A 57,181-nucleotide genomic window follows, 5' to 3' on the forward strand; every position below is an offset into this window, starting at 1 on the left:
CCTGTTTTGCCAATGCCCACGAATACAAGGTTGGCGAACTTGAGATCGCCCATCCGTGGTCGCAGGAGTTGCCGCCCAACGCGCCCACCGTCGCGGCGTATTTCGTGATTCACAACAGCGGCAAAACCGCTGATCGGCTGCTCAGCGTCGGCTCGCCGATATCCGGCAAGGCCGAGTTGCACGAACATGTGATGCAAAACGATCTGATGAAAATGCAGCAAGTGCCCGACGTCGAAATCCCGGCTGGCGGCGAAGTCACCTTCGCGCCGATGGCGTACCACGTGATGCTGCTGGAGCTCAGAGACCGCAGCCTGTTGAGCGACGGCAAACGCTTCCCGCTGACCCTGCACTTTGAGAAGTCCGGTGATGTAACGGTCGAGGTCTCGGTGCAGAAAAAGGCGCCGGACAGCATGCAAGCGCACATGCACGCCCAGTAATCGCCCCCGTTGAAAACGCCTATGCGCCCGCATAGCGCCAGGTCATCCGCGCGCCGCCGTCAGCCAATGAGCCTGACCCGCGGCAGCTGGATCAGCCTGTTCGCCATGCTGATGATCTTTATCGGCCCGCTGATTTCTCAGTCGATGCCGATGGATTCGCGCGCGGCTGCTTCGAGCATGGCGATAGGCATGTCCATGAACATGTCGATGGACATGGGCTCGGACATGTCGGCGATGGAGCACGCCGACCACGACGCACAACCGGTTGCCGAACACTGCCGGCCGACAGCCGAGCATCACGCGCTGTGGGAAAAATGCGGCTATTGCAGCCTGCTGTTCAATTGCCCGGCACTCACCGGTGGCGCTTCATTCACCGCGTTCGACACCCCGCCCGCCACCACCTTCACCACACCCGCCACCCGCCTGGGCCACGCCCGGCAAACCTTCTTCCCCGGCGCCCGCACCCGCGCCCCGCCCATCGTCGCGTAAACACCCACCTCTGATCTCACACGGTTTAGAAGACAGCCGCAGGCTGCCGGCCGTGTCGTTTACGACTGTTCGATGGAAATTGTCATGTCCAGGTTTTCTGCTGACACACGTTTGGGCGCTGCCCAGGCTTTTTTTGCCCTGAACCAATCTCGCGTTCGTTTCAGACAGGCCACCGCCGCCCTTTGCGGCTTGTTGCTGACGCCAATGGTGCTGGCCGACGAACACGCCGGCCACACCGAAGAACTGAGCCCGACGGTAATCACCGCCATCGCGCCGAGCTCGCCGCTGACCGTCGTCACCAACCCCAAGGACCCGCGCCAACCGGTGCCGGCCAGCGACGGTGGTGATTATCTGAAGACCATCCCCGGCTTCGCCCTGGTGCGCAACGGCGGCACCAACGGCGACCCGGTGCTGCGCGGCATGTTCGGTTCGCGCCTGAATATCCTCACCAACGGCAGCATGATGCTCGGCGCCTGCCCCGGCCGGATGGACGCGCCGACCTCGTACATCTCACCGGAAACCTACGACAAACTCACCGTGATCAAAGGCCCGCAAACCGTGCTCTGGGGCCCCGGCGCATCAGCCGGCACCATCCTGTTCGACCGGGAGCCGGAAAGCTTCGGCGAACTCGGCACCCGGGTGAATGCCAGCGTATTGGCCGGCTCCAACGGTCGCTTCGACAAAGTGCTGGACGCCGCCGCTGGCGGGCCGCTGGGTTACGTGCGCGTGATCGGCAACACCGCGCATTCCGATGACTACAAGGACGGCAACAACGACACCGTGCCCTCGCGCTACGACAAGTGGAACGGCGATGTTGCTGTCGGCTGGACGCCGAACGCCGACACCCTGCTGGAATTGACTGCCGGCAAGGGCGACGGCGAAGCCCGTTACGCCGGGCGCGGCATGGACGGTTCACGGTTCTTGCGCGAAAGCCTCGGCCTGCGCTTCGAGCAGTCGAACATCGGTGAGGCGCTGGATAAGGTCGAGGCACAGGTCTACTACAACTACGCCGACCATGTGATGGACAACTACACCCTGCGCACGCCGTCCGGCACCGGGATGATGGCCGGCCCGATGGCTTCCAACGTCGACCGCCGAACCCTCGGCGCGCGGATCAAAGCCACCTGGCGCTGGGCCGATGTGCAATTGATCAGTGGCCTGGATGCGCAGACCAACGAGCACCGCCAACGCAGCGCCATGGGCATCGACACCTACAAGGATGTGCCCCGCAACAAGGACGCCGACTTCCACAACTACGGCGTGTTCAGCGAACTGACCTGGTACGCCGCCGACCGTGATCGACTGATCACCGGCGCACGACTGGACCGTGCTTCGGCCAAGGATTATCGGCAGACCATCGGCTCCGGGATGATGGCCCGCCCCAACCCGACCGCCGATGACACCCGCGCCGATACCCTGCCCAGCGGTTTCGTGCGTTACGAGCATGATCTGGCCGACAGCCCGACCACGCTGTATGCGGGCCTCGGTCATGCCCAGCGTTTCCCGGATTACTGGGAGCTGTTTTCGCCCAACTCAGGCCCTGCCGGCTCGGTGAATGCGTTCGACTCGATCAAACCAGAGAAAACCACCCAGCTCGACTTCGGCCTGCAGTACAAGACCGCAGACCTCGAAGCCTGGGCCTCGGGTTACGTCGGGCAGGTGCGTGACTACATCCTGTTCAACTACACACCGGGGATGATGGGCATGACCTCGCAAGCCGAGAACATCGACGCGCGAATCATGGGCGGCGAACTCGGTGCGGCCTACAAACTGACGACCAACTGGAAAGCCGATGCAACCCTGGCCTACGCCTGGGGCAAGAACAGCAGCGACGGCAGCGCCCTGCCGCAGATGCCACCGCTGGATGCGCGCTTCGGCCTGACCTACAGCGAAGACAACTGGAGCGCCGGCGCCTTGTGGCGGGTGGTCGCGGCGCAAAACCGCATCGACCGGAACAAGGGCAACGTGGTCGGCAAAGACTTCGACAAAAGCTCGGGGTTCGGCGTGTTCTCGCTCAACGGCGCGTACTGGATCAACAAGAACTGGAAGGTCAGCAGCGGCGTCGACAACTTGTTTGGCAAGGCCTACGCCGAACACCTGAACCTGGCCGGCAATGCCGGTTTCGGCTTCCCGGCCAACGATCCGCAAGCCATCAACGAACCGGGGCGCACGCTCTGGACCAAGGTGGATATGAGCTTCTAAAAGCATCGCGGGCGAGCCTCGCTCCTACAGGGTTTGTGTCGGATGTGGTTATTGCGAACAACCTGAACCTGTAGGAGCGAGGCTTGCCCGCGAACGACTGCGCAGCAGTCACCAGACAATTACAAAAGATCCAAGCCTAGCGGAGCACTCGAAGTGAAACAGCCCAAACCGAATTTCTACAACCTGGCCTGGCGTTGGCATTTCTACGCCGGCCTGTTCGTCGCGCCGTTCATGGTGATGCTGGCCCTGACCGGCATCGTCTACCTGTTCAAACCGCAACTCGATCCATTGATGTACGGCAGCCTGATGAACATCCCGGCCGGTCATCACACCGTGGCCGCCGACGACCTGCTCAAACGGGTGAAAGAGGCGTATCCACAAGCCCGGATCAAACAATACCTGCCGCCGGTCAACGCTGAACGCAGCGCGCAATTTGTGGTGATCAATGAAGGTCATGAACTGAACGTGTTCATCGATCCGTACCACGGCGACATCCTCGGCGAGCAGGATGCGAAGAACAATCTGCAGGCGCTCGCACGCTCGATTCACGGCGAGTTGATGATCGGCACCGTCGGTGATCGGCTGGTGGAGCTGGCCGCCGGTTGGGGTGTGGTGTTGGTGGTCTCCGGGGTATTTTTGTGGTGGCCGCGTGGCCAGCGCGCCGGCATTCTCTGGCCGCGCTTGAACAGTCGCGGCCGCGTGCTGTGGCGTGATCTGCACGCAGTGACTGGCTTCTGGGGCGCGGCGTTTTTGCTGGTGATGCTGCTCAGCGGCATGACCTGGACCGGCTTCTGGGGCAAGCAATACGCCGACCTCTGGGACCGCTTTCCGGTCGCCATGTGGAATGACGTGCCCAAATCCGACGTCGAGGCCCGTAGCCTCAACAGCGCCACACGCCAGACCGTGCCGTGGGCCATGGAGAACACGCCGATGCCAATGTCCGGCGACCACGCCGAACACATGGCTCACGCCAGCACGCAAGCCGGCCCGGCGGCGCCGACCATCAGCCTGCAAGACGTGCAAAACATTGCCGTGCAGCGCAAGGTCGAGCCCGGCTACAGCATCACCTTCCCGACCACCGCCACCGGTGTGTTCACCATCGCGGTGTTCGCCGATGACCCGCGCAACGATGCCACCCTGCACGTCGACCAGTACACCGGCGACGTCCTCGCCGACGTGCGCTGGCAGCATTACAGCAACGTCGCCCGCGCCACGGAAGTCGGCGTGATGCTGCACGAAGGCAAGATGTTCGGCCCGTTCAATCAGATCATCGTGCTGCTGATCTGCCTGATGATTTTGCTCAGCGCCGTCAGCGGCGTGGTGATCTGGTGGAAGCGTCGGCCACAGGGCAAGTTCGGTGTGCCACCGTTGCGTCACGACCTGCCGAAATGGAAAACCGCAATGGTCATCATGCTCGCCCTGGCGGTGATGTTTCCGTTGGTGGGGGCTTCGCTGGTTGTCGTGTGTCTATTGGATTGGGGGCTGCTGTCACGCCTGGGCCGGCAAATTGAATCCACCTCACCTTCATCATGAAACAGGCGAGATACGCGTACGCGTAAAGCCAATACAATGCGGGCCAGCATTGAATCCTTGGCGTGGCGAGGGGGCTTGCCCCCGTTCGGCTGCGCAGCAGTCGTAAAACCCGACAACGCAGTAAACCCGGAGAAACTGCGGTGTCAGGTTTGGGGTCGCTGCGCAACCCAACGGGGGCAAGCCCCCTCGCCACAGTTCTGTGTGCTGGCTTGAACGATCATCAGGAATGAAATGACCTCGCTGAACCTCACCAACCTCGCCTGGACACCCCTGGGCCACGGCCACTGCCATCACCAGTTCCAGCTGCGTGACGCCTCCTTGCACGTGGCTGCCGGTGAGTTCGTCGGGTTGATCGGCCCTAACGGCAGCGGCAAGACCAGCCTGCTGCGGTGCGCCTATCGCTTCAGCAAACCCGAGAGTGGCGAGGTCAAGCTCGACCATCACAACGTCTGGAAGCAATCCTCACGCTGGTGCGCGCAACGCATCGCGGTGGTGTTGCAGGAATTTCCCGACGCCTTCGGTCTGACCGTCGATGAAGTGGTCGCCATGGGCCGCACACCGCACAAAGGTCTGTTCGATGGCGACACTCTCGAAGACCGGAAGCTCGCAACCCAAGCCCTCGAATCGGTCGGCCTCAAGGGCTTCGAAGACCACGCCTTCGCCACCCTGTCCGGCGGTGAAAAGCAGCGCGTGATCCTCGCCCGCGCCCTGGCCCAGCAACCGCAATTGCTGATCCTCGATGAGCCGACCAACCACCTCGACCCGCGCTATCAACTGGAACTGCTGCAGCTGGTCAAACGCCTGCAGATCGGCACGCTGGCGAGCATCCACGACCTCAATCTGGCGGCGGCCTTCTGCGATCGGCTCTACGTGATCCATCACGGTCGCATCGTCGCCAGTGGCACCCCCAAAGAAGTCCTGACCACACACCTTTTGCACAACGTGTTCGGCGTCGACGCTCTGATCGATGACCATCCCTTGCACGGCTACCCACGAATCACCTGGATAACCCAACCATGACATTGCGTTCCCTGCTTTGCGTCGCGTTGTTGCTGGGCAGTGCCCATGCCTTCGCCGAGGCCACGAAATACCCGCTGACTGTCCAGAGTTGCAACCGCGAAGTGACCTTCAAGCAAGCGCCGAAACACGCGGTCAGCCACGACATCAACATGACCCAGATGATGCTCGCCCTCGGTCTCAAACCCAGGATGGCCGGCTACAGCGGCGTGACCGGATGGAAATCGGTGACGCCCCAAATGCAGACCATCCTCGACGGTTTACCGGAACTGGCGGCCAAGTACCCGTCGGTGGAAACCCTGCTCAACGCCAACGTCGATTTCTTCTTCGCCGGTTGGGATTACGGCATGCGCGTCGGTGGTGACCTCACGCCGCAAACCCTGCAACCGCTGGGGATCAACGTCTACGAACTCACCGAGTCCTGCGCGTTCGTGATGAAGCGCCCACCCGCGAGCCTGGAAGACACCTACAACGACCTGCGCAACCTCGGCAAAATCTTCGACGTGCAAGACCGCGCCAACGCTGTGATCGCCCAGATGCAGGCGCAAGTCGCCGAGGTGCGCCAGGATCTGCCAGCGGACAAGCCTCGGGTATTTCTCTACGACAGCGGTGAAGACCGGGCCATGACCTCCGGACGCCTGGGCATGCCGCAGGCGCTGATTGACGCGGCCGGCGGGCGCAACATTCTCGACGACGTCGAGGCGAGCTGGACCCGGGTCAACTGGGAGAACGTGGTCGAGCGCAATCCGCAGGTGATCGTGATCGTCGACTACGGCGAAGTCACCGCTGAACAGAAGGAGCAGTTTTTACTGAACAACCAGGCCCTGCAATCGGTGGACGCGATCAAGAACCAGCGCTTCATCGTCATTCCTTACGTGCAGGCCACGCCGGGGATCGACAACGTGCTGGCGGTCGAAACCCTGGCCAAGGGTTTCCACGGCGAATGATCGACCGTCGCTATGCCTTGTTGCTGATCGGCCTCGGCGTGCTGTTGCTGATGTCGTGTGTGGTATCGCTGGGCTTCGGCCCGGCGCGGGTACCGGTGGAGGTGGTGTGGCAAATTCTGCTGCACAAGGCCTTCGGTCTTGGCGAGCAGAGCTGGACGGCCGGGCAGGAACACATCGTCTGGCTGATCCGCGTGCCGCGCATGTTGCTCGGCGCGCTGGTGGGCGCCGGCCTGGCGTTGATCGGCGCGGTGCTGCAAGCGGTGACGCGCAATCCATTGGCTGATCCGCACTTGTTGGGCGTGACCTCCGGCGCGACCCTCGGCGCGGTGATTGTGGTGCTGCATGTCGGTGAGATCGTCGGCCTGCTGAGCTTGCCCATCGCGGCGTTTATCGGCGCGCTGCTGAGCATGTTGGTCGTGCTGGTGATCGCCAACCGTCATGGGCGGCTGGACAGTGATCGGCTGCTGCTGTGCGGTGTCGCGGTGTCGTTCGTGATGATGGCGATTGCCAACCTGCTGCTGTTTCTCGGTGACCATCGCGCCAGTTCGGCGGTGATGTTCTGGATGCTCGGTGGCCTCGGGCTGGCGCGTTGGGAATTGCTCGCCGTGCCCGCCGCGAGTGTGTTGCTCGGGTTGGTGTTGTTGCTGGGCATGGCCCGGCCGTTGAATGCGTTGATGGCCGGTGAACAGACCGCCGTGACCCTGGGCCTCAATGCCCGCACCGTGCGGCTGCGGGTGTTTTTGATTGCCTCATTGATGACCGGGGTGTTGGTGTCCATCAGCGGCTCGATTGGTTTTGTCGGGTTGATGGTGCCGCACATTGCACGACGGTTGGTGGGTGCCGAGCATCGTCGGTTGTTGCCGGTGTGCGTGTTGTTGGGCAGCCTGTTCCTGGTCTGGGTCGACGTGGCCGCACGAACCTTGATCGCCCCGGAAGACTTGCCCATCGGCGTCGCCACCGCCGCGATTGGCGGGCTGTTCTTCATCGGCCTGATGCGCCGGCGCTGACTCACCGCTCCCACAGGGTGATCATTCCCACGCTCCGCGTGGGAATGCCGCCAGGGACGCTCCGCGTTCCGCTTTTGAATGTTTAACGGATGTATCAGAACGCAGACCTTTCCCACGCATCTTTCAGGTTGTCCGTCGGAAGCGGGCTCTCTAGTCTTTGGCTGTCGCTGACAACTCAGCGATCGGGTGTGAAAAGCCCGGCAACTTATGGTCATCCAGTGTCTGTACACGCATAATCGCCGCCAGCTTATTAGCTGCCTGCAAATGCGTTATGGCGGCTGTGTGCGGGCGGACTTCGGTCCGGCCGGGTGTCCATAACCGGTCTTCTCACCTCGCACATAGCTGCCACCTCTTCCCGTGTGAGAAGCGGCAAGTGGAGGCTCCAACGCTGGAGAAATTTTTCAATGGACAAATTAATTCCTGACCCACCCTTCAACACCACCAACGCCGAAGCCTCGCGCAACGAAGAATTACTCAAGGATCGCGAAGCCATCAAACGCGCCCTCGACTATTACCTCGATCCCCCGGCGCCCTACACCGAAAAACCCCGCCGCCCCAGCACCATGTTCATCGTCGCCCCGAATATGGATACCGAAAGCCTGCTGGCCCACGCCTACGAATCGTTAGCCACGGCAAGTGTCCTGGCCAGCGACTTCGCCAACGACCTGACCGGCCCGCAGCGCTACACGGCGCTGGCGATTCAACAGAGCATCATGCTGGCGGAACTGGCGGTTAACCGGGCGCTGGATAACGTCGACCCGACATAGCCCCCCCACTCTTTGGGAACGAGCCTTTGTGGCGAGGGGGCTTGTCGGAACGCCGCATCGCCCCGTTCGGCTGCGAAGCAGTCGTAAAACCATTGCACGCGGTGCACCCGATACACCGCAGTTGCAGGTTTTGGGGCCGCTTCGCGACCCAACGGGGGCAAGCCCCCTCGCCACAGGTTTTGTATTCACAGCGCCTTTACCTTAACTGACCGGCATTGGGGCAATTCTTCGCCCCAATGTGGCGCATCTTCTCGCACCAACGCGCCAGCCCCGTCCCTTCATGGTGCGTCACCCAAACCCCGCAACCGCTCTAATACGACATTTCCTTGCCCGTCCCCGACCGGGCACAGCCCTTGCAAAACAGCCTTCAGTCGTCCGCATCTGCCAACCATAAAAAACTTTAACGTTCATGGAGATCGCACAATGAAGCGTCGCAGTTTGATCAAGGCTTTCACACTCACGGCAAGCATTGCCGCGATGGGCATGACCTGGACTGTCCAGGCCGCCGAGACCATCAAGGTCGGTATTCTGCATTCGTTGTCCGGGACCATGGCGATCTCCGAAACCTCGCTCAAAGACATGGCGTTGATGACCATCGACGAAATCAACGCCAAGGGTGGCGTGAACGGCAAGATGCTGGAACCAGTGGTCGTGGACCCGGCATCGAACTGGCCGCTGTTCGCCGAAAAGGGCCGGCAGTTGCTGACCCAGGACAAAGTGGCGGTGGTGTTCGGTTGCTGGACCTCGGTGTCGCGTAAATCGGTGCTGCCGGTGTTCGAAGAGCTCAACGGCCTGCTGTTCTACCCGGTGCAATACGAAGGCGAAGAGATGTCGCCGAACGTGTTCTACACCGGCGCCGCGCCCAACCAACAGGCGATTCCGGCAGTGGAATACCTGATGAGCGAAGAAGGTGGCAGCGCCAAGCGCTACTTCCTGCTCGGCACCGACTACGTTTACCCGCGCACCACCAACAAGATCCTGCGCTCGTTCCTGCACTCCAAAGGTGTGGCGGACAAAGACATCGAAGAGGTCTACACCCCATTCGGCCACAGCGATTACCAGACCATCGTGGCCAGCATCAAAAAATTCTCTGCCGGTGGCAAGACGGCGGTCATCTCCACCGTCAACGGCGACTCCAACGTGCCGTTCTATAAAGAGCTGGCCAACCAGGGCCTGAAAGCCACCGACGTACCGGTCGTGGCGTTCTCCGTAGGTGAAGAAGAACTGCGCGGCATCGACACCAAACCGCTGGTGGGCAACCTCGCGGCGTGGAACTACTTTGAGTCGGTGGAAAACCCGGTGAACAAGAAGTTCGTCGATGACTGGAAAGCCTACGCCAAGAAACACAACCTGCCGGGCGCCGACAAAGCGGTGACCAACGACCCGATGGAAGCCACCTACGTTGGCATCCACATGTGGGCGCAAGCCGCCGAGAAAGCCAAATCCACCGACGTCGACAAAGTCCGCGAAGCCCTGGCCGGCCAGACCTTTGCTGCACCGTCCGGCTACACCCTGACCATGGACAAGACCAACCATCACCTGCACAAGCCAGTGATGATCGGCGAGATACAGGCCGACGGTCAGTTCAACGTGGTGTGGCAGACCGAAGGGCCAATCCGCGCCCAACCGTGGAGCCCGTTCATTCCGGGTAACGACAAGAAGCCGGAGTATGCGGTGAAGAGCAACTGAGCCACTGGGGCCTGAGCATGGAGCTCAGGCCCGACACAATTCCTGTGTGAGCGGGCTTTGTGGTGAGGGGGCTTGCCCCCGTTGGGCTGCGAAGCGGCCCCAAAAAAAGGGACTACTGCGTAGTCCAGCGGGAGCAAGCTCCCTCGCCACACAGTTTGCTCCCACACTTAGTCCGCGCAAGGACACTGACATGCCCACTGCCTTTTACCGCTTGATCCTTGCCATCGCACTGTTACTGCCGATGGTCACCCACGCCGGCGACGCCGAAGACTTCGTCGCGGCCAATCCCGTGCAGCAAGCCAAGCTTCTGGAAACCTGGGCCGCGCAGCCCGATCCGGCCCGTATCGATCTGATCAACGCCCTGCAACAAGGCGAGCTGACCATCGATGGCCAACCGAAAACCCTGCGCCTGAACAATCGCCTGCGGGGTCTGATCGACACCGCTTTGGCCAGCCACCAATTGCTCGCCGCCGACGCCAAAACCCGTCTGGCCGCCGCGCAGCAATTGCAGAAAAGCGCCAAACCGGCGCAGTTGAAATTCCTCGACCAGCAACTGGCTAACGAACAAGACGAAACCGTTCACGCCGCCCTGAGCCTGGCCTTGGCCAATCTGCAACTGGTCGACAGTGACCCCGCCGTGCGCCTCGCCGCCGTGCGTTTGCTCGGCGAAACCGGCGACCCGCTGGCCCGCACCCGCCTCGAAGGCTTGCTCGAACCCGGCGTCGAAGCCGACGCCAGTGTGCACACCGCCGCCGAAACCAGCCTGGCCCAGGTCAAACGCAAACTGCTGATCGGTGAGATGCTCGGCCAGGCCTTCAGTGGCATGTCCCTGGGTTCGATTCTGCTGCTCGCGGCATTGGGCTTGGCGATCACCTTCGGCCTGCTCGGGGTGATCAACATGGCCCACGGCGAGATGTTGATGCTCGGCGCGTACTCGACGTACGTGGTGCAGCTGATGTTCCAGCGCTTCGCCCCACAAGCCATCGAGTTCTATCCGCTGATTGCGCTGCCGGTGGCGTTTTTCGTTACCGCCGCCATCGGCATGGCGCTGGAGCGCACGGTGATTCGCCACCTCTACGGCCGCCCGCTGGAAACCCTGCTCGCCACGTGGGGCATCAGCCTGATGCTGATCCAGTTGGTGCGTCTGGTGTTCGGTGCGCAGAACGTTGAAGTGGCCAACCCGGCGTGGTTGTCGGGCGGGATTCAGGTGCTGCCCAATCTTGTGCTGCCGTACAACCGCATCGTGATCATCGCGTTTGCCTTGTTTGTGGTGGTGCTGACCTGGCTGCTGTTGAACAAGACCCGCCTTGGCTTGAACGTGCGCGCCGTCACCCAGAACCGCAACATGGCGGCGTGCTGCGGGGTGCCGACCGGGCGCGTGGACATGCTCGCCTTCGGCTTAGGCTCGGGCATCGCCGGCCTCGGTGGCGTGGCGCTCAGCCAGATCGGCAACGTCGGCCCTGACCTCGGCCAGAGCTACATCATCGATTCGTTCCTGGTGGTGGTGCTCGGCGGTGTCGGTCAATTGGCCGGCAGCGTGCTGGCCGCGTTCGGCCTGGGCATTGCCAACAAGATTCTCGAACCGCAGATCGGTGCGGTACTCGGCAAGATCCTGATCCTCGCGCTGATCATTCTGTTCATCCAGAAACGTCCGCAAGGCCTCTTCGCACTGAAAGGACGGGTGATCGACTGATGAACCAGCCTCTGCTCGTTACCGCGACAAAAAAAGCCGGCCCCAAAGTCACCATCACTGTTGGCGCGGTGATTCTCGTTTTGCTACTGGCGCTGCCATTGCTGTCGTTGTTGTCGCCGGACAGTGCGTTTCATGTCTCGGCCTACACGCTGACACTGGTGGGCAAGATTCTTTGCTACGCCATCGTCGCCCTCGCCCTCGATCTGGTCTGGGGTTACGCCGGCCTCCTGTCCCTCGGTCACGGTCTGTTCTTCGCCCTCGGCGGTTATGCGATGGGCATGTACCTGATGCGCCAAGCCTCGGGTGACGGCTTGCCGGCGTTCATGACGTTCCTGTCGTGGACCGAATTGCCGTGGTACTGGACCGGCACCAGCAGCTTCCTCTGGGCCATGTGCCTGGTGGTGTTGGCGCCGGGATTGCTGGCGCTGGTGTTCGGTTTCTTCGCCTTCCGCTCGCGGATCAAGGGCGTGTATTTCTCGATCATGACCCAGGCCCTGACCTTCGCCGGGATGCTGCTGTTTTTCCGCAACGAAACCGGGTTTGGCGGCAACAACGGCTTCACCAACTTCCGCAGCATTCTCGGATTTGGCATCACGGAACCGGGGACTCGCGCGGTGTTGTTTTTCGCCACGGTACTGCTGCTGGTGGCGAGCCTGTTCATCGGCTGGCGGCTGGCGCAAAGCAAGTTCGGCCGGGTGTTGACCGCGTTGCGCGATGCCGAGAACCGCCTGATGTTTTGCGGCTACGACCCGCGCGGCTTCAAGCTGTTTGTCTGGGTGTTGAGTGCGGTGTTGTGTGGCCTGGCGGGGGCGTTGTATGTGCCGCAAGTCGGGATCATCAACCCGAGCGAAATGTCGCCGACCAACTCGATCGAAGCGGCGGTCTGGGTTGCCTTGGGGGGGCGCGGCACGCTGATCGGTCCGCTGCTGGGTGCCGGTGTGGTCAACGGGATGAAGAGCTGGTTCACCGTGGCGTTTCCGGAATACTGGCTGTTCTTCCTCGGCGCGCTGTTCATCGTCGTAACGTTGTATCTGCCTAAGGGTGTGATCGGTCTGCTGAAGAAAAGGGGTGAATCATGAGAATCACAGCGACTGCGGAATTCATGCTCGAACCGGCCTTTTTTCCACCGCAGCCCAACAAGGATGCCGGCAGCAGCCGCGATGCCATTGGCCTCGGCCAACGCGTCGGCCCCGGCCTGAATACGCGCCACGGCACCATCCTGACCCTGGAAGACATCAGCGTCAGCTTCGATGGTTTCAAGGCACTCAACAATCTGAACCTGTACATCGGCGTTGGCGAATTGCGCTGCATCATCGGCCCCAACGGCGCGGGCAAGACCACGCTGATGGACGTGATCACCGGCAAGACCCGCCCCAGTCACGGCAAGGCCTGGTTCGGTGAAACCCTGGACCTGACGCAGATGAGCGAAGTGCAAATCGCCCAGGCCGGTATCGGTCGCAAGTTCCAGAAGCCAACCGTGTTCGAAGCCCTGAGCGTGTTCGAAAACCTGGAGCTGGCGCAGAAAACCGACAAGTCGGTGTGGGCCAGCTTGCGGGCTCGCCTGAGCGGCGAACAAAGGGATCGCATCAGCGAGGTGCTGGAAACCATTCGCCTGACCAGTTCGGTCAATCGCCCGGCAGGATTGTTGTCCCATGGGCAGAAGCAGTTTCTGGAAATCGGCATGCTGCTGATGCAAGACCCGCAACTGCTGTTGCTCGACGAGCCGGTGGCGGGCATGACCGACGCCGAAACCGAATTCACCGCCGAGCTGTTCAAGCGCCTGGCCGGCAAGCATTCGCTGATGGTGGTGGAACACGACATGGGCTTCGTCGGCTCGATCGCCGACCACGTCACCGTGTTGCACCAGGGCAGCGTGCTGGCCGAAGGGTCGCTGGAGCAGGTGCAGGACAATGAGCGGGTGATCGAGGTCTACCTCGGCCGCTGATGAGCAATTGATCGATTCCGCGCTCTGCGTGGGAACGATCACAGGGGAATTTTGAAGATGCTGCAAGTCGACAAGCTGCACCAGTACTACGGCGGTAGCCACATCCTGCGGGGCCTGACGTTTGAGGTGAAGGTCGGCGAAGTCACCTGCCTGCTCGGGCGCAACGGCGTGGGCAAGACCACCTTGCTCAAATGCCTGATGGGTTTGCTGCCGGCCAAGGAGGGCGCGGTGAACTGGGAAGGTAAACCGATCACCACGTTCAAGCCGCACCAACGGGTGCATGCCGGTATCGCTTACGTGCCTCAGGGCCGGGAAATCTTCGGCCGGCTGACCGTGGAAGAAAACCTGTTGATGGGCCTGTCGCGCTTTCCGGGTTCCGAAGCCAAAGAGGTCCCGGCGTTCATCTACGAGCTGTTCCCAGTGCTGCTGCAAATGAAGCAACGGCGTGGCGGTGACTTGTCCGGCGGTCAGCAGCAACAGTTGGCAATCGGCAGGGCATTGGCCAGTCGTCCACGGCTGCTGATTCTCGATGAGCCCACCGAAGGCATCCAGCCGTCGGTGATCAAGGAAATCGGCGCAGTGATCAAAAAGCTCGCAGCCCGTGGCGACATGGCGATTTTGCTGGTGGAGCAGTTCTACGATTTCGCCGCCGAGCTGGCCGATCAGTACCTGGTGATGTCCCGGGGCGAGATCGTGCAGCAAGGTCGCGGCGAAAATATGGAAGCCGAAGGTGTGCGTGGGCTGGTTACGATCTAACCTGCAGCCTTCTGACGATAAATTAGACGATATGAATTTACCTCTCCCCACTGCGCTGTTTACCCCGAGCTGGCATGCCGAGCTGGAGCTGGGCTACGCCCGTTTCGGCGCCAGCACCCGCCCGGTGCAGCGCCGTCATCAAGGCCCGCTGCGGGTGCAGAAGCACTTGTATGCCGAAGGCCCCGAGGTGTGTCAGCACATCATCGTCCACCCGCCGGGCGGGATTGCCGGCGGTGATCGGCTGGATATATCGGCCAGCGTCGGCACGCACGCCTGGGCGCAAATCACCAGCCCCGGCGCCGCCAAGTGGTATCGCGCGGCCGGGCCGGCTTATCAGAAACTCGACTTGCGCGTTGCCGCCGGTGCTACGTTGGAGTGGCTGCCGCAAGAAACGATTATCTTCAGCGCCGCTCAGGCTGAACTCAGCACGAGCATTGATCTTGAGGGCGATGCCCGGTTGTTCTACTGGGACGTGGTAGCGCTGGGGCGTCCGGCCAGTGGCGAGCGCTTCGACCTCGGGCACTTCCAGACCCACCTGGATATCCGCCGCGACGGCCAGTTGCTCTGGCACGAACGCCAGCGCATTGCCGGGGATGACGGTTTGCTGGACTCGCCGATCGGGCTGGATGGGCAACCGGTGTTTGCGACGTTGCTGGTGACCGGAGAGATTGATAGTGAATTGCTGGAGAAGTGCCGCTCGCTGCCCAATGAGGTGCGCGGGGATCTGACGCAGCTGCCGGGGCTGCTGGTCGCCCGGTGCCTGGCCAGCGAGGCGCTGTTGGCACGGGGCTGGCTGATTGATTTATGGCGATTGCTCCGGCCTGCATTGCTCGGCCGCGAAGCCGTTCCGCCCAGAATATGGGCCACCTGAATACGCTCCTACAGAAGACTTTTTAACTGCCGATTATGGATTTCTACGATGGACCTGACCCCACGCGAAAAAGACAAGCTGCTGATCTTCACCGCCGGCCTCGTGGCCGAGCGGCGTTTGGCTCGCGGCGTGAAACTCAATTACCCGGAGGCCATGGCCTACATTTCCGCGGCGCTGCTCGAAGGCGCGCGTGACGGCCAGACCGTGGCCGAGCTGATGCACTACGGCACCACCCTGCTCAGCCGCGAACAAGTGATGGAAGGCATCCCGGAAATGATCCCGGAGATCCAGGTCGAAGCGACGTTTCCCGACGGCACCAAACTGGTCACCGTTCACCAACCGATCGCCTGAGGCTGCGCCATGACTTACCACATCCGCGATGCGCTGCACGCCGATCTGCCGGCGATCCGCGACATCTACAACGACGCGGTGCTCAATACCACGGCGATCTGGAACGAACAGGCCGTGGACCTGGGCAACCGCCAGGCCTGGTTCAGCGCGCGGCAAGCCCAGGGCTATCCGATTCTGGTGATCGTCGACGGCGACGACAACGTACTCGGCTACGCTTCATTCGGTGACTGGCGGCCGTTCGACGGGTTCCGCCACACGGTTGAGCACTCGGTGTACGTGCGCAACGACCAACGCGGCAATGGCCTCGGCCCGCAACTGATGGCAGCGCTGATCGAGCGCGCCAAAGGCTGCAACAAACACGTGATGGTCGCCGCCATCGAAAGCGGTAATAGCGCCTCGATCCGGCTGCACGATCGGGCCGGTTTTGTCGTCACCGGCCAAATGCCGCAGGTGGGTACCAAGTTCGGCCGCTGGCTAGACCTGACCTTCATGCAACTGATCCTCGATCCGGGCGCAATGCCACCCGATCCCCACAAGGAGTGATGCCCCATGAACGCCGCCCAACTGCGACGCGTCAACGTTGAAAGCTTTGCGCACTATCGTCAGGGATTGATTGATCTGCTGCTCGACGCCGTCGGCTATGGCGCCAGCGTCGGGTTCATGGCGGATCTGGACGCCACCCAGGCCCGAGCCCATTTCGATGAAGTCCAGGACAACCTGAACAAAGGCAACGTGCTGCTGTGGGTGGTGGTCAAGGACGAACAGGTGCAGGCCAGTGTGCAACTGAACCTGTGCCAGAAAGCCAATGGGCTGAACCGCGCCGAAGTGCAGAAACTGCTGGTGCGTGAACACGCCCGTCGTCGCGGCCTGGGCCAGCAGTTGATGAATGCCCTTGAGCTTACGGCCCGCCAGCACAAGCGCGGCATGCTCTACCTCGACACCGAGGCCGGCTCCCCCGCCGAAGACTTCTACAAGGCCTTGGGTTACACCCGTGCCGGCGAAATCCCGGACTACGCCTGCGACCCGAACGGGCGCTACAAACCGACCGCCCTCTACTACAAGATTCTCCAAGGAGCCCAGTGATGATTCCCGGTGAGTACCAGATCCAGCCCGGCGACATCGAGCTTAACGTGGGCCGACGCACTGTCAGCCTGACGGTGGCCAACAGCGGCGACCGGCCGATCCAGGTCGGCTCGCATTATCACTTCTTCGAAACCAACGACGCGCTGACCTTCGACCGCGCCGCCAGCCGTGGCATGCGCCTGAACATCCCCGCCGGCACCGCGGTGCGCTTCGAACCAGGGCAGAGCCGCGAGGTCGAGCTGGTGGACCTGGCCGGGCATCGCCGGGTGTTCGGGTTTGCCGGCAGGATCATGGGCGACCTGTAAGTAATGCGTTGTCCGCACCGGCCCCTTCGCGGGCAAGCCTCGCTCCTACAATTGATCGCATCCCCCTGTAGGAGCGGGGCTTGCCCGCGAATCTGTGAGCGAAGCGAACAGTCTCAAACCCAATTGAATCCCAAGGCAAGCGCATGAAAATCTCAAGACAAGCCTACGCCGACATGTTCGGCCCCACCGTCGGTGACAAGGTCCGCCTGGCCGACACCGAACTGTGGATCGAAGTGGAACAGGACTTCACCACCTACGGCGAAGAAGTGAAATTCGGCGGCGGCAAAGTCATTCGCGACGGCCAGGGCCAAAGCCAACTGCTGGCACGCGATGTCGTCGACACCCTGATCACCAACGCGCTGATCATCGACCACTGGGGCATCGTCAAGGCCGACGTCGGCCTCAAGGATGGGCGCATCGCCGCCATCGGCAAGGCCGGCAACCCGGACATCCAGCCCAACGTCACCATCGCGGTCGGCGCCAGCACTGAAGTGATCGCCGGTGAAGGCATGATCCTCACTGCCGGCGGCATTGACACCCATATCCACTTCATCTGCCCGCAGCAGATCGAAGAAGCGCTGATGAGCGGCGTCACCACCATGATCGGCGGCGGCACGGGACCGGCCACCGGCACCAACGCTACCACCTGCACGTCAGGGCCGTGGCACCTGGCGCGCATGCTCCAGGCCGCCGATGCGTTTCCGATGAACATCGGCCTCACCGGCAAGGGCAACGCCAGCCTGCCGGAACCGCTGATCGAACAGGTCAAGGCGGGCGCCATCGGCCTGAAGTTGCACGAAGACTGGGGCACCACGCCCGCGAGCATCGACAACTGCCTGAGCGTCGCTGATCAGTACGACGTGCAAGTGGCGATTCACACCGACACCCTCAACGAGTCCGGTTTTGTCGAAACCACCCTCGCCGCTTTCAAGGGCCGCACGATTCACACCTACCACACCGAAGGTGCGGGCGGCGGTCACGCGCCGGACATCATCAAGGCCTGCGGTTTCGCCAATGTGCTGCCGAGTTCCACCAACCCGACCCGGCCGTTCACCCGCAACACCATCGACGAACACCTCGATATGCTGATGGTCTGCCACCACCTGGACCCGAGCATTGCCGAAGACGTGGCCTTCGCCGAAAGCCGCATCCGCCGCGAAACCATCGCCGCCGAAGACATCCTCCACGACCTCGGCGCGTTCTCGATGATCAGCTCCGACAGCCAGGCCATGGGCCGCGTCGGCGAAGTCATCACCCGCACCTGGCAGACCGCCGACAAGATGAAAAAACAGCGCGGACCACTGCCGGGCGATGGCCAAGGCAACGACAACTTCCGCGCCAAACGCTACATCGCCAAGTACACGATCAACCCGGCGATCACCCATGGCATCAGCCATGAAGTGGGCTCGATCGAAGTCGGCAAATGGGCCGACCTGGTGCTCTGGCGCCCAGCGTTTTTCGGCGTCAAACCGACGCTCATCCTCAAGGGTGGCGCCATCGCCGCCAGCCTCATGGGCGACGCCAATGCCTCGATTCCGACGCCGCAACCGGTGCATTACCGACCGATGTTCGCCAGTTATGGCGGCTCGCTGCACGCCACCAGCCTGACCTTTATCAGCCAGGCTGCACAGGAGGCGGGTCTGCCTGAGGCGCTGGGTTTGAAGAAAAAAATCGCAGTGGTCAAAGGGTGCCGCGAGGTGCAGAAAACCGATCTGATCCACAACGACTATCTGCCGGACATTGATGTCGATCCGCAGACCTATCAGGTCAAGGCTGACGGCGTACTGCTGTGGTGCGAACCGGCGGATGTGTTGCCGATGGCCCAGCGGTATTTTCTGTTTTGATTTCCAGTCAGGCATAAAAAACCCGGCACGAAGGGCGTCAATCTTCGTGCCGGGATGGCTGTATTGTCAGGTCAATCAGTTGCTCGGTTCAACCGTAAAGGGTATCTCCACCCTTTACAGCTTCGCCCGATCCATCGCCTGTTGGGTCAGGGTTTTGAGCAGTGTCTTCATTTCGTTATAGATCAAGTCCAGCTCGGCGGAATAGGCCTCGTGAGTCATGATCTGTCCTGGGGCAATCTCGCTTTCCGGTTTGCCCAGCTCTGCGGCGAGTACCCTCAGCTCCTCTTTCAGGCCGGCCTTTGCCTCAAGCGAAAGATCCTGTTCGGTCGCGCGCTTATCAAGCGCCATGAAAAACTCCGTCGTTGCATCGATTCGACGCCTGAACACCTTGAACGCGCGACGATTCGAGCCCTGGACGTAAGACGCCCAGAATGGCTGTTCAACGATGGAATCACGCAGCAAATCGCCGGCCTCCAGATCCAGTACCCGCCGATAGGCATCTTCGATCATCTCAGGCGTGACGTCCGTGTACGTGCGGAACTGCAGATCACGGGATTGCCAGGGCAGATCCAGTCGCTCGGCCAGGTCCGTCATGTAGCCCAGATGTACCTGGACCTCATCGATGCTCCCCGTAACACGGCCGTTGGCATCGACCACCATGTAATCCTCACCGTTCGCCAGTCGACCGGCGATCACTTGGTGGGCAATCCGGCTCAACTCATCCAGACGGGATTTGCCTCTGGCAAGCTGCACCAGTTCAGCCTCCACCAGGCTTGGACTCCCCAGCGCATAGGCTTCGTGGATCAGCACCTCCACACCCATTGAATTGAACAACTGGGCCCCGGCATCCACACAGTTGGTAGCCTCGTCCCTGCCGATGACAAAAAGGTTGCTCCGCAACTCACTGTCCTTGGACATCGCTTCCAGCATTCGCCAGACCTTGCTCGTCATGTCCACTCTGAATGCGTTGTCGTTTTGGAAGTGGCTGGACTCAGTGAGCTTCCTGATCTTATTGAAAAAATGCACCGAGCCGAATTCGTCCTCCACGCTGTTCCATATCTCCTGTTTGGCGACCCAATCTCGTCGCGTCAGGCCAGCCTCCCACTCAAGGCTGTCGCGCACACCACGAGGCGGATACGGACGATCGGGGTCCAGGCCGACGGACCTGATGTTGTCTCTGAGCGTGTTCAAAGTATCGGCCGACATCCACTGCCGGTCCCGACTCACCACCGTCCGCGCCACCAGCTCCGCTCCGACAGAGCCGGGCGTCACCCGAGGGATGACCCTCAGTTCATTGCGTTGCAGATTCAAGTAAAAATGCCGGAATCGGGGTTGAGAAAACAATCCGTCCGGCCAGGTATCAATGCCGGTATCGCCCAGCATCACCGTGTGCAGCAGGCGCATACCGCCGATATCCGGCACTCGACCCAGCGGGTTCCCCTGCAAATCGAGACTTTGAAGTCGGGTAAGCCATCTCAAGTACGTAGCCCCCTGCAGATCCAGCACAATCCGGTTATCGGCGAGGTACAACTCGGTCAGTCCAATCATTCGCCCCACGGCACTGGGAAAATGCGTGAGCCGGTTGCCGGTAAGGTTGAGCGAACGGAGTTTGGGGAAATGATCAAGAAAGGCGACGTGAGCGTCGGTCATTTCAGTGCCCAGCAAGTTCAGGCAAGTCACGTGCTGAAAATCGGCATCCAGAGGAGGCATGGTCCCCAAGTGCCGCCCCAAGGGCATATTCCTGAGGTCAAGCACCGTCCCCGGTAGATTCCCGGAAGCGTCCACATCCCTGGGCCCGGTTTGCTGCCAGCACTGACGAATGGCCTTGTACAACTTGTTTCTGGACTGCCATTCGGCAACGCCGGCAGGGCTGAATCTGTACGCTTCCGTCGGCGAATTCAGCCAGCGCTGGAAGTTGGTATTGAGGCGGTTGAATTCCGCTTCCAGCGCGCTGGCCCGCAGTTCCGGGTCAGCCTCGTTGCCGGCACCGTCCAGATAAGCCTGGGCTTGCTCCTCCGTCCAGCCCGGCCGCACGCTCCTGACGCGTTCCTGCAACGTCAGGCGTCCGGTGAGCCGTCGAATGCCTTGAGGAAGAGGCATTCCACCAAACAGCTTCATCGTCTCGGGATCATAGGCAGGCTTGCGCAGCGGACTGTCCGCCAGCATCGGACGCAGCTGGTCACGCGCCAATGGTGCATTTTGAACGGTGTGCTTGAGTGTCGAGCCTTGATTGATTTCAAAACCCAGTGCTTTGCGTTCAGCGTCAGGCAGGGCATGCAGTACCGAAGAAAACAGGTCATCGGCGCCGTGCAGATGGTTGTCCTCGGCATCCCGCGCTTCATAACCGTTCTCCGTGCTGACCAGGACTTTGCGTACATCCGCTTCTTCTGGGCCAATGCTGTCGCGCAGACGGCCAGTGAAAGAATGCTCGCGAATCTCGATGCGCACCTCCTGCGGCCAGTTCGGCAAGCTTTCCAGGCTATGCAGTGCCAGCCTTTCCGTATCCAGCGCCTGCAGTGAATCAAGGAACAGCCCTTCATAGGCACGCGCCAGACGCACCTCCAGCGAGGCGGCGCGCGCCTGTTGCCTGAGGTGCAAGCCAATACGCTTTTGCTCGGCCAGCACTCGCAAGTCAGCCGGATCAGCGGCGCTCAGTAGCTCCTCTGCCATGTTGGCGGGCAATTGCGCGAAGGTGTCCTGAAGCGTCCTGGCGTCGGCAATGTTTGACTGGTCGTTCTCAGGCAGTTTCCCCGTTTCCGCCCACGCCTTGAACCGGTTGATGGTGTCGACCAGCAACGCGGGCGGCGCTTCGTTTTCGACATGCAGCCGACGCAACACATCTTCTTCGATACCACTGGCGATACGGATGCGTTCAAGCATTGCATCATCGAACGCTTCTGACTTCGTCCCCAGCCCACGCATGAGCTCGGCCGAAGTCCACTCGACAGGGCGGTCGAGTTCGGTGTGCCAGGTACCGGCGCCATCGTGGTCAAGCTTTGGCTGGTAAGCTGTTGGCCGGTCCGGATGCTGCATCCTTGGCTCGCCGGTCAGTGGATCGTCCTGCACCGCGAAGTATTTGCTGTCGCGCGGCAGCAACTCCTTATCACCGTGCACGTGAAGGCCTCGCTCGTTGGGCGTCGAGTCGGAACTCAAACTGACTTGATGCTCGTACGGGCTCAAGTCCGGGTTCCAGAGGCGGGTCTTGCCGTCAGCGAGTACGACCGGCCTCAACTGGTCGATAAAAGGCGAAGGCTTGACCGCTGCCGCTGCGCCCGTCGGCAACACATGCCCTGCCCCCATGATTGCCAGCTGGGCAGCATTGATCAGGACACCGCACAGAAGCGCCGACGCTTCTTCCTTGTCTCCCTTGCTCCAGTCTTCGATGCCCTCCATGGTTTCGAGCAGCATTTGCCCGACCATGATGCCCAGCATGGCCTCTCCCAAACCCGGTACCAGCATCGCGCCGAAGTTGAATACGTTCCAGCCGATGCTCGCGTAACTGTTTAGTCGCGCCCAACGGGCATTGGCATCTTCATCGTCAGTGGGAACGGCGATATCTCGCGCATCGGCGATGGCCTTGTCGAGCCTCCATTGACTGAGCTGAGGCCAGAGCGCGCCTTCAATCACGTTGGTGATCGGCTCTGCATCGGGGTTTTCCACTGCAGTTTCCCGCCACCATGGCCCCATGCTCAACGGTTCCCGCTGCTGCCAGGTAAAGGTGCTGAAGCGCTCTCTGACGCGTGCGAAAAACCTGCCCTTGTCTTTTTGCGGTACGAACCGACTGAAGAACTGCTGGTAGTCCGACGAGCGCAATTGGCTCGTCAGCTCCTTCATGAAATCGGTGAAGGACGGGTATTCCTTCAAAGGATGTTCAGGGTCTTCAGGTACGTAGGCGATCAAGGCGCCATCGAGCCGGCTTTGCGTAAAAATATCGTTTCTACTCTGTATCTCGTCGACCACACCGCTTGGCCCGTTGGCAAAAAAGGCTTTGAGTAGTTTGAATTGATCAAACTCCTGCCCGGGCAAAATAGCCAGTTTGCGCGACCACTCCATCATTGTTCGTTGGTGTGTCGGAACCAGGCTATTGTAGATTCGCTTTACTCGTGTTGAATCAGCCACTGCACTGAACAACACGATACCCGACAGTTTCACCCCCAAAAGAGACAGTCGATGAGACTGTAACGGGCGCTTGCCCATCGTGATGTTTGTCTGGTTGTCTCGCAGTTGCTGCAACTTGCCGTACGCATAAGAAGTGATATCCCCCTTCAAATATGCAATCAGCGCCGACTCATTGAACGCAGCTTTTTCGGTCCCGATGAAGTGTTGCTCAAGTGAGGCCTTTGCACCTGCCGCCGCAGGGGCCAGCAACTCTGTGATGTGTCGCTGATATTGCGCACCGAGATCCAGATCCCTGCAAAGACTCGCAAAACTTTCGATGGTCAATGAATGGCGCTTGAGGGCTCCTTCGGCGTCGGTAATGAAAATGCCGGAGCCATCACGAAAGGTGCCAGCACGGGTTTCAGACTCCTCGAAGTTATGGAGTGCGGCCTCCAGCAGAGTTGACTGCCTGAGCCGACTGGCATTGGTGTCGATGCCAAAACCCAGAAGGGCCGGAATATAAAGCCGTACCGATGTCGCATGAACATCCAGATCCAGGTTCAGCTTTTCTTTCAGGGCCTGAACAAGCAAGGGTTCGGCGAACTTATTGATGTCCTTTTGTAAATTGCCCAGTGTGACATCCAGACTGTCCTGCAATCGCCAGCGCTCACTCATGAGCTCCTTGAGATACTGACGGTCGATAGCGCTGGCCTTGACGTACCACTCGGGAAAGTCGGGTGGCTGAATTGCATTTGATACAAGTTTTGATACCAATGGCTTATTTATTAACGCCGGCACTTTGGTTGCAAGATAATTCAGATGAATATTTTCATCGACAGCGGGCACTGGAGACGTGCCCGAAACAGATCCTTCTGATACTTCATTCATTACGCATGTATCCCTATGCGATCAACAGAACGCCTAGCTTATTCAATGACGACAAAAATAAAAGCTCAAATAGTTGTTGGAAAACAGCGATAAAACAAACAACACCACTCAACTTTAGAATCTAAAAAACAATTAAATACCACCCACAAAACTCGCAAGCCTGATCCGCCTTGTCAGCGGTAGTTTTTACCCGTCGGCAAAGGGGCTAAGATGCCAAGAGTTTCCAGTCAGGTGTGCCGGCCATGCGCTTATCCGAATTCATCAGGCAACACGTGGACCGTATCGTCGATGAATGGGAACAGTTCGCCAGAACGATCGCCCCGGCGGCCGAGTACATGGATCAAGCAGCCTTGCGCGACCACGCCAAGGCGATTCTGCTGGCGGCAGCGCGGGACATGACCACCGCGCAAACCGCCAGCGAACAGCTCGCCAAGGCCAAGGGCGAAGGCCCGGAGAAAACCCCAAGCCTGGATGAAGCGGGTGCCAGCCATGGCGAACTGCGGCATACCGTGGGCTTCGACCTGGTGCAGATGACCAGTGAGTTCCGCCATTTGCGTGCCTGTGTGATTCGGTTGTGGGTCGACAGCCTGGACGCCCCGGACATCGCCTATTTCCAGGACATGATCCGTTTCAACGAGGCCATCGACGAAGCCTTGGCCGAATCCACCGAGGCTTATGCCGAGCAGGTCAATCGCTCCCGGGACATCTTTTTGGCGATCCTCGGCCATGACCTGCGCGCGCCGCTGCAAGCGGTGAGCATGTCCACGGAGATGCTGCTGCGCAAAGCCGCTCTCGAAGGCGACGCGCTGACGTGTGCAATCCATATCCAGCGTGGCGCTCGGCACATGGCGGTGATGGTCAGCGATTTGCTGGAACTGGTGCGCAGTCGCCTGGGCAAGCGCCTGCCGATCGAACCGGCGCCCATGGACCTGGCCGAGGCGGCGCGCGAAGCGATTGCCCAAGCCTGCGCTGCTCATCCGCAATGCGATCCGACACTGAGCGTCGAAGGTGATACCCGGGGTGTATGGGATGGCCGAAGGCTCGCTCAAATGCTGCAGAACCTGATCGGCAATGCCTTGCAGCACGGTTCGAACCACAGCGTGATCAAACTGACCCTCAGGGGTGAAACGGACAGCGTTCGCCTCACCGTGCACAACGACGGTGCGCCGATTCCACCCGAGGCAATCGGCACCATCTTCGATCCGTTGGTACGCAGTGCCGACGAAGAACTCGGAGCTCCTAGCACCAGCCTTGGTCTGGGATTGTTCATCGTCAAGGAAGTGGTTGATGCCCATCAAGGGACGATCGAGGTCAGTTCCAACGAGGCTGAGGGCACACTGTTTAGCGTGGTGTTGCCCAGGAAGGTGTAACGCCTTGGGACCGCTGTGGCGAGGGGGCTTGCCCCCGTTCGGCTGCGCAGCAGTCGTAAAATCGACGCATGCGGTCAGTCTGAAAAACCGCGATGACCGGATTTGGGGTCGCTACGCAACCCAACGGGGGCAAGCCCCCTCGCCACAGGTTTAGTGTTTACAACTATTCGATCACCAAGCGCCCCAACCGCTGCTTGAGCATGCGGTTCTCGGCCCGCAGCTGCTGGACCTCGTCAAGCAGGTCCAGCGCCAGGGCGACGCCTTCCCATTCCAGTTCCAAGTCGCGCCGCAGCTTGGCGGCGCGCTTGGCCAATACCAGTTCGTAGTCGGTGAAACGCCAATCCTTGGGCTCTGTCCCCTGTGGTTCGAGGATGCCGTGTTCGACGATCTCGATCACATGCACGTCCGACAACTCGGTCGCCTCACAGAATTCTGCCAGGTCCAATAGAACGATCACGGGGTCGCTCATGATTGGGCTCCTCCTTAATTTGGAATCAAAAATTCTCTCGCGGATCGAAAGCAGCTTTTTTCGCCAACTCCTCCCACAACGCCTTGACGTCATGGTCGAGTTTTTTCGGCATCACCGCCTTGAGCTGCACGAACAGGTAACCACGGTGCCCGGCCTTGTGCATCAGGCCGTGGCCCTTGGCGCGCATACGCTGGCCATTCTGGCTGCCGGCCGGCACCTTGAGGTTGATCTTGCCGGTCAGGGTCGGCACCGCGACTTCGGTCCCCAGCGCCAGTTCCCACGGCGCCAGTGGCAAGGTGATGATCAGGTTTTCGCCTTCGACATCGAATTTGGGGTGCGGCGCAAAACGAATGGTCAGGTACAAGTCGCCATTGGCCCCGCCACCGATGCCCGGAGCACCCTGGCCCTTGAGGCGGATGCGCTCGCCGTCGGTCACGCCGGCGGGGATCTTCACGTTCAGGCTTTTGCTGGTGTTGCTGACATGCTGGCCGGCAGCGTTGTACTGCGGCACCTGGAAGCTGACCTTCTTCGATTCGGTCGAGAGGGTTTCTTCCAGAAAAACCGGTAATTCCATTTCCACGTCTTGCCCTCGACGACCGGCGCTATGGCCCGACCGTCCACCACCACCGAAACCCGAACCACGGTTGCCGAAGATCGAACTGAAGAAGTCCGAGAAATCGCCCGTGTCCTGACCACCGCCACCGAAACCACCACGACTCTGCCAACCCGGCGGGCCCTGGAACGGCTGGCCGTGGTGACCGTATTTGCGCAAGTCGTCGTATTCGGCGCGCTTGTCGGCGCTTTTCAGCGCTTCATAGGCTTCCGACGCATCCTTGAACTTGGCCTCGGCGTCCTTTTCCTTGCTGACATCGGGGTGGTATTTGCGCGCCAGCTTCCGATAGGCGGCCTTGATCGCCTTATCGTCCGCGGTCGGCTCCACGCCGAGAATCTTGTAATAGTCTTTGAAGTCCATCGAGGGAATCACCATCCATTATCGAAATCGCGCCACTCGGTACAGCATGCTCTGGTTTACAGCGTCTTGATTGATCAATCTCAACTTTGTGACCGGGCAGCGCATCAGTAGTTTATCGGCAGCCGGGCGCAGTTCTTGCTGTAGCCCAAGGATTGCCAAACCTATGCAGGGAAGTTTGGGGGTGATGGCGCATCTTTCAAGCGCAGATCAATGTGATTTAACAGATAGTCGGCCTTCGAATCTGCGCCGCACTGACATACACTGCGCGGCCGTTTTTTAACCGGAACTTGAAAGACATGAAAAACGCATCTCCAGCCCGTGCCTGCGGTATCGACTTCGGCACGTCCAACTCCACCGTCGGCTGGCTGCGCCCCGGCATGGAAACGCTGATCGCGCTGGAGGACGACAAGATAACCCTGCCCTCGGTGGTCTTCTTCAATATGGAAGAACGCCGCCCGGTGTACGGCCGGCTGGCACTGCACGAGTACCTGGAAGGTTACGAAGGCCGGTTGATGCGCTCGCTCAAGAGCCTGCTGGGCTCCAAGCTGATCAAGCACGACACCAGCGTCCTCGGCACGGCGATGCCGTTCAAGGACCTGCTCGGGCTGTTCATCGGCCAGTTGAAAAAGCGTGCCGAAACCGCCGCCGGTCGGGAGTTCGAGGAAGTGGTGCTGGGCCGTCCGGTGTTTTTCGTCGATGACGATGAACTGGCCGACCAGGAAGCCGAGAACACCCTGGTGGACGTAGCCCGCGCCATTGGTTTCAAGGACGTCTCGTTCCAGTACGAGCCGATTGCAGCGGCGTTCGACTATGAATCCACCATCGAAAAGGAAGAGCTGGTACTGATTGTCGACATCGGCGGCGGTACGTCCGACTTCTCGCTGGTGCGCCTGTCCCCTGAGCGACGCGGACATGACAACCGTCATGACGACATCCTCGCCACCGGCGGCGTGCACATCGGCGGGACCGATTTCGACAAGCAGCTGAGCCTGCAAGGCCTGATGCCGCTGTTCGGCTACGGCAGCCGGATGAAGAGCGGCGCCTACATGCCCACCAGCCATCACATGAACCTGGCGACCTGGCACACCATCAACTCGGTGTACTCGCAGAAATCGACCCTGGCCCTGGGCAGCATGCGCTACGACATCGAAGACACCGGCGGCATCGATCGCCTGTTCAAGCTGATCGACCAGCGCGCCGGGCACTGGCTGGCGATGGAAGTGGAAGAAACCAAGATCCAGCTGACCCACGCTGACAGCCGTCATGTGCCGCTGGACCGCATCGAGCCCGGTTTGAGTGTGGAACTGACTCGTGCGCTGTTCGAATCAGCCATCGACAACTTGCTGGAGCGGGTGCGCAACAGCGTGACCCAGTTGCTGAACGACGCCAATGTGCGGGTCGATCAGGTGGATACGGTGTTCTTCACCGGCGGTTCTAGCGGGATTCCGGCGCTGCGTAACAGCGTCTCGGCGATGTTGCCGAAGGCGCAGCATGTTGAGGGGAATATCTTCGGCAGCATCGGTAGCGGGTTGGCGATCGAGGCGGCCAAGCGTTACGGCTCGATGGATTGACCTGAAACCCTGTGTCGAGGGGGCTTGCTCCCGTTGGACTGCGCAGCAGTCCCTTCTTTTGGAGATAAGAGAGGCCGCTTCGCGACCCAACGGGGGCAAGCCCCCTCGCCACAGTAGATCAACGCAGGATCAAACCATCCCCACCTGCTTCAACTCACTCTTCAGGTACGCGTAATAAATCGGCCCCGCCACCACCCCCGGCAGGCCGAACGCGGCTTCGAATACCAGCATCGCCAGCAGCAACTCCCACGACTTGGCACTGATCTGCCCGCCGACGATGCGCGCGTTGAGAAAGTATTCGAGCTTGTGGATAAAAATCAGATACCCCAGTGCCGCCACCGCCACCCAGATCGACAATGACAGGCCGACGATGGTGATCAAGGTGTTCGACATCAGGTTGCCGATCACCGGCAACAAGCCGAGCAGGAAGGTCAGCACGATCAGGGTTTTGGTCAGCGGCAGCTTGATCCCGAACATCGGCAGGACCACCGCGAGGAAAATCCCGGTGAAGAAGGTGTTGAGCAGGGAAATCTTGATCTGCGCGAAGACGATGTTGCGAAATGCCTGGACCAACAGGTGCAAACGGTCGAACAGCGCCGCGGCCAAGGGCTTGCGCTTGGTCAGGTCCGGCACGCGCTGCAAGGCGATGATCGCGCCCAGCACCATGCCGATCAGCAGCGTCACGAACATGTGCGCCGCGTCCTTGCCCACCAGCTGCAAGTCGCTCAAGTGCTTGCTCATCCACTCACCGATGGCCACCCGGAATTCGGCGGCACTGGCCGGTAAATAAGCATCGATGAACGGCGGCAACTGCCCGCGTGCACGGTCGACCACGCCCATGAATTTGTCGAGGGAAGCACCGGGGTTTTCCGCCTCGTGCAGCAGGAAACTGATCGCACCGGCAAAGATCAGCGCCAGCACACTGACCACCAATGTTCCCAGCAATGCCACCGCCAACCAGCGCGCACGGCGGCCTTCGATCAGCCGTTGCAATTGCGGCGTGAGCATGTTGACCAGTTCGAATACCAACAACCCGGCCAGCAGGCTGGGCAGCAATCGCAGAGGGATCACCAGTAGCAAACCGCCAAAGATGATGACCCAACTGATGAGCAACAAGACCTGACGCTGAGAAAACGCTGACATACAGCCTCAAAACGAACGACGTGAAAGGATTGGCAGTCTGCCAGCGTTCCGGCGCCGAAGCGAGCGGATGACCCACAAGCGGCGTCACCCCGAAAAGATCGCAGCCTGTGGCAGCGCCTACAGGGAACGCGATCTCATGCGGGAGCTGCCGCAGGCTGCAATCTTTTGATGTTTATTTTTTCTTCAGGCACTCGCTCATGAACGCTTTGCGCGCATCGCCCTTGAGGGCCTTGGTGGCGGCATCGGCGTTGCAGGTTTTCATTTTTTCTTGCTGAGGAGTCAGGGGTTTGGCGGCATCGGCGGCCGGGGCGGCTTTGAGGCAGCTGCTCATGAAGGCTTTGCGCTCGTCGCCTTTAAGGCTCTTGGCGGTAGCGTCGGCATTGCAAGTGGTCATCTTGTTCTGTTGGGCAGTGGCGGCGAAACCCTGGGAGCAGAGCAGCAGACCGATCATCAACAACGGGGCACGCAACATCTTCATGGAGTTTTCTCCTTGTTACCGCACCGATGGGTACGGCCTCGCTCTGGAGTGTAGACAAAGCCTGTTACACGTTCACCTGCTATCAAGGTGGCTGCGTCGATACTGTTCCGGCGTGCACCCGGCCTGGCGTTGAAACATCGCGATAAACGCCGAGCCGGTGCTGTAACCCATGTCGAAGGCGATTTCCTGAATGCTGCGGTGGCTGTCCAGCGCTTCGATCGCCGCCAGAAACCGCAACCGTTGCCGCCATTCACCGAAACTCATGCCCAACTCGCGAACAAACTGCCGGGCCAGCGTGCGTTCGCTGACGTGAACCTGCCCGGCCCAATACGCCAATGGCCGGTTATCCCCAGGCTCGGCCTGCAAGGCTTCCAGAATGCCAAGTAACCCGGGGCTGCTGGCGTAGGGCAAATAGCACTCATGCATGGGCGCCTGTTGCAGTTGGTCCACCAGCACTTGAGCCAGACGCTGGTCCGCGTCGTGCTCGGGAATTTTCACATCGCGGGCGGCGAAGTCTTTCAGGATCGCCTTGAGGATGTCGCTGATCGCCAGGGTGCAGGCCTGTTGCTGCAGATTGCGGCACAGCGTCGGCGCGAGGCAGACCGCGCGATAGTTGATCGGCTGATGGCTATAGAAACTGTGTTCGGTCCCGGGCGGCACCCACACCGCGTACTGCGGCGGCGACATGAAACGGCTGCCATCGACTTCCATGTGCAACACGCCATGGGCCGCGTACTCCAGCGTGCCCCACGGATGCCGGTGAGGCGCAGCGTATTCGTGAGCGCTGAAGTCGGCATAGCGGAAATACACCGCCGACGGCAGTTCGCTGAAATCCAGCAGGTCGATGTGTTTACTGTTCATGCTGTCCGGAATCAGGGGCAGGTTGTCTGGATCGCAGTATAGGCTTGCATCCAGACAGACGGATAATTGCCCCTCATTAACGTTCTGGCTTTTTTCCGATGCAATACGCTTATCCCCTGCTGGCCATTTTCATTTGGGCCGGCAACACCGTGATCAACAAACTCGCGGTGGGTGCAATCTTCCCCGCCGAAATCGGCTTCTACCGCTGGCTGCTGGCCGGGATTCTGTTCACGCCTTTCATGCTTAAGCCGGTGATCGCCCATTGGCCGGTAATACGCCCAAACCTGGGGAGGATCTTCATCCTCGGCGTACTCGGCATGGCGGTTTATCAGAGCCTGGCCTATTTCGCTGCAACACTGACGTCGGCCACCAACATGGGGATCATTCTGTCGCTGATGCCGTTGATGTCGCTGGCCATGGCGATGGTCAGCCTCGGCCAACGCCTGACCGCCGGTGCGCTGGCCGGCGCGGTGCTGTCGTTTGCCGGTGTTCTGGTGGTGGTGTCGTCCGGCAGCCTTGGCGCGTTGCTGGAGCACGGGGTGAACCTGGGCGATGCGATGATGCTGATCGCCACGCTGGCGTATGCGGTTTACAGCACCTTGCTGAAAAAATGGCAGCTGCGCTTGCCGCCGCTGGTGTTGCTGTATTTACAGGTGCTGGTGGCGGTGGCGGTGCTGTTTCCGCTGTTCCTCGCCTCACCGAAAATCGGCCCGACCCTGCATAACATTCCGCTGGTGCTTTACGCCTGTCTGCTGGCCTCGATGCTTGCGCCGCTGGCGTGGATGCAGGCCGTGGTACGCCTGGGCCCGAGCCGGACCACGCTGTTTTTCAATCTGCTGCCGTTGATTACGGCGCTGATTGCGGCGGTGGTGCTGCATGAGCAGTTGGCGCTGTATCACCTGGTGGGTGGGGTGTTGACGTTGGGTGGGGTGATTTTGTCGGAGCGCTGGACTACCGTGCTGGGCCGCAAGAACAGCGTTGCCTGACCGGACGCCTTCGCGGGCAAGCCACGCTCCCACAGGTTTTGTGTCGGACGCTGGCAATGGGCACGACGCCAAACCTGTGGGAGCGTGGCTTGCCCGCGAAGAACGATAACGCGGTCTAAACCCCTGCCGCCTTCAACCGCGCGGCATGCTCGACAAACAACCGCACGGGCTCCGCCCCTTTGCCCACCAGCCCCAGGGATTGGTTGACGATATCGAAGTGATCCATCGGGTATTGATCGCCAATCACCGTCCCGAGATGCGAGCTGTAGCGCCCGACCATCCCGTCGCAATGCCCCGCTTCACGCACGAAGGTTCTGGCAAACAACCGGCAACTGCGGTTAGTGCCGTCGAACAGGTTGCACCCGCGATCGGTCTTGCCCGGCTGCAAAGTCCCGGACCAGGAGTAATAGCGCACGCCATTGACCACTTCCGGACCATGCCCACCCCAGGTGTCAGGCAGCCCCTGTGGATAACGCTGATTGAACAGCGCCACGCCGGCCGTGGTCAGCGACTGGTGCGAAGCCGGGATGTCCACCGGCAGCCTCGGCCCGCGATACCCGGTTTCCAGCAGGCACATCAACGCGCTGATCAACCACAAAAAAAAGGTGAGCAATCGGCCCCTGGCGCTGTCTGCCGGGTAGTGATCGTGCAGGTAGTCCGCCAGCTCCGAACCGTGATTGGGCCCGGCCACCGAAGTCACTGAAGCCACCTGGTCCGGGCGTTTTGCGGCAGCATACCGAGCGGTGAGCGAGCCCTGACTATGGCCGATCAGGTTGACCTTCTCGGCCCCGGTGTCGTGCAGGATTTCCTCGATTCGTGCCAGCAATTGCTCACCGCGCACCTCGGTTGAGTTGAGCGGCGAGACCTGCACCGCGATCACGGTCGCCCCATCCCGGCGCAACGCCGAAATGATCCCGAACCAATACGGATAGAGCAGCAGACGAATAAACCCGAGCATCCCCGGGACCAGCACCAACGGGTAACGCGTGGCAGAGCCTTGCGACATGGATGAACATCCTTGTGGTCGGTGAGATGAAGCAAGGCTGGATGCAAGGCCTCAGCCAAGCATCGCCATCCAAGATGACAACTCGACGACCAGTCTATGACATCCCCTACTTCAACCCCACCACGCCCGCCACAATCAGCCCGACCGACACCAGCTTGAGCGCGGTGAGGCTTTCGCCCAGTAGCGCAAAGCCGAGGAACACCGTGCCCAGCGAACCGATAGCGGTCCAGATCGGGTAGGCGATGCTCACCGGTAACTCCCGCATGGCCAGGGTCAGGAAGTAAATCCCGCCCACGGCCGCCGCCACCGTCATCACTGATGGCCAGAGCCGGGTGAAGCCTTCGGCGTACTTCATGCCCATGGCGAAGGTGACCTCGAACCCGGCGGCAATCAGCAAGAACAGCCAGGCCATCTAGAACTCCCTGGCCAGCGCCAGCAAGCGCTGTTCGGCCTCGGCTACGGAAACCTGGAAGGTGCGCTCGGCGGACTCTTCGCCCTCGGCGGCGACAACCGTGACGTCAGTGATGCCGATGAACCCCAGCGCCGTGCGCAGCAACGGGTCGGCATGGTTCATCGCTTCAAGCTCACCGCCCGGGCCGAAGCCAAACCCGCCGCGACTGGTGACGATCAACGCCTTCTTGCCCCGCACCAGCGGTTCGTACTGCGCGATGCCGTTGTCCAGGCTGTGATTGAACGTCAGTCCGAGCCGCACAATCTGGTCGATCCAGGCCTTGAGGCCACTGGGCACGCTGAAGTTGTACATCGGCGTGGAAATCACCAGCAGATCATGGCCGAGCAACTCCCCCACCAACTCATCGCTGAGTGCCAGGTCGGCCTGCATCGACAACGGTCGCGCTTGAGGCTCCGGATGAAAAGCAGCCGCTACGAAGGCTTCGTTGACGGCCGGGATCAACGCCCGGCCGACTTCACGGCGGGTCAATTGCGACTGCGGGTTACGGACCTGCCAGGCTGAAAGAAACACCTCGGCCAACCGCCGCGAATGAGAGCGTTCGCCACGGGGGCTGGCGTGAATGGCAAGAATTGTGCTCATCTGAATCTCCTTGAGGGCTAAACTGAAACGGCTTGTGGTTGCAGCTTGAAGTGCACAGCCGCCTGCCTTCAAATGAGCAAAAATCAGTCTGGATGAATCTATTTCACCCATGGAGTTTTAAATGTTTGCCTCGTTGCCATTAACCGCCCTGCGGGCCTTCGAATCCGCCTCGCGCCTGCTGAGTTTCAAGGCGGCCGCCGAAGAGCTGTCCGTGACGCCGACGGCGGTTTCCCACCAGATCCGCTCCCTGGAGAACTGGCTCGGCGTGCCGCTGTTCGAACGACTGCCACGCCAGGTGCGCCTGACCGAGTGCGGCGAACGGCTATTCCGTAGCCTGCATGGCGCCCTGCTGGAAGTGGCGCAAAGCGTCGATACCTTGCGCCCGCAACGCAGCGGCACGAGCCTGACGATCTCCACCACCGCCGCTTTCGCCGCCCTTTGGCTGGTGCCACGGCTGGGACGGTTTTATGCCCGGCATCCGCACATCAGCGTGCGGCTGGACACTCACTGCGAAGTCATCGATTTGCATCAGGACGCCAGCGTCGATCTGGTGCTGCGCTACAGCCAAGACGACTACCCGAACCTGTATGGGTTGTGCCTGTTCGACGAATCCTTCGGGGTTTATGGTTCGCCTGAACAAGTGGCCCTGGCGACCCGTCGGGTACCCACCCTGATCAGCGTGCAGTGGCATAACTCCAAACTGTATGCCCACGGCTGGGAAGCCTGGTGCGCGCAATCCGGCGAAACCTGGCTGACCGGACAGCCAGCGGTGCGTGAATACGACGAAGAACATTACGCCCTGCAAGCCGCCATCGCCGGGCAAGGTCTGGTGCTGGCGAGCAATATTCTGGTGTCGGAGAGTGTGGCCAGCGGCTTATTGCTGCCTTACCGGGGTGAGATTCAGGTCGACGGGGCCGGATACAGCGCACTGTGTGTACCAGGGCGCGAACGGCATCCGCCGGTGCGGGCGTTTTTTGCGTGGTTGCAGGAGGAAGCTCGATTGTCTGGTCTATTGCCAAGATCGAAGCCTGCGGCAGCTCCTGCAGGGGAACGCGTTCCAATGTAGCGGCCGCAGGCTGCGATCTTTTGATCTACCGGGTGGGCTTGACCGTCACCGGAGCCTTGCCCGCCTTCATCTGCTCCAGCAACGGCGCACATTGATTCGGCTCCCCAGCGCTCGGCGCGATCAGCGCCAGCAAACCCGCCGCCGGCGCGGCAATCACACCCAGCGCCACCATCCCGGCCCCGCGCAGCATCAGCGGCACCGCTTTCACCCCCGCATCCGGCTTGATGAACTTGCCCCGCACATACAGTGGCGAACGCAACGAAATCAAGCGCCAGCCCTTGGATTCCGGGCTGATGGTCAGGTCCAGTTGCTCGGTCGCCATATTCGCGGTGCCATCGATATAGACGATCGCGTTCTCGGTATCGAAGACGAACAACTGCGTGGTCGCCAGACCGCTCTTGATGTCGAAATTGGCCGCCGCGCAGTTGATCTTCACTTCCTTGTCGCCAAAGATTTTCCCGACCACATAGTTGCCGACATTGAGCCCGGCCAGCTCCATCAGCTCGCGACTGATGGCGCCATCATTGATCAGCATCTTCAAATTGCCGTCGGCAGTGCCCAGCAGCTTGGCCACCGAGTTGCCACGACCGGTAAGGTCGGCGTCGCCATTGAGCTCACCGAAACTGGTTTTCATCCGTTCAATGGACGGGAACAACTGTTTGAGCTTGAACTTGCGCGCGGTCAGTTTGGCCCGGCCTTCCAATGGCTCGGCGCGCCCGTTCAGACGAACCTGCGCATCCAGATTGCCGCCCGCCACGCCGAAACGCAGGGGCTCGAGACTGAGCACACCATCCGTCAGCACCAAATGGGTGTAGAGGTCGTTGAACGGCAGTTTTTCGCTGTGGACGATGCGCTTGCCAGTGAATTCAACGTCAGCGTCCATATCGCGCCAGCGCTCGGTCTTGAATTCCTCGACCGGCAGTATCTTGTCCGCCGGCTGCTTGCTTTCACCGCCGCGGGCCTTTTGCTTGGCATTGGAGTCGGCGCCGATCAGCGGGGCCAGGTCGGTAAACAACAGTTGATTGGACTCCACCGCCCCGCTGAGCTTGGGCCGCGGTTGGCTCGCGACATAAGCCAGGTTGCCATGGATGTCGCTCTCGCCGATCTTGCCGTTGAAGTCCTCATAGCGGTAAACCGCCCCGCCCGACTCATGCAACTTGGCGGTCAAATGCCCATCCGTGGCGTACGGCGGGGTATCCGGCAGGGTCACGCCGATCAGCGGATAGAGATTGCCCAGGCTGGCACCGGCCAGTTTCAGGCGCAGATCCAGGGCGCCGAGGTTCAATGGGTCGGTGAGCGTGCCGGCCAGTTCGACGCTGGTGTCGGCAATCTTCATTTGCGCATGAAGCGGGAACGGCTTGGCGGCATCCTGTAGGGCCAGCAAACCACCGATTTTGCCTTGGCCGGCCAGATTCTGGCCGTGGTATTGGCCTTTGACCTTCAACGCGAACGCGTAATCCTGCGGCGAACCGCCCTTCTCAAGCGCGGTTTTCGCCGCTTTGTCGCCGACGATGTCACTGAACGGAATCGGTTTGCCCAGCGGATCGATAAGCAAGTCGAGGCGGGTTTTCAGACTCTGGTCGTCGAGCGTGACATGGCCCTTGTCGAAGCCGATGGCACCGATGTCCAGCACCCAGTTAGAAGGCTCGGCATTCGGATCCTTGGGGTCGAACTTGAATGTCCAGTTGGCGCGGCCGTCGGCCAGGCGCTGCAGGTCGGCATTGGGCTCGGTCAGGTCGATGCGCGGGATCGTCACCCGCTGTGTCAGCAAGGCCAGCGGTGAAATACGCAGCTCGACGCGTTTGAGAGTGGCCATCTGCGGTTGCTTCGACCAGTCCGGGTTGCCCAGGCTCAGGTCCTCGGCCACCACATGCGGCCACGGTACCCAGGCCCGCCAGCCGCCTTCGTCGGGCTCGCGCTGCCAGACCACCGCGAGGTTGCCGTTGATGGCGAACGGACGATGCAGTTCTTCGGAGACTTTGGCGTTAAGGGGCGGCTTGATCCGGTTCCAATCGAAGAACGCGATGATCAGCACCAGGACGGCCAGCAGCACAACGAGGCTGGCGGAGGTCCAGGCAAGCATTTTACGAGTGCGCGTCATTGCACAGAGCTCCTGAATACGACTGAGCGCCCTGACAGCGACGCACTGATGAAACGTTAGGCCAGAACCGGCCTGCCATGAAATGTACGACTGGAAAACGGCCCGCAGGTTTAACCCGAAGGCCGATCGAACGCAAATAGCCGTCTCGCCCCTCTCTTTTTAGCGTTACCGACCCCGCACTTTTGCGAGGCGAAAATGAGTCGAAAATACCCACCTCAGTGCAAAAACGTTCGCCGGAAACGCCCGGTCTAGAGCCGCTCGGCCAAACAATCAATTCCGTTGATTATTACCATTGCGTTTATGAACTTTTATATCGACTTATCGAGAGTAGCATTGCCCTCGTACCCACTTTATCGCCCTCCCAAGGAGCAACCCATCATGAAACGCGAATTACTGCTTAGCCTGACCCTCTCAATGTTAGCCAGCACCGCTTTTGCTCTGCCGGCTGCCGATCAGGCCACTCCACAAGTCAAAGACAGCCACTCGGTGTTCAGCCAGACCGTTGCCGATGGTGCCAACGGTAACGAGCGCCTGAAAGAAAAAGGCCTGATCACCCAGGATGGTTCGGATCGCACTCCACAGGGCCAAACCCTGGCCGCTGACGGTGCTGACCGCACTCCACAAGGCCAAACTCTGGCTGCTGACGGTACCGACCGTACCCCACAAGGCCAAACCCTGGCGGCTGACGGTACCGACCGTACCCCACAAGGCCAAACCCTGGCGGCTGACGGTACCGACCGCACTCCACAAGGCCAAACCCTGGCGGCTGACGGTGCCGATCGCACTCCACAAGGCCAAACCCTGGCGGCTGACGGTGCCGATCGCACTCCACAAGGCCAAACCCTTGCTGAAGGTGGTGGTGACCGTGTGATCGAACGCAACAGCGCTGTGAGCTAAGCCCATGGCGGCCTGGAAAAAAAGCCCAATCCCCGGATTGGGCTTTTGACTTTATAGAAGCTGCATTTCCCCCGCGTGATCCCCCGACAGTCCGTTCGACGCCAGCGAAGCCGATTTGCTAGAGTGCGCCGCTGTCCCTGTCCAGAAAACACCCTTGCGATGCTGCCCCGCGCCGAACAGAAACAACAGACCCGCAACGCCCTGATGGACGCTGCCCGCCACCTGATGGAAAGCGGCCGAGGATTCGGCAGCTTGAGCCTGCGTGAAGTGACGCGAACCGCCGGGATCGTGCCCACTGGTTTCTACCGGCACTTCGCCGACATGGACGAATTGGGCCTGGCGCTGGTGTGCGAAGTCGGCCAGACCTTCCGCGAAACCATCCGCCTGGTGCGCCATAACGAATTCGTCATGGGCGGTATCATCGATGCCTCGGTGCGGATCTTTCTCGACGTGGTCACGGCCAATCGCTCGCAGTTCCTGTTTCTTGCCCGAGAGCAGTACGGCGGCTCGCTGCCGGTGCGCCAGGCCATCGGCCGCCTGCGCGAGGACATCAGCTCGGACCTAGCGGCCGATTTGTCGCTGATGCCGAAACTGCAGCATCTGGACATCGCCGGCCTGAGCGTCATGGCCGATCTGATCGTCAAAAGCGTGTTCGCGACCCTGCCGGACATCATCGATCCGCCGGCCGAAGCATTGCCCGAGCACCTGACACCCCAGGCGAAAATCACCCAGCAGTTGCGGTTTATCTTTATCGGGCTGAAGCATTGGCAGGGACTCGGCAGTACCGAGTAACCCGTTAGAAAAAGATCGCAGCCCTCGGCAGAAGGCTGCGATCTTTTTTTGTGCGCTGCAAATTGGTGCGTAAACACCCGCCACGCACCAACTTCAATCAAAGTCCTGCAACATTGTGAGTCTCCCCCGTCGCTCTGACAGGCATTTCCTACCTCTCACCCGATTGGCAAGCCCCTTGCTCTAGCCTGAACATTGTTCATTGCTGGAAGCCTTCCGATGCTGGTGATTCATCGCAGAATCGACCCTCAACCCGTCTGGGCCGCCGAGTTGCACCTGACCTTCGAAGCCAGGAGCAAAAGTCGCTTGCGCTGTTTCAGTGCCGAGGGTGAAGACGTCGGCTTGTTTCTGGAGCGCGGCCAGCCGCCGCTGCATGACGGCGAATGCCTGCAAGCCGAAGACGGGCGCGTCGTTCGCGTCTGTGCTCGCCCCGAACAACTGCTGCACGTCACCTGCGCCAATGCGTTCGAACTGACCCGCGCCGCCTATCACCTGGGCAATCGCCACGTGGCCCTGCAAGTCGGCGACGGCTGGTTGCGCCTGCTCGACGATTACGTGCTCAAGGCCATGCTCGAACAGCTTGGCGCCAAGGCCGAGAACATCGAAGCGCCGTTCCAGCCGGAACACGGTGCCTACGGCGGTGGCCATCACCACTCGCGCCACGGTGACGAGGACTTCAACTATCCGCCGAAACTGCATCAGTTCGGCGTGCGTTTATGAACCCGGCCTGGGCGCTGCTGCGCCTGGCCAGCCCGCAGCTGCCGATTGGCGGCTACAGCTATTCCCAGGGCCTGGAAATGGCGGTGGATAACGGCCGGGTCAATGATCCCGACAGCGCGCGACGCTGGATCAGCGATCAATTGCTGCTGAACCTGGCGCGTTTCGAAGCACCGCTACTGCTCGCCCATTGCACCGCCGCAGCCGAAGAAAACTGGGCCGAGTTGCTGCAACGCTGCGAAGAGCATCGCGCCAGCCGCGAAACCCGCGAGCTGCATCAGGAGAGCCGGCAGATGGGCTATTCGCTGCAGCAACTGCTCAACGGCTTGCCGGAGCTGGACGAGCCTGCTCGCGCCTTTCTCGAGCAACGCCCTGAACCGCACTTGGCTCTCGGCTGGGCGCTGGCGGCTCGCGCCTGGAACATCAACCCGCAAGATGCGCTGGCCGCCTGGCTCTGGAGCTGGCTGGAAAACCAACTGGCGGTGTTGATGAAAACCCTGCCGCTGGGCCAGCAAGCCGCACAACGCCTGACCAGCGAACTGCTGCCGCTGCTGCAACAGGCGCAGCAAGACGCCAGCCGAATCAATCCCGAACACGTTGGCAGCGCCGCTTTCGGTCTGTCCCTGGCGTGCATGGCCCATGAGCGCCAGTACAGCCGTCTGTTCCGTTCCTAGGGCCTTTTAGTTTGGAGAATCACATGAACACACAACCCCTGCGCGTCGGCATCGGCGGCCCGGTCGGCTCCGGCAAAACCGCCTTGACCCTGGCCCTGTGCCTGGCCCTGCGCGAGCGCTACAACCTGGCCGTCGTGACCAACGATATCTATACCCGCGAAGACGCTGACTTTCTGGTGCGCAACGAAGCCTTGGCACCGGAGCGGATCATCGGCGTGGAAACCGGCGGCTGCCCGCATACGGCGATCCGCGAAGACGCCTCGATCAACCTCGAAGCCGTGGATCAACTGAACCGGCGCTTTCCGGGGCTGGATCTGATCCTGGTGGAATCCGGCGGCGACAACCTCTCGGCGACCTTCAGCCCGGAACTGTCCGACCTGACCATTTACGTGATCGATGTCTCCGCCGGCGACAAGCTGCCGCGCAAGGGTGGCCCCGGCATCTGCAAATCCGACCTGCTGGTGATCAACAAGATCGACCTGGCGCCGCTGGTAGGCGCATCGCTGGAGATGATGGACAGCGACACCCAACGCATGCGCAACGGCAAGCCGTTTGTCTTCAGCAACCAGAAAACCGGCCAAGGCCTTGAAGCAATCATCGCCTTCATCGAACGCCAAGGCCTGCTGACTGCGGCCTGATCACACTTATCAACAAGGAAGCTTATCCATGACACTGAAACGCATTCTGGGCGCCATGGCCCTGCTGCTGACCCCAGCCATTGCCTTCGCCCACCCGGGCCATGGAGACAACGGCTTGATCGCCGGCATCAGCCACCCGATCGGTGGCCTCGATCACTTGCTGGCAATGGTTGCCGTGGGGTTGTGGGCGGCGCAGCAGAAAGGCGCTGCGCGCTGGGCCCTGCCGTGCACATTCGTGGGCACCATGTTGATCGGCGGCTTGCTGGGTTTTGAAGGACTGAACATGCCGGCGCTGGAAAGCGGGATTGCGGCATCGGTATTGGCGCTGGGCCTGGCGGTGGCGTTGGCAGTGCGTCCGCCGCTGAGCCTGGCGGTTGCGGCGACCGCGTTGTTCGCGCTGTTTCATGGTGTGGCGCATGGCCTGGAATTGCCGGACATGTCCAGTCCCTGGGCGTATGCCGCAGGGTTTGTGGCAGCGACAGCGGCGTTGCATGCCGCGGGTTATGCGATGGTTCGCGTCTTGCCTCAGGCCGCGGCACCATTGGTTCGGCTGGCGGGTGCGGCGTCGGCGGCAACCGGAGTCTGGTTGCTCGCGGGTTGATTCTCTAGCGTCTGAACTGGCCCCTTCGCGATCCGGTTTGCCCGCGAAGGCGGCCTGACAGACACCGCATCTCTAAGGCCTGCTAACATGTCGCGCAATTAACCCTGCCGTGACGACGCCAGCCAATGCCGCATGTTTCCCGCTCTGCCTCCCAGCCTGAATTGACCGCCCTGTTCGCCTCAGTGCATCAGCACTTCCAGGACGTGATCGTGCCGCTCTGGCAGGGCCCCGGCTGGAACGCCGACATGGCGTTGCCTTATGAGGCGCTGGATGCCGAGCATAAACCGCTGCCCCCTCAGCGCTACCGGGCCATGGCCTGCGCGCGGCAGCTGTATTTGTTCTCCAGCCTGATCGGCCAGGTGCCCAAGGCTGAAGAGCGCGCGGCGGCGCTGTTTCGTTCCTTGCAACGGCATTTCCACGATGCCGAGCATGGCGGCTGGTTCTACAGCATCGACCCGCAAGGTACGCCGCTGGACCAGCGCAAAGACCTCTACACCCACGCCTTCATCCTGTTCGCTTGCGCCCATTATTGGAACAAGGTTCGCGAACCGCTGGTGGAGTCGGTACTCAATGCCGCGCTGGAAGTGGTGGCGCAGCGTTTCGCCACGGGCGACGGCCTGTACGAAGCCAGCCTGGACCGTGATTGGTCCTCGCTCGACTCCGGTCCATTGCAGAACCCGCTGATGCATTTGGCCGAAGCCTTCCTCGCCACCCTGTCGGTGCGCGAAGACGCGGCTGTGCAGAACGCGCTCATCGAGTTATGCACAGCCATGCAAAAGCGTTTCATCGACCCGCGACATGCGGTGTTGATGGAGAAGCCGCTGGGAGCTGTGGATAACTGGTTCGAGCCGGGTCATCAGTTCGAATGGTATTTCCTGCTGCAATCCTCGCCATTGCTGCGCGGCTCGACACTGCATGCCTCGCTGGAGCGCGCGTTTGCGTTCACCGAACAACGGGGTGTCGATCAGCAGACCGGTGCCGTGCGAGCGATGCTGGAACTGGATGATCACCCTCGCGACGCAACCCAACGCATCTGGGCTCAAGCCGAATACCTGCGCGCCCTGACCTTGCGCCCGGGCAGCGAAGCATCGGTGCAACGCCAATTGCAGGCGTTGCAACAGCGCTTTCTGCACGCGGGCGGTTGGCATGAGTGTCGCGATGAGCAGGGCGAAGTAAGCCGCAAGGACATGCCTTCGACCACGCCTTATCACTTGGCAACCTGCTATCGCGGGCTGGCCGAGTATCTCGGCTGAGTTTTTGTGGCGAGGGGGCTTGCCCCCCGTTCGGGGGCGAAGCAGCCGCCTGCGATGCAACTGACAAAACACTAGGGCTGCTGCGCAGCCCAACGGGGGCAAGCCCCCTCGCCACAATTACGCCTTACCGCCATTACGCTCAATGGCAAACCCGCTCCAGGTCTGGCTCACCGGCATCAGCTCAAGGCTGTTGATGTTGATGTGGGCCGGTGCGTTGAGCACCCAGAAAATGGTCTCGGCGATGTCTTGCGGCTGGATCGGATCGGCACCGGCGTAAGTCGCGTTGTAACGCTCCTGGTCACCGGCAAAACGCACCAGCGAGAACTCGCTCTCGCACAGGCCCGGCTCGATGTTGCTGACCCGCACGCCCGTACCTTGCAGGTCGCAGCGCAGGTTCAGGGAGAACTGTTTGACGAACGCCTTGCTCGCGCCATACACGTGGCTGCCCGGGTACGGGTAGTTGCCGGCGATGGAGCCGAGGTTGACGATACTGGCGCCACGGCCATGAGCGATCAAACGCGGCAGCAACAGGCGGGTGCTGTACATCAGGCCTTTGATGTTGGTGTCGACCATGGTGTCCCAATCATCGAGATCGCACTTGGGCGCCGGATCCACACCGAGGGCCAGGCCGGCGTTGTTGATCAGCCCGCGCAGCTTGGCGAAGGACGGCGGCAGGTTGGCAATCGCCTCCTCCATGGCCTTGCGATCCCGTACGTCGAGCACCAGGCCATGGACCTCGGTCTGCTTCGACAACTCGGCGCACAGGGCATTGAGGCGCTCTTCACGACGACCTGTCAGCACCAGTTTCCAGCCGGCCTCGGCAAAACGACGGGCACAGGCTTCACCAAAACCGGAGGTCGCGCCGGTAATAAACAGGGTGTTGGACATCGTGTTCTCCTTGCTTCGGCTGACAGTCAGCCCTTGGAATAGAAAATCAACCGGCAGCATGCCCGGCCTTGCCCACAGCGGCAACCATGGCAAAAACCGTACAAAAAACGATCAATGCTGGCAACAGCCCATGCCCCGTGGCTTGCAGCCATGTACGCGCACCTTATCCACAGGCCGGTCCACAGTTTCCGGGGGCAAGTGGAAAAGCTGCAAGCCGCTATCCACAAGGCTTTGCGGGTAGATTTGAAAGTTTTTTTCTTGACCCTGAGGCATCCGCTGTGTAGTCCAGGACAATTTGCACGACCGAGCGGTCATAGCGACGATGGCGCCAAGCCAGCAACCACGGCCCTCAGCCGAGTCTTTCCAGAGTTTAACCACAGACTTATCCACAGGCTTGTCCACCTCGGCTCATACCGTGTTCGCTCATAACAAAAAGGTTGACAATGCCCACTTCAGGCTCGCCAAAAGCACCTGATCAAAAAACAATCATCTCTCTGCAAGCCACGTATTCAAAGGCTTACAGCCAGCTACTCCCACGTTATTCACAGCCAGCTCCACAGCAAACGGGGACAAGTCAAAACCGTGACAAAACAGCAATTTGCAGCGGCTTTATGTCGCGCTTTGAGAGGTCATGAATATTGTTTTCCACAATTTCCCTTTACCTCAAACCACAGCCTCGTGTAGGGATTGTGCGGGCATAAAAAAACGCCCTGAGTTCGTCAGGGCGTTTTCCAGGCTCTTCGGTTTAGTGCCCGCCAAGATAGGCGTTACGCACCTCCTCGTTCACCAGCAGCTCCTTGCCGGTGCCGCTGAGGCGGATCTGCCCGTTGACCATCACGTACGCCCGGTCCGACAGCTTGAGGGCGTGGTTAGCGTTCTGCTCCACCAGAAAGATGGTCATGCCCGTCTTGGCCAGTTCCCGCAGGGTCGCGAAGATCTGTTTCACCACAATCGGCGCCAGCCCCAGGCTCGGCTCATCGAGCAGCAACAGCTTGGGTCGGCTCATCAACGCCCGGGCGATGGCGAGCATTTGCTGCTCGCCACCAGACATGGTCATGGCCCGCTGGTTACGCCGTTCCTTGAGCCGCGGAAACAGCTCGAACATGCGCTCCATGTCCTCGGCGGCGTACTTGTCACCGATCGGGATGGTGCCCATCAGCAGGTTTTCCTCGACGGTCATGTCGGGGAACACCCGGCGGCCTTCCGGCGACTGAGCGATACCGTTGGAGGCGATGTAGTGGGACGACTTGTGAGTGATATCCACACCCTGATAGACGATTTGCCCGTCAGCCGCCCGTGGCTGACCGAAAATCGACATCAGCAGGGTCGACTTGCCGGCACCGTTGGAGCCGATCAGGCTGACGGTCTCCCCTTCATTGATGTGCAACGAGACTTTCTTCAGGGCCTGGATCGGTCCGTAGAACACGTCGATCTCTTTCAGTTCGAGGATCGGTTGACTCATACCAGTTCCTCTTCGTCGGCGCCCAGGTAGGCGGCAATCACTTTCGGATCGTGTCGGATCGCATCAGGCCCGCCCTCGGCGATGACAACGCCGTGGTCCAGCACCACGATGTGGTCGGAAATGCTCATGACCATGCCCATGTCGTGTTCGATCAGCACCACGGTCAGATCATGCTCGTCACGCAGCAGCCGGATCATCGCGCTCAGCGCTTCGGTTTCCTGAGGGTTGAGGCCGGCGGCCGGTTCGTCGAGGCAGATGATCTGCGGCCGGGTACACATGGCCCGGGCGATCTCCAGACGGCGTTGCTGACCATAGGACAGTTCACCGGCCAGGCGGTTGGCGCAGTCCACCAGGTCCACCACTTCCAGCCAGTAGAAGGCGTGGTCCAGTGCATCGCTTTCGGCCTTGCGATAACCCTTGGTGTTGAGGATGCCGGCCAGCATGCCGCGGTTGACCCACATGTGCTGGGCTACCAGCAGGTTTTCCAGTACCGACATCTCCTTGAACAGGCGAATGTTCTGGAAAGTCCGCGCCAGACCGGCACGGTTGATCAGGTGCGTGCCACCGAACATCTTGTAGTGGAGCCGGCTGATGAAGCTTTTCGGCGAAACGAAATCGGTTGCCTTGAACGGCTCCCCGAGCATTTTGATGACGTTGGTCTTCACCCCACGGGTGTTGAGCTCGATATGCCCGCCGGACGCTTTGTAGAACCCGGTCAAGCAGTTGAACACAGTGGTCTTGCCCGCGCCGTTGGGGCCGATCAACGCGAAGATCGAGTTGCGCTTGACATTCAGGCTGACGTCACTCAACGCCTTGATGCCACCGAAGTGCATCATCAGGTTCTCGACCGAGAGTACGACTTCACTCATGGCGCTACTCCTTTACGCGGGGTCACACCGGTACGGCTGATCCGGATCAGGCCGCGCGGTCGCCAAATCATCATCAACACCATCAGGATGCCGAACAGCAGCACGCGATATTCAGCGAAGCCGCGCAGCAGTTCCGGAGCGACGGTCAACACGAATGCTGCCATCACCACGCCGATGGTCGAACCCATGCCGCCAAGTACCACGATGGCGAGGATCAATGCCGATTCGAAGAAGGTGAATGAGGTCGGGTTCACAAAGCCCTGATAGGTCGCGAAAAACACGCCGGCCAGGCCCGCCGTCGATGCGCCGATGGTGAACGCCGACAGTTTGACCAGTACGTGATTCAGACCCATGGAGCGACAGGCGATTTCGTCTTCACGCAAGGCTTCCCATGCGCGACCGACCGGCATGCGGGTCAAGCGATGCTTGATGTACAGCACGGCCAGCACTACCAGGAACAACACCGCATAAATGAAGTAGTACTTCACGTCCGGGTTGTAGGCGATGCCGAAGAACTCATGAAAAGGTACCCCACCGTCCTTCGCTCGCTTACCGAATTCGAGACCGAAGAAAGTTGGCAACGGCGCCGCCATGCCATTCGGGCCACCGGTCAGGGACAACCAGTTGTTGAGGATCAACCGGATGATTTCACCGAAACCCAGGGTCACGATTGCCAGATAGTCGCCGTGCAGACGCAGCACCGGGAAACCCAGGATGCACCCCGCCAGCCCGGCAGTGATCGCCGCCAAAGGCAGCACCGTCCAGAAGCCCAGCCCCAGGTATTGGTAACCGAGCGCCAGGCCGTAGGCACCGATGGCATAGAACGCCACATAACCCAGGTCGAGCAGGCCGGCCAGGCCGACCACGATGTTCAGGCCCAGGCCCAGCAGCACGTAGATCAACCCAAGGATGACCACGCCCAACAGGTAAGAGTTGGAGAAGAACGGGAATACCACGGCGACAACGATCACCAGCGGGACGACCCAGCGCAACCGGGATTTGTAATCAGGCGCCAGAACATGAACCCCGGAGCCGGTGCTCTCAAAGCCTTCGAGAATTCTCAGGCCTTTGGAGGTTTGCAAGAATAGGCTCAGGGCAAAGCGGCCAGCCATAACGATGGCGACTATCCATGCCACGCGCGTCGGCTGCAGGTTGAAGCCGTAGCCGTCGAGGACCACACCAACAATCGGGCCGAACACAATCAGGGCGATGAGGCCGGCAAGAATCGCGTCAACCAGGCTTTTTTTGACATCAATGGTTTTAGTGGTTGAAGACATCGCTTACACCTTCGACACAAGAGGACGGCCAAGCAGGCCTTGAGGCCGAAAGACCAGAACAAGAACGAGCAGCGAGAAGCTGAAAACGTCTTTGTAATCCGAGTTGACCAGCCCCGAGAACAGCGACTCGGAGATCCCGAGAATGATCCCTCCCAGCATGGCGCCGGGCAGTGAGCCGATCCCGCCGAGCACCGCCGCGGTGAACGCCTTGATCCCGATGACGAAGCCTGCGTAGAAGTCGAACGTGCCGTAGTTCATGGTGATCAGCACGCCGGCCAGGGCCGCCATCGCCGCACCGATGATGAACACGTAGGAAATCACCCGATCGGTATTGATCCCCAGGATCGAAGCCATCTTGCGGTCTTGCTGGGTGGCGCGGCACATGCGGCCGAGCTTGGTGTACTTGATGACGTAGGTCAGCAGGCCCATCCCGACGAATGCGGCAACCAGAATGAAGATTTTGGTGTAGGTGAGTTGAACGAAGCCGTTCCCGACTTCAACTCGCCATGCACCGGTCAGCAGTGTTGGTACACCCTGTTGACGGGCGCCCTGACTGATCTGTGCATAATTTTGCAGGATCAGGGAAATACCGATGGCGCTGATCAGCGGTGCCAGTCGGGTGGAGTTGCGCAGCGGTTTGTAAGCGACACGCTCAATGACCCAGCCATACACCGCGGTGACGATGATGGTGAAAACCAGGGTGCCGAGCATCAGCAGCGGGAAGGATTCAATACCGAAGTAAGCCAGCAGAGCCAGACTGATCGCCGCGAGGTACGCAGAGATCATATAAACCTCGCCATGGGCGAAGTTGATCATGCCGATGATGCCATAGACCATTGTGTAGCCGATGGCGATCAGGCCATAGACCGACCCGAGGGTCAGGCCGTTGACCAGTTGCTGCAGGAAAATACCATCCATAACGCAATCTCACGCACTTGAGAGACTGCACAGAAGCCGGGCGCGACGGACCGGGGTTCAGCCGCCGGCGCAACTCGGTTGTGTGCAGCTCTACGAGAAAAGACAGGTACTGCACGGACATGTTTCAGGACTGCCCGGCGCGCAAGGCGCCGGGCAGATCAACCGCTCATATCACTTCTGTTTTTCCAGCTGGTGGTATTTGCCGTCCTTGTCCCACTTGTAAACCACGTAGTCGGAGACTTTCAGGTCGCCCTTGCTGTCCCAGGTCTTCTCGCCCATGACGGTCTTGACCGGGTTGGCTTTCAGCCATTTGGCAGCGTCTTCGCCCTTGTTGGATTTGGCGCCATTGAACGCCGCGGCCAGGGTCTGGACCGAAGCGTAGGCGTACAGGGTGTAGCCTTCAGGTTCGGTGCCGGCCTTGCGGAAGGCGTCTACCACGGTCTTGCTGTCTGGCAGCAGACGTGGGTCGGCGCCGAAGGTCATCAGTACGCCATCAACGTTCTGTGGGCCACCGGCGGTGGTCACCAGTTCGTCAGTCACGATGCCGTCATCGGACATGAACTTGACGTCTTTGAGGCCCTGTTCACGCAGTTGCCGAACCAGTGGACCGGCTTCCGGGTGCAAGCCGCCGAAGTAGACCACGTCGGCACCGGCCGCACGGATCTTGGTGACGACGGCACTGAAGTCTTTCTCGCCGCGAGTCAGGCCTTCATACAGCACTGGCGTTACGCCGCGCTTGATCAGTTGAGCCTTGGTGGCATCTGCCAAGCCTTGGCCATAGGTGTCCTTGTCGTGCAGCACGGCGACTTTCTTGCCCTTGAGCACGTCGACGATATAGTCGCCAGCCACGATACCTTGCTGGTCGTCACGCCCGCACATGCGGAACATGGCACTCAGGCCGCGCTCGGTCACCTTGGGGTTGGTGGAACCTGGGGTGATCGTGATGATGCCGGCTTCGTCGTAGATCTCGGAGGCAGGGATGGTCGACGAGGAGCAGAAGTGACCTACCACACCAACGACTTTCTTTTCAGTCAGGTCTTTGGCGACCGTCACAGCCTGCTTCGGCTCGCAGGCGTCATCGCCTTTGACCAGTACGATTTTTTCCCCGTTGATACCGCCCGCTGCGTTCACCGCATCAGCGGCTGCCTGTGCACCCTTCATGTACTGCTCGCCAAATGCCGCGTTGGCGCCTGTCATCGGGCCCGCCACACCGATTTTCACATCAGCCTGTGCAAACGCAGAAACACCCAACGCAGCTGCCACTGCGAGGGCCAGAAAGCCTTTCTTGTAAAACGTCTGGGACATGAGGTGGTGCTCCAAGGTTTTTTTTAGTTGGCACTGCGACTTCACTGAATGCTCAGAGCAAGGGCCGTGCCATCGGTTTTTTATTCTGAAAAAAGTCGCTGCTTTCTTGTTATTTCGACTGTTTCGATCCCATTTTCATTGGGCGTGCAACCGTCTAAACCGCGGGAGGTGAAACCATCCATTCCAAAAGGCGCAACCCGTCTGCGCCATCATTGCAACCGCAGCGCCAAACGATGTGCAACCTACCTGTAACAGCCCGCGTCACCGAACTGCACACTGCCGGTGCACAACTGCTACAACCCGCACCATTACAGGCTAGCCGCTTCGCTGAAAAGCGCTGCTTCCAGCAACATATTTCAACAATCAGATCACGATCCGCAGGCACTGGCCCGCGTGATACAGCGAAAAGCCGGCCTCATACAGGCAGCTTCGCAGCCCCACACCCGCCAATGGCTGCATGGGTGCAAAGGGAATCGGCAAGGCCTGAGGATTTCCGTTACACAGATAATCGGCAAAGGCTTTGCCGACCACTGTACCGGTGGTTACCCCTCGACCGTTGTAACCGGTAACGGCCACCAGACCCGGTGCTGGCTCGAACAGGCGCATCAAATGATCGGGGGTGAAGGCGATGCAACCGGTCCAGGTGCATTCCCATGCCACCGGTTTCAGGTAGGGGAAGTAATGCTGCTGAACCCGATCGGCCCAGGCTTTGAGGAACCAGGTCGGTTTCTGGTTGCCATTGCCGAGACTGCCGAGCAACAACCGCCCCTCGGCATCACGACGGATGCTGCTGAGCACTTGCCGGGTGTCCCAGGAACCCTGACCACCGGGCAGAATTTGCTGCGCGGCGTCTTCGGTCAGCGGCACCGAAGCCACTTGATAGTAATAACCGGGGAAGAAGTTGCGACGCAGCTCCGTCCAGTCGCCTTCGGTATAGGCATTGGAGGCGATCACCACCTGTTCGGCCAGCACCGAACCCTGGGCGGTCTGCACCGACCAGCGCTGGCCCTGACGTTCGAGTCGGGTCACCGGGGAATGATCGAACAACTGACCGCCAAGGCCGATAGCCGCGTTGGCCAGCCCCGTGGTGTAGGCCATCGGGTTGATCGTGCCGGCACGCCGGTCGAGCAGCGCGGCGGCGATTTTCCTGGTGCCCGTGGCTTGTTCGCAGGCAGCTCCGGTCAACAATTCCACCGGTGCCCCACGACGTTTCCATTGTTCTTCGCGACTGCGCAGGTCCGCCTCGCCACGCGCGTTGTGCGCCATGTGCAGCGTGCCTTCGCGGCGCAACTGGCAATCGATGTTGTATTTGTCGACGAGGCTGAACACCAGCGACGGCGCCGCTCCGAGCATACGGTTGAGCTGACTGCCGACCGCCTTGCCAAAACCGGCTTCGATTTCGTCCGGAGGAATCCACATTCCGGCGTTGACCAGCCCGACGTTACGCCCCGAACCGCCATGGCCGGCACGATGCGCTTCCAGCACACAGACACTTTTGCCTTGCTCCAGCAGATGCACCGCCGCCGACAGCCCGGTGAAACCGGCACCGATGACGCAGACATCCACCGTCACCTCACCCTTGAGCGCCGCATTGTCGGGCCTTTGCGGCGTCAGTTTTTCCCACAGACACTCTTCGCGTAACGGCATTGCCAGACTCCGAAAATGAAACCTAACCAACACACCATCGATCGTTCCCACACAGAGCGTGGGAACGATCGATCAACAGCTTGTCGCTTGCTGCTTAATCGAACGTAATCCCCTGAGCCAACGGCAATTCCAGCGAATAGTTCACGGTGTTGGTCTGGCGGCGCATGTACCCGCGCCATGCATCGGAGCCCGACTCACGACCGCCGCCCGTTTCCTTCTCGCCGCCGAACGCGCCGCCGATTTCCGCGCCGCTCGGGCCGATGTTGACGTTGGCAATGCCGCAATCGCTGCCCACCGCCGACATGAACCGCTCGGCTTCACGCACGTCGGTGGTGAAGATGCACGACGACAGGCCTTGTGGCACGGCGTTGTTCAGGCGCAATGCCTCTTCGAAATCGGTGTAACCGATCACGTACAGAATTGGCGCGAAGGTTTCGTCGCGCACCACATCGCTTTGTTCCGGCATTTCGACGATGGCTGGTGAAACGTAGTAAGCGTTGGGGAATTTGTCTTCCAGCTGACGCTGGCCGCCAAACACCCGGCCGCCTTCGCTCAAGGCTTGCTCCAGCGCGTCCTGCATGTTGTCGAAGCTGTGTTTGTCGATCAGCGGCCCGATCAGGTTACCTTCCAGTGGATGGCCGATGCGCACCTTGGAGTAAGCGGCTTTCAGGCGGGTGACGATTTCTTCTTTCACCGATTCGTGGGCAATCAGGCGACGCAAGGTGGTGCAACGCTGACCGGCAGTGCCGACGGCGCTAAACAGAATCGCCCGTACGGCCATGTCCAGATCGGCGCTTGGGCCGAGGATCATCGCGTTATTACCGCCCAGTTCCAGAATGCTACGGGCGAAACGTGCGGCGATTTTCGGCGCCACTTCGCGGCCCATGCGGGTGCTGCCGGTAGCGCTGATCAGCGCGACACGCGGGTCATCGACCAGGGCTTCGCCTGCATCGCGGCCGCCGATGATCACTTGGCTCAGGTGCGGCGGGGCGTCGCTGAAGTTCTTCAGGACACGGTCGAACAGCGCCTGACAGGCCAGCGCGGTCAGCGGGGTTTTCTCCGACGGCTTCCAGATCACCGGGTTGCCGCAGACCAGCGCCAGCGTCGCGTTCCAGGCCCAGACGGCGACCGGGAAGTTGAACGCGCTGATCACGCCGACGATGCCCAGCGGGTGCCAGGTTTCGCGCATGTGGTGGCCAGGGCGCTCGGAGGCGATGGTCAAACCGTACAACTGACGGGACAGACCGACCGCGAAGTCGCAGATGTCGATCATTTCCTGAACTTCACCCAGGCCTTCCTGAGTGATCTTCCCGGCTTCCCAGGAAACCAACTCACCGAGATCGGCCTTGTACTCGCGCAGGATGTCGCCCAATTGACGAACCAGTTCGCCACGGCGCGGCGCCGGCACCTTGCGCCACAATTCGAACGCATGATCTGCGCGACTGATGTGCTGCTCGACTTCAGCGGCGCCTTCCCAGTTCACGGCGGCAATCCGACTACCGTCGATGGGCGAATGCACCGGCACTTTGCCGTTCTGGTACAGGGCCGGGTTCACACCAAGACGATCAAGCAATGCGGCAACCATGGGTCACTCCTCGAGCAGAAACAGAAAACGTGCAGCCGGATTAATTCGACTGATCTGACCTGTAGTTTTAGCGCTCCCGAGGTTCTCCAACAAACGACGATTAAGCGAGATATCATTCCGTTTATTCATGCTGCGAATCTGCCGGTAACACGCGTGCCACGTAGAGAGACAAGAACAAGGAGAACCGATGCTGAATAAACGCTACTTGCCGTCGATCACTGCGCTGCAGTGTTTCGAGGCCGTGACCCGGCATTTGAGCTTCACCCGCGCCGCCGAAGAGCTGAACCTGACCCAGAGCGCCGTGAGCAAACAGGTCGCGCAACTCGAAGAGTTGTTGCAGCACCTGTTGTTCCGCCGGGTGCGCCGACGCCTGCAAATGACCCCCGCTGGCGATTTGTATTTGGTGGAGGTGCGAAAAATCCTCACCCAAGTCGAAATGTCGACCCATTACCTGCGTTCCTACGGCGGAGACACCGAAGTCTTGCGCGTCTCCACGCCTCCGACCTTCGGCGCGCGCTGGCTGGTGCCACGCTTGAAAGGCTGGCGCCTGCGTCATCCGTCTATCCATCTGGACCTGTGCAGCGAACAGGAAGCCGACGACCTGCTGCAAGGTCGCAGCGATCTGGCGTTCTACTTCGGCCAGGGCTCACGGCCCGGCACCGAATGCCTGAAGCTGTTCGGCGAAGAGCTTGTTCCTGTGTGCGCCCCGGGCAGTCTGCCGGATACGCCGTTCACCGATCCGACCCAACTCACCGACCTGGTCCTGCTGCAAAACGCTTCCCGGCCCCAGGCCTGGCACGATTGGTTCGACAGCCAGGGCTACCACACCGAACACAGCTACCACGGCCCGCGTTTCGAAACGTTCTACATGTGCATCCGCGCCGCCCAAGTCGGCTGTGGTGTAGCGCTGCTACCGAAGTTTCTGGTGGAAGAGGAATTGGCCGACGGCAAACTGGTCATTCCCTGGCAGCATGCAATGCCCAGCACCGACGCCTATTACCTGGCGTATCCGGAGCATTCGGCGGAAGTGCCCAAGGTGCGGGATTTTGTGAAGTGGATGCTGGAGCAGATGGACAATCCGAATACACCGCAAAGTTGAAATATCATGCAAAACTCTGTGGCGAGGGGGCTTGCCCCCGTTGGGTCGCGTAGCGACCCCAAAACCTGCAATCGCGGTCCCTCAGACAGATCATGCATGCGGAATTTACGACTGCTGCGCAGCCGAACGGGGGCAAGCCCCCTCGCCACAGAGATCTCTAGCGTCTAAAAAATTGCTGGCAATCCTCACCGCTGATATGCGCCACTAGCCCCATTCATTGAAACAGCTGCAACGTCGCTGCCACGGGCTGCGACCCGCCTGGAGACCCGTTATGAGCGAGAGTGTGTTTGCCGATCGCATCGTGCAGAACCTGCTCGACACCGACTTCTACAAACTGACGATGATGCAGGCGGTGCTGCACAACTACCCTAACGTGGAAGTCGAATGGGAGTTTCGTTGCCGTAACAGCGAGGATCTGCGCCCGTACCTGGCGGAGATCCGTTTCCAGATCGAGCGCCTGGCCGAGTTGAGCCTGAGTGCCGATCAGTTGAGCTTCCTGGAGCGCATCAGTTTCCTGAAACCGGATTTCCTGCGCTTTCTCGGTCTGTTCCGTTTCAATCTGCGCTATATCCACACCGGCATTGAAAACGGCGAGTTGTTCATCCGCCTGCGCGGGCCGTGGCTGCACGTGATTCTGTTCGAAGTGCCGTTGCTGGCCATGGTCAGCGAAGTGCGCAACCGCTATCGCTACCGGGAAATCGTCCTGGAACAGGCCCGTGAGCAGCTCTATCGCAAGTTCGACTGGCTGACCGCCAACGCCAGCAGCGATGAATTGTCCGAGTTGCAGGTAGCCGATTTCGGCACTCGCCGGCGCTTCTCGTACCGTGTGCAGGAAGAAGTGGTGAACGTGCTCAAGCACGACTTCCCCGGTCGTTTCGTCGGCACCAGCAACGTGCACCTGTCCCGCGAGCTGGATATGAAGCCGTTGGGCACCATGGCCCACGAATGGATCATGGCCCACCAGCAACTCGGCCCACGGCTGATCGACAGCCAGATCGCCGCCCTCGACTGCTGGGTCCGCGAGTACCGTGGCCTGTTGGGGATCGCCCTGACCGACTGCATCACTTCCGATGCGTTTCTCGGCGATTTCGACCTGTTCTTTGCCAAGCTCTTCGACGGCTTGCGTCACGACTCCGGTGACCCGGTGCTCTGGGCGGAAAAGGCCATCGCCCACTACCACAAGCTGGGCATCGACCCGATGAGCAAGACCCTGGTGTTTTCCGACAGCCTGACGTTGCCCAAATCTCTGGAGATTTTTCGGGCGTTACGTGGTCGGATCAATGTCAGTTTCGGCATCGGCACTAACCTGACCTGCGATATTCCGGGTGTCGAACCGATGAGCATCGTGCTTAAAATGACTGCATGCAACGGCCAACCGGTGGCCAAGATTTCTGATGAGCCTGGCAAGACTCACTGCAAAGACCCGAATTTCGTCGCCTATTTGCGACACGTTTTCCAAGTACCTGCCACCCTTTCCAGTACATCAAGCAAGGAGTGAATTCATGCAAGCCGTACAGCGTGAGATTGCTGAACAGCTCAAGGTCCAACCGCCGTTCGTGGATCAACTCGCCCTTGAGGCTGAAGTCGCCCGGCGAATCACCTTCATTCAGGATTGCCTGGTCAATTCCGGGCTCAAGGCCCTGGTGCTCGGTATCAGCGGCGGCGTCGATTCCCTGACCGCCGGCCTATTGGCCCAACGCGCCATCCGTGAACTGCGTGAGCGTACCGGTGATAACAGCTACAAGTTCATCGCCGTGCGCCTGCCGTACCAGACGCAGTTCGATGAACACGATGCCCAGGCCTCGGTGGACTTCATCGCACCGGACGAACGCCACACGGTGAACATCGGCCCGGCAGTCAAATCCCTGGCCGGCGAAGTGGCAGCCTTCGAAGGCAAAGAAGCCGTCTGGGTGGATTTCGTATTGGGCAATACCAAGGCGCGGATGCGCATGGTCGCGCAATACACCATCGCCGGTGCGGCTCATGGCCTGGTGATCGGCACCGACCACGCGGCAGAAGCCGTGATGGGTTTCTTCACCAAGTTCGGTGACGGCGCCTGCGACCTCGCACCGCTGAGCGGCCTGGTGAAAAATCAGGTCCGGGCGATTGCCCGCAGCTTCGGCGCGCCGGAGTCGCTGGTGGAGAAAATCCCGACCGCCGACCTCGAAGACCTGTCGCCGGGCAAACCGGACGAAGCGTCCCACGGCGTGACCTACGCCGAGATCGACGCCTTCCTGCACGGCGAACCGGTGCGCGAGGAAGCGTTCAAGATCATTTGTGATACGTATAAGAAGACTCATCACAAGCGTGTGATGCCGTTCGCGCCTTGATTCTGCCCCCCTGTAGAAATGAGCACAAAAAAAAGCGTCCCAAGTGGACGCTTTTTTTATGCGCTTGAATCGATTACTTCAGTGTAACCGTGCCTTTCATCATCGAGATGTGGCCCGGGAACGAGCAGAAGAAGCCGTATTTTTCGGCTGCATTGAGCTTCGACACATCGAATGTCACAGAATCCTTTTCACCAGCGCCGATGACTTTGGTGTGAGCGATGACGCGGGCATCACCTTCTTTCAGGTAATTTTTGTCGATGCCAGCCGACAGGCCGTCGGTGGCGATCGGCTGCATGTCAGCCTCTTTGCTGATCACCAGGTTATGGCCCATGACGTTTTTCGGCAGGCTGCCGGAGTGGGTCAGTTCAACGGTGAAGGTCTTGCAGCTTTTGTCGATTTCAATGGCCTTGGTGTTGAAGGACATCTGATCGGTGGAGTCGATGGTCGTTTTGCACTCGGCAGCCATCAATTGGCTGCTGGCCAGTGTCAGCAGGGATACCGCAACAAGTTTGGCAAACATGGTGAATCTCCAAGGCAGGGTTAACAAAAGTGCGAATGGACAGAAGACTGCCTGAAATCTTCGCAAGTTCCTATGACCTGAATCAAAAATTGTATACAACTTTCGGGCTATGACACCCATCGAAACAATCTACCAGCCAGACGTCTGGGACGGCCCTATCATCAGGGCCATCATTACTCACCTGGAGCGCCTGCCATGTCTTTCAGCAGCTTGTTGAGCAGTTTGTTGGCCGCCTACGCCTGTGGCGCCAGTGGCACTTACGAAACACCTGAACGCGCGGTTTAACCCTTGGAACGATGCGAGCCTGCCTTTACTCTGTGGTCCTGATTGACCATGGAGCAAGGCATGTCTTTAACGTCCGTTTGTGTATTTTGCGGTGCCAGCACCGGCACCAATCCGGCTTATCGTGAAGCGGCTGTCGCCCTGGGGCGAGCATTGGCCGAGCGCAAGCTGACCCTGGTTTATGGCGGCGGCGCTGTCGGGCTGATGGGGATTGTGGCTGATGCCGCACTGGCGGCCGGTGGCGAAGTGATCGGGATCATTCCGCAGAGCCTCAAGGACAAGGAAATCGGCCACAGCGGCCTGACCCGCCTGGAAGTGGTCGACGGCATGCATGCGCGCAAGGCGCGAATGGCCGAACTCAGCGATGCCTTCATTGCCCTGCCCGGCGGTCTGGGCACGCTGGAAGAGCTGTTCGAAGTCTGGACCTGGGGCC

53 protein-coding genes (2 of these 53 only partly in view) are annotated in these 57,181 nt (G+C 60.4%); 34 read left to right on the plus strand and 19 right to left on the minus strand.

Translation table 11 applies throughout. The annotated features are described in order from the left end of the window. The 19 genes from AF70_RS25290 to ureC all read left to right on the plus strand — a co-directional run. Positions 1-437 carry the 3' portion of a copper chaperone PCu(A)C gene (locus AF70_RS25290; protein WP_028940139.1) on the plus strand. It extends 43 nt beyond the left edge of the window, so the window shows 437 of its 480 coding nt (coding positions 44-480); its start codon lies beyond the left edge, outside the window; the stop codon is at positions 435-437. 21 nt (positions 438-458) lie between these two features. Beyond that, positions 459-926 (plus strand): DUF2946 domain-containing protein, encoded by a 468-nt coding sequence (locus AF70_RS25295; RefSeq protein ID WP_028940140.1) that lies wholly within the window; start codon positions 459-461, stop codon positions 924-926. Between the two features lie 84 nt (positions 927-1,010). Next, positions 1,011-3,128: a TonB-dependent copper receptor gene (locus tag AF70_RS25300; RefSeq protein ID WP_028940141.1), complete on the plus strand. Its 2,118-nt coding sequence runs from the start codon at positions 1,011-1,013 to the stop codon at positions 3,126-3,128. Positions 3,129-3,281: 153 nt separating this feature from the next. Continuing rightward, complete coding sequence (locus tag AF70_RS25305) at positions 3,282-4,661, plus strand: PepSY domain-containing protein (protein WP_028940142.1); 1,380 nt, start codon at positions 3,282-3,284, stop codon at positions 4,659-4,661. A 231-nt stretch (positions 4,662-4,892) separates the two neighbouring features. Then, positions 4,893-5,681: an ABC transporter ATP-binding protein gene (locus tag AF70_RS25310; RefSeq protein WP_019582251.1), complete on the plus strand. Its 789-nt coding sequence runs from the start codon at positions 4,893-4,895 to the stop codon at positions 5,679-5,681. Continuing rightward, complete coding sequence (locus AF70_RS25315) at positions 5,678-6,625, plus strand: ABC transporter substrate-binding protein (protein ID WP_028940143.1); 948 nt, start codon at positions 5,678-5,680, stop codon at positions 6,623-6,625. The genes AF70_RS25310 and AF70_RS25315 overlap by 4 nt, the downstream gene beginning before the upstream one ends. Beyond that, positions 6,622-7,632 carry an iron ABC transporter permease gene (locus AF70_RS25320; RefSeq protein ID WP_028940144.1) on the plus strand — a complete coding sequence of 337 codons (1,011 nt, stop codon included), beginning with the start codon at positions 6,622-6,624 and terminating at the stop codon, positions 7,630-7,632. The genes AF70_RS25315 and AF70_RS25320 overlap by 4 nt, the downstream gene beginning before the upstream one ends. Before the next feature lie 404 nt (positions 7,633-8,036). Further along, positions 8,037-8,399 (plus strand): DUF6124 family protein, encoded by a 363-nt coding sequence (locus AF70_RS25325; protein ID WP_019582248.1) that lies wholly within the window; start codon positions 8,037-8,039, stop codon positions 8,397-8,399. Between the two features lie 423 nt (positions 8,400-8,822). After that, positions 8,823-10,088, plus strand: a complete 1,266-nt coding sequence (gene urtA, locus AF70_RS25330; RefSeq protein ID WP_007937152.1) for an urea ABC transporter substrate-binding protein — start codon at positions 8,823-8,825, stop codon at positions 10,086-10,088. Between the two features lie 190 nt (positions 10,089-10,278). Then, positions 10,279-11,781 (plus strand): urea ABC transporter permease subunit UrtB, encoded by a 1,503-nt coding sequence (urtB, locus tag AF70_RS25335; RefSeq protein ID WP_028940145.1) that lies wholly within the window; start codon positions 10,279-10,281, stop codon positions 11,779-11,781. Next, positions 11,781-12,860 (plus strand): urea ABC transporter permease subunit UrtC, encoded by a 1,080-nt coding sequence (gene urtC / locus AF70_RS25340; protein ID WP_019582245.1) that lies wholly within the window; start codon positions 11,781-11,783, stop codon positions 12,858-12,860. The genes urtB and urtC overlap by 1 nt, the downstream gene beginning before the upstream one ends. Further along, positions 12,857-13,726 carry an urea ABC transporter ATP-binding protein UrtD gene (urtD, locus tag AF70_RS25345; RefSeq protein ID WP_028940146.1) on the plus strand — a complete coding sequence of 290 codons (870 nt, stop codon included), beginning with the start codon at positions 12,857-12,859 and terminating at the stop codon, positions 13,724-13,726. The genes urtC and urtD overlap by 4 nt, the downstream gene beginning before the upstream one ends. 57 nt (positions 13,727-13,783) lie before the next feature. Then, entirely contained in the window at positions 13,784-14,482 is a 699-nt protein-coding gene (urtE, locus tag AF70_RS25350; protein WP_019582243.1) for an urea ABC transporter ATP-binding subunit UrtE, read from the plus strand. A 31-nt stretch (positions 14,483-14,513) separates the two neighbouring features. Continuing rightward, complete coding sequence (locus AF70_RS25355) at positions 14,514-15,353, plus strand: urease accessory protein UreD (RefSeq protein ID WP_028940147.1); 840 nt, start codon at positions 14,514-14,516, stop codon at positions 15,351-15,353. A 48-nt stretch (positions 15,354-15,401) separates the two neighbouring features. After that, the gene (gene ureA / locus AF70_RS25360) at positions 15,402-15,704 is read left to right on the plus strand and encodes an urease subunit gamma (RefSeq protein WP_007937143.1); all 303 of its coding nucleotides are present in this window, start codon (positions 15,402-15,404) and stop codon (positions 15,702-15,704) included. A gap of 9 nt (positions 15,705-15,713) precedes the next feature. Then, the gene (locus tag AF70_RS25365; RefSeq protein ID WP_018928451.1) at positions 15,714-16,247 is read left to right on the plus strand and encodes a GNAT family N-acetyltransferase; all 534 of its coding nucleotides are present in this window, start codon (positions 15,714-15,716) and stop codon (positions 16,245-16,247) included. 6 nt (positions 16,248-16,253) lie between these two features. Beyond that, on the plus strand, positions 16,254-16,787 hold the full coding sequence (locus AF70_RS25370; protein WP_019582241.1) for a GNAT family N-acetyltransferase: 534 nt from the start codon (positions 16,254-16,256) through the stop codon (positions 16,785-16,787). Beyond that, positions 16,787-17,092 carry an urease subunit beta gene (locus AF70_RS25375; protein WP_019582240.1) on the plus strand — a complete coding sequence of 102 codons (306 nt, stop codon included), beginning with the start codon at positions 16,787-16,789 and terminating at the stop codon, positions 17,090-17,092. The genes AF70_RS25370 and AF70_RS25375 overlap by 1 nt, the downstream gene beginning before the upstream one ends. A 143-nt stretch (positions 17,093-17,235) precedes the next feature. Next, positions 17,236-18,936, plus strand: coding sequence for an urease subunit alpha (ureC, locus tag AF70_RS25380; protein WP_019582239.1), 1,701 nt, complete (start codon positions 17,236-17,238; stop codon positions 18,934-18,936). A 114-nt stretch (positions 18,937-19,050) separates the two neighbouring features. Here ureC and AF70_RS25385 read toward each other — a convergent pair whose 3' ends face one another. Then, on the minus strand, positions 19,051-23,922 hold the full coding sequence (locus tag AF70_RS25385; RefSeq protein WP_050438305.1) for a dermonecrotic toxin domain-containing protein: 4,872 nt from the start codon (positions 23,920-23,922) through the stop codon (positions 19,051-19,053). 242 nt (positions 23,923-24,164) lie between these two features. Here AF70_RS25385 and AF70_RS25390 point away from each other — a divergent pair, with 242 nt between their 5' ends. Then, positions 24,165-25,292, plus strand: a complete 1,128-nt coding sequence (locus AF70_RS25390) for a sensor histidine kinase KdpD (RefSeq protein ID WP_019582237.1) — start codon at positions 24,165-24,167, stop codon at positions 25,290-25,292. Between the two features lie 163 nt (positions 25,293-25,455). Here the strand turns inward: AF70_RS25390 and AF70_RS25395 are convergent, their stop codons facing one another. Further along, entirely contained in the window at positions 25,456-25,761 is a 306-nt protein-coding gene (locus tag AF70_RS25395) for a chaperone modulator CbpM (protein WP_018928457.1), read from the minus strand. A 25-nt stretch (positions 25,762-25,786) separates the two neighbouring features. Continuing rightward, entirely contained in the window at positions 25,787-26,734 is a 948-nt protein-coding gene (locus tag AF70_RS25400) for a DnaJ C-terminal domain-containing protein (protein WP_018928458.1), read from the minus strand. A 296-nt stretch (positions 26,735-27,030) separates the two neighbouring features. On the opposite strand from AF70_RS25400, the gene AF70_RS25405 reads away from it, so the two are divergent. Continuing rightward, on the plus strand, positions 27,031-28,305 hold the full coding sequence (locus tag AF70_RS25405) for an Hsp70 family protein (protein ID WP_028940149.1): 1,275 nt from the start codon (positions 27,031-27,033) through the stop codon (positions 28,303-28,305). Between the two features lie 129 nt (positions 28,306-28,434). On the opposite strand, the gene AF70_RS25410 is transcribed toward AF70_RS25405, so the two are convergent. The 3 genes from AF70_RS25410 to AF70_RS25420 all read right to left on the minus strand — a co-directional run bounded on the left by AF70_RS25410 (position 28,435) and on the right by AF70_RS25420 (position 30,787). After that, positions 28,435-29,448: an AI-2E family transporter gene (locus AF70_RS25410; protein ID WP_018928460.1), complete on the minus strand. Its 1,014-nt coding sequence runs from the start codon at positions 29,446-29,448 to the stop codon at positions 28,435-28,437. A gap of 172 nt (positions 29,449-29,620) precedes the next feature. Next, positions 29,621-29,926, minus strand: a complete 306-nt coding sequence (locus AF70_RS25415) for a PsiF family protein (RefSeq protein ID WP_019582235.1) — start codon at positions 29,924-29,926, stop codon at positions 29,621-29,623. 72 nt (positions 29,927-29,998) lie between these two features. Beyond that, on the minus strand, positions 29,999-30,787 hold the full coding sequence (locus AF70_RS25420) for a helix-turn-helix transcriptional regulator (RefSeq protein ID WP_028940150.1): 789 nt from the start codon (positions 30,785-30,787) through the stop codon (positions 29,999-30,001). 98 nt (positions 30,788-30,885) lie between these two features. Here AF70_RS25420 and AF70_RS25425 point away from each other — a divergent pair, with 98 nt between their 5' ends. Further along, the gene (locus tag AF70_RS25425) at positions 30,886-31,773 is read left to right on the plus strand and encodes a DMT family transporter (RefSeq protein ID WP_028940151.1); all 888 of its coding nucleotides are present in this window, start codon (positions 30,886-30,888) and stop codon (positions 31,771-31,773) included. A 115-nt stretch (positions 31,774-31,888) separates the two neighbouring features. Here the strand turns inward: AF70_RS25425 and AF70_RS25430 are convergent, their stop codons facing one another. The 3 genes from AF70_RS25430 to AF70_RS25440 form a co-directional block, all read right to left on the minus strand. After that, positions 31,889-32,779 carry a triacylglycerol lipase gene (locus AF70_RS25430; RefSeq protein ID WP_028940152.1) on the minus strand — a complete coding sequence of 297 codons (891 nt, stop codon included), beginning with the start codon at positions 32,777-32,779 and terminating at the stop codon, positions 31,889-31,891. 106 nt (positions 32,780-32,885) lie between these two features. Next, a complete protein-coding gene (locus AF70_RS25435; RefSeq protein WP_019582232.1) occupies positions 32,886-33,191 on the minus strand; it encodes a multidrug efflux SMR transporter in 306 nt (101 codons plus the stop codon). After that, positions 33,192-33,830: an FMN-dependent NADH-azoreductase gene (locus AF70_RS25440; protein ID WP_019582231.1), complete on the minus strand. Its 639-nt coding sequence runs from the start codon at positions 33,828-33,830 to the stop codon at positions 33,192-33,194. A gap of 121 nt (positions 33,831-33,951) precedes the next feature. Here AF70_RS25440 and AF70_RS25445 point away from each other — a divergent pair, with 121 nt between their 5' ends. After that, positions 33,952-34,896, plus strand: a complete 945-nt coding sequence (locus AF70_RS25445; RefSeq protein WP_028940153.1) for a LysR substrate-binding domain-containing protein — start codon at positions 33,952-33,954, stop codon at positions 34,894-34,896. A 25-nt stretch (positions 34,897-34,921) separates the two neighbouring features. On the opposite strand, the gene AF70_RS25450 is transcribed toward AF70_RS25445, so the two are convergent. Then, positions 34,922-36,997: an AsmA family protein gene (locus tag AF70_RS25450; RefSeq protein ID WP_028940154.1), complete on the minus strand. Its 2,076-nt coding sequence runs from the start codon at positions 36,995-36,997 to the stop codon at positions 34,922-34,924. A gap of 378 nt (positions 36,998-37,375) precedes the next feature. Between AF70_RS25450 and AF70_RS25455 the strand changes: the two genes are divergently transcribed. The 7 genes from AF70_RS25455 to AF70_RS25485 all read left to right on the plus strand — a co-directional run bounded on the left by AF70_RS25455 (position 37,376) and on the right by AF70_RS25485 (position 42,566). After that, positions 37,376-37,894: a hypothetical protein gene (locus AF70_RS25455; RefSeq protein ID WP_019582228.1), complete on the plus strand. Its 519-nt coding sequence runs from the start codon at positions 37,376-37,378 to the stop codon at positions 37,892-37,894. A 159-nt stretch (positions 37,895-38,053) separates the two neighbouring features. Beyond that, positions 38,054-38,686 (plus strand): TetR family transcriptional regulator, encoded by a 633-nt coding sequence (locus tag AF70_RS25460; RefSeq protein ID WP_018928469.1) that lies wholly within the window; start codon positions 38,054-38,056, stop codon positions 38,684-38,686. A gap of 216 nt (positions 38,687-38,902) precedes the next feature. Further along, the gene (gene ureE, locus AF70_RS25465; RefSeq protein WP_018928470.1) at positions 38,903-39,403 is read left to right on the plus strand and encodes an urease accessory protein UreE; all 501 of its coding nucleotides are present in this window, start codon (positions 38,903-38,905) and stop codon (positions 39,401-39,403) included. Next, entirely contained in the window at positions 39,400-40,074 is a 675-nt protein-coding gene (locus AF70_RS25470; protein ID WP_028940155.1) for an urease accessory protein UreF, read from the plus strand. The genes ureE and AF70_RS25470 overlap by 4 nt, the downstream gene beginning before the upstream one ends. Before the next feature lie 23 nt (positions 40,075-40,097). Next, positions 40,098-40,712: an urease accessory protein UreG gene (gene ureG / locus AF70_RS25475; RefSeq protein ID WP_007939066.1), complete on the plus strand. Its 615-nt coding sequence runs from the start codon at positions 40,098-40,100 to the stop codon at positions 40,710-40,712. Between the two features lie 28 nt (positions 40,713-40,740). Then, complete coding sequence (locus AF70_RS25480) at positions 40,741-41,313, plus strand: HupE/UreJ family protein (protein WP_028940156.1); 573 nt, start codon at positions 40,741-40,743, stop codon at positions 41,311-41,313. A gap of 125 nt (positions 41,314-41,438) precedes the next feature. Beyond that, positions 41,439-42,566: an AGE family epimerase/isomerase gene (locus tag AF70_RS25485; RefSeq protein WP_028940157.1), complete on the plus strand. Its 1,128-nt coding sequence runs from the start codon at positions 41,439-41,441 to the stop codon at positions 42,564-42,566. 117 nt (positions 42,567-42,683) lie between these two features. On the opposite strand, the gene AF70_RS25490 is transcribed toward AF70_RS25485, so the two are convergent. The 8 genes from AF70_RS25490 to AF70_RS25525 form a co-directional block, all read right to left on the minus strand. Next, positions 42,684-43,454 carry an SDR family oxidoreductase gene (locus AF70_RS25490; RefSeq protein ID WP_019582223.1) on the minus strand — a complete coding sequence of 257 codons (771 nt, stop codon included), beginning with the start codon at positions 43,452-43,454 and terminating at the stop codon, positions 42,684-42,686. Positions 43,455-44,199: 745 nt separating this feature from the next. Then, positions 44,200-44,916 (minus strand): ABC transporter ATP-binding protein, encoded by a 717-nt coding sequence (locus AF70_RS25495; RefSeq protein ID WP_019582222.1) that lies wholly within the window; start codon positions 44,914-44,916, stop codon positions 44,200-44,202. Next, positions 44,913-45,785 (minus strand): ABC transporter ATP-binding protein, encoded by an 873-nt coding sequence (locus tag AF70_RS25500; protein ID WP_028940158.1) that lies wholly within the window; start codon positions 45,783-45,785, stop codon positions 44,913-44,915. Before AF70_RS25500 ends, AF70_RS25495 begins: the two co-directional genes overlap by 4 nt. Next, positions 45,782-47,062: a high-affinity branched-chain amino acid ABC transporter permease LivM gene (gene livM / locus AF70_RS25505; protein ID WP_019582221.1), complete on the minus strand. Its 1,281-nt coding sequence runs from the start codon at positions 47,060-47,062 to the stop codon at positions 45,782-45,784. Before livM ends, AF70_RS25500 begins: the two co-directional genes overlap by 4 nt. A gap of 3 nt (positions 47,063-47,065) precedes the next feature. Continuing rightward, positions 47,066-47,980, minus strand: coding sequence for a branched-chain amino acid ABC transporter permease (locus tag AF70_RS25510; protein WP_019582220.1), 915 nt, complete (start codon positions 47,978-47,980; stop codon positions 47,066-47,068). Positions 47,981-48,151: 171 nt separating this feature from the next. Further along, complete coding sequence (locus AF70_RS25515; RefSeq protein WP_028940159.1) at positions 48,152-49,285, minus strand: branched-chain amino acid ABC transporter substrate-binding protein; 1,134 nt, start codon at positions 49,283-49,285, stop codon at positions 48,152-48,154. Positions 49,286-49,648: 363 nt separating this feature from the next. Beyond that, positions 49,649-50,932: an FAD-binding oxidoreductase gene (locus AF70_RS25520; protein ID WP_028940160.1), complete on the minus strand. Its 1,284-nt coding sequence runs from the start codon at positions 50,930-50,932 to the stop codon at positions 49,649-49,651. A gap of 94 nt (positions 50,933-51,026) precedes the next feature. After that, on the minus strand, positions 51,027-52,517 hold the full coding sequence (locus AF70_RS25525; RefSeq protein ID WP_018928481.1) for an aldehyde dehydrogenase family protein: 1,491 nt from the start codon (positions 52,515-52,517) through the stop codon (positions 51,027-51,029). Between the two features lie 187 nt (positions 52,518-52,704). Here AF70_RS25525 and AF70_RS25530 point away from each other — a divergent pair, with 187 nt between their 5' ends. The 3 genes from AF70_RS25530 (at position 52,705) to nadE (ending at position 55,946) form a co-directional block, all read left to right on the plus strand. Then, positions 52,705-53,616 (plus strand): LysR family transcriptional regulator, encoded by a 912-nt coding sequence (locus tag AF70_RS25530; protein ID WP_007939046.1) that lies wholly within the window; start codon positions 52,705-52,707, stop codon positions 53,614-53,616. 271 nt (positions 53,617-53,887) lie between these two features. Further along, positions 53,888-55,114, plus strand: a complete 1,227-nt coding sequence (pncB, locus tag AF70_RS25535) for a nicotinate phosphoribosyltransferase (protein WP_019582217.1) — start codon at positions 53,888-53,890, stop codon at positions 55,112-55,114. A 4-nt stretch (positions 55,115-55,118) separates the two neighbouring features. Continuing rightward, positions 55,119-55,946 (plus strand): ammonia-dependent NAD(+) synthetase, encoded by an 828-nt coding sequence (nadE, locus tag AF70_RS25540; protein ID WP_019582216.1) that lies wholly within the window; start codon positions 55,119-55,121, stop codon positions 55,944-55,946. A 73-nt stretch (positions 55,947-56,019) separates the two neighbouring features. On the opposite strand, the gene azu is transcribed toward nadE, so the two are convergent. Next, entirely contained in the window at positions 56,020-56,466 is a 447-nt protein-coding gene (gene azu, locus AF70_RS25545) for an azurin (protein WP_019582215.1), read from the minus strand. 345 nt (positions 56,467-56,811) lie between these two features. On the opposite strand from azu, the gene AF70_RS25550 reads away from it, so the two are divergent. After that, positions 56,812-57,181: the 5' portion of a TIGR00730 family Rossman fold protein gene (locus AF70_RS25550; RefSeq protein ID WP_018928486.1), read on the plus strand. 218 nt of this gene lie beyond the right edge of the window; 370 of the gene's 588 nt are visible here — the first part of the coding sequence; it begins with the start codon at positions 56,812-56,814; the stop codon falls past the right edge of the window.

Source organism: Pseudomonas sp. KD5 (assembly GCF_012932895.1).
Classification (GTDB): domain Bacteria; phylum Pseudomonadota; class Gammaproteobacteria; order Pseudomonadales; family Pseudomonadaceae; genus Aquipseudomonas.

What these genes read in the sequence shown, in the direction of transcription:
- AF70_RS25295 (WP_028940140.1), top strand. Translation starts at nt 459, where the DNA reads ATGCGCCCGCATAGCGCCAGGTCATCCGCGCGCCGCCGTCAGCCAATG.
- AF70_RS25300 (WP_028940141.1), top strand. Translation starts at nt 1,011, where the DNA reads ATGTCCAGGTTTTCTGCTGACACACGTTTGGGCGCTGCCCAGGCTTTT.
- AF70_RS25310 (WP_019582251.1), top strand. Translation starts at nt 4,893, where the DNA reads ATGACCTCGCTGAACCTCACCAACCTCGCCTGGACACCCCTGGGCCAC.
- AF70_RS25315 (WP_028940143.1), top strand. Translation starts at nt 5,678, where the DNA reads ATGACATTGCGTTCCCTGCTTTGCGTCGCGTTGTTGCTGGGCAGTGCC.
- AF70_RS25320 (WP_028940144.1), top strand. Translation starts at nt 6,622, where the DNA reads ATGATCGACCGTCGCTATGCCTTGTTGCTGATCGGCCTCGGCGTGCTG.
- AF70_RS25325 (WP_019582248.1), top strand. Translation starts at nt 8,037, where the DNA reads ATGGACAAATTAATTCCTGACCCACCCTTCAACACCACCAACGCCGAA.
- urtA (WP_007937152.1), top strand. Translation starts at nt 8,823, where the DNA reads ATGAAGCGTCGCAGTTTGATCAAGGCTTTCACACTCACGGCAAGCATT.
- urtB (WP_028940145.1), top strand. Translation starts at nt 10,279, where the DNA reads ATGCCCACTGCCTTTTACCGCTTGATCCTTGCCATCGCACTGTTACTG.
- urtC (WP_019582245.1), top strand. Translation starts at nt 11,781, where the DNA reads ATGAACCAGCCTCTGCTCGTTACCGCGACAAAAAAAGCCGGCCCCAAA.
- urtD (WP_028940146.1), top strand. Translation starts at nt 12,857, where the DNA reads ATGAGAATCACAGCGACTGCGGAATTCATGCTCGAACCGGCCTTTTTT.
- urtE (WP_019582243.1), top strand. Translation starts at nt 13,784, where the DNA reads ATGCTGCAAGTCGACAAGCTGCACCAGTACTACGGCGGTAGCCACATC.
- AF70_RS25355 (WP_028940147.1), top strand. Translation starts at nt 14,514, where the DNA reads ATGAATTTACCTCTCCCCACTGCGCTGTTTACCCCGAGCTGGCATGCC.
- ureA (WP_007937143.1), top strand. Translation starts at nt 15,402, where the DNA reads ATGGACCTGACCCCACGCGAAAAAGACAAGCTGCTGATCTTCACCGCC.
- AF70_RS25365 (WP_018928451.1), top strand. Translation starts at nt 15,714, where the DNA reads ATGACTTACCACATCCGCGATGCGCTGCACGCCGATCTGCCGGCGATC.
- AF70_RS25370 (WP_019582241.1), top strand. Translation starts at nt 16,254, where the DNA reads ATGAACGCCGCCCAACTGCGACGCGTCAACGTTGAAAGCTTTGCGCAC.
- AF70_RS25375 (WP_019582240.1), top strand. Translation starts at nt 16,787, where the DNA reads ATGATTCCCGGTGAGTACCAGATCCAGCCCGGCGACATCGAGCTTAAC.
- ureC (WP_019582239.1), top strand. Translation starts at nt 17,236, where the DNA reads ATGAAAATCTCAAGACAAGCCTACGCCGACATGTTCGGCCCCACCGTC.
- AF70_RS25385 (WP_050438305.1), bottom strand. Translation starts at nt 23,922, where the DNA reads ATGAATGAAGTATCAGAAGGATCTGTTTCGGGCACGTCTCCAGTGCCC.
- AF70_RS25390 (WP_019582237.1), top strand. Translation starts at nt 24,165, where the DNA reads ATGCGCTTATCCGAATTCATCAGGCAACACGTGGACCGTATCGTCGAT.
- AF70_RS25395 (WP_018928457.1), bottom strand. Translation starts at nt 25,761, where the DNA reads ATGAGCGACCCCGTGATCGTTCTATTGGACCTGGCAGAATTCTGTGAG.
- AF70_RS25400 (WP_018928458.1), bottom strand. Translation starts at nt 26,734, where the DNA reads ATGGACTTCAAAGACTATTACAAGATTCTCGGCGTGGAGCCGACCGCG.
- AF70_RS25405 (WP_028940149.1), top strand. Translation starts at nt 27,031, where the DNA reads ATGAAAAACGCATCTCCAGCCCGTGCCTGCGGTATCGACTTCGGCACG.
- AF70_RS25410 (WP_018928460.1), bottom strand. Translation starts at nt 29,448, where the DNA reads ATGTCAGCGTTTTCTCAGCGTCAGGTCTTGTTGCTCATCAGTTGGGTC.
- AF70_RS25415 (WP_019582235.1), bottom strand. Translation starts at nt 29,926, where the DNA reads ATGAAGATGTTGCGTGCCCCGTTGTTGATGATCGGTCTGCTGCTCTGC.
- AF70_RS25420 (WP_028940150.1), bottom strand. Translation starts at nt 30,787, where the DNA reads ATGAACAGTAAACACATCGACCTGCTGGATTTCAGCGAACTGCCGTCG.
- AF70_RS25425 (WP_028940151.1), top strand. Translation starts at nt 30,886, where the DNA reads ATGCAATACGCTTATCCCCTGCTGGCCATTTTCATTTGGGCCGGCAAC.
- AF70_RS25430 (WP_028940152.1), bottom strand. Translation starts at nt 32,779, where the DNA reads ATGTCGCAAGGCTCTGCCACGCGTTACCCGTTGGTGCTGGTCCCGGGG.
- AF70_RS25435 (WP_019582232.1), bottom strand. Translation starts at nt 33,191, where the DNA reads ATGGCCTGGCTGTTCTTGCTGATTGCCGCCGGGTTCGAGGTCACCTTC.
- AF70_RS25440 (WP_019582231.1), bottom strand. Translation starts at nt 33,830, where the DNA reads ATGAGCACAATTCTTGCCATTCACGCCAGCCCCCGTGGCGAACGCTCT.
- AF70_RS25445 (WP_028940153.1), top strand. Translation starts at nt 33,952, where the DNA reads ATGTTTGCCTCGTTGCCATTAACCGCCCTGCGGGCCTTCGAATCCGCC.
- AF70_RS25450 (WP_028940154.1), bottom strand. Translation starts at nt 36,997, where the DNA reads ATGACGCGCACTCGTAAAATGCTTGCCTGGACCTCCGCCAGCCTCGTT.
- AF70_RS25455 (WP_019582228.1), top strand. Translation starts at nt 37,376, where the DNA reads ATGAAACGCGAATTACTGCTTAGCCTGACCCTCTCAATGTTAGCCAGC.
- AF70_RS25460 (WP_018928469.1), top strand. Translation starts at nt 38,054, where the DNA reads ATGCTGCCCCGCGCCGAACAGAAACAACAGACCCGCAACGCCCTGATG.
- ureE (WP_018928470.1), top strand. Translation starts at nt 38,903, where the DNA reads ATGCTGGTGATTCATCGCAGAATCGACCCTCAACCCGTCTGGGCCGCC.
- AF70_RS25470 (WP_028940155.1), top strand. Translation starts at nt 39,400, where the DNA reads ATGAACCCGGCCTGGGCGCTGCTGCGCCTGGCCAGCCCGCAGCTGCCG.
- ureG (WP_007939066.1), top strand. Translation starts at nt 40,098, where the DNA reads ATGAACACACAACCCCTGCGCGTCGGCATCGGCGGCCCGGTCGGCTCC.
- AF70_RS25480 (WP_028940156.1), top strand. Translation starts at nt 40,741, where the DNA reads ATGACACTGAAACGCATTCTGGGCGCCATGGCCCTGCTGCTGACCCCA.
- AF70_RS25485 (WP_028940157.1), top strand. Translation starts at nt 41,439, where the DNA reads ATGCCGCATGTTTCCCGCTCTGCCTCCCAGCCTGAATTGACCGCCCTG.
- AF70_RS25490 (WP_019582223.1), bottom strand. Translation starts at nt 43,454, where the DNA reads ATGTCCAACACCCTGTTTATTACCGGCGCGACCTCCGGTTTTGGTGAA.
- AF70_RS25495 (WP_019582222.1), bottom strand. Translation starts at nt 44,916, where the DNA reads ATGAGTCAACCGATCCTCGAACTGAAAGAGATCGACGTGTTCTACGGA.
- AF70_RS25500 (WP_028940158.1), bottom strand. Translation starts at nt 45,785, where the DNA reads ATGAGTGAAGTCGTACTCTCGGTCGAGAACCTGATGATGCACTTCGGT.
- livM (WP_019582221.1), bottom strand. Translation starts at nt 47,062, where the DNA reads ATGTCTTCAACCACTAAAACCATTGATGTCAAAAAAAGCCTGGTTGAC.
- AF70_RS25510 (WP_019582220.1), bottom strand. Translation starts at nt 47,980, where the DNA reads ATGGATGGTATTTTCCTGCAGCAACTGGTCAACGGCCTGACCCTCGGG.
- AF70_RS25515 (WP_028940159.1), bottom strand. Translation starts at nt 49,285, where the DNA reads ATGTCCCAGACGTTTTACAAGAAAGGCTTTCTGGCCCTCGCAGTGGCA.
- AF70_RS25520 (WP_028940160.1), bottom strand. Translation starts at nt 50,932, where the DNA reads ATGCCGTTACGCGAAGAGTGTCTGTGGGAAAAACTGACGCCGCAAAGG.
- AF70_RS25525 (WP_018928481.1), bottom strand. Translation starts at nt 52,517, where the DNA reads ATGGTTGCCGCATTGCTTGATCGTCTTGGTGTGAACCCGGCCCTGTAC.
- AF70_RS25530 (WP_007939046.1), top strand. Translation starts at nt 52,705, where the DNA reads ATGCTGAATAAACGCTACTTGCCGTCGATCACTGCGCTGCAGTGTTTC.
- pncB (WP_019582217.1), top strand. Translation starts at nt 53,888, where the DNA reads ATGAGCGAGAGTGTGTTTGCCGATCGCATCGTGCAGAACCTGCTCGAC.
- nadE (WP_019582216.1), top strand. Translation starts at nt 55,119, where the DNA reads ATGCAAGCCGTACAGCGTGAGATTGCTGAACAGCTCAAGGTCCAACCG.
- azu (WP_019582215.1), bottom strand. Translation starts at nt 56,466, where the DNA reads ATGTTTGCCAAACTTGTTGCGGTATCCCTGCTGACACTGGCCAGCAGC.